A 55,837-nucleotide genomic window follows, 5' to 3' on the forward strand; every position below is an offset into this window, starting at 1 on the left:
ATAATTATCAGTTAACTCATAACTATTTTATGAAATACCTATTTAAAGGAATGCAAACCCAAGAACGTTTTGAACTGCTTTTATCGCTTACTCGCATCCAAAGTGAGAGTGTGATCAGTGCGCTTAATGATTACCTGGTAAGGGGCATGGATAAGAAGGCTGCGGCGGTGATTAATGGTGTTGAAATGCCAAATTTTTCAGCGGCTTTAACAAAGCTTGAACATAAAGCTGCAATTGTTGAGAAGATAAAAGAACTAGATAACGTTTAATTTGGTTATGTATAAATTTATTAAATAGCTGCTGCAAGTGAAAGCGGCCATTAGAAAATTATTTTGAAGCACTGTTCTTATCTCCAGTTTCTTTGTGTTTCTCCTATAGTCATGAAAACGACCCATTGGGTAGTTTTTACCTTTTTCATAATTTCTATATTGATTAAAAGTATATCTCTAGCAACAAGTTAGTTAGTGTGATAAAACTGGTACAATGACAAAAACGACTCAATGTGTCGATATTAAATTGTTAGAGCCTTACAATCATCTTCCACAATATAGGTAAATAATGGAATTAGAATTACTAAAAGAACTCTTAGGTACAGCCGGGTTGGGCGGTTTTTGTATTGGGGTTTTATTTCTTTTGTTTAGAAAGATTATCGGGGCAAAGTTTTTTTCAACAATGTCAAAGGCTGATTCATATAAAATCATAAATAAAATTGTGATGTTAACTTGGTCAATTGCTGCTCTAGGTCTAATCTTTTGGTTTGTTCTGCAATTTAATGATAAAGGGAACTCCAGCAACGCTAAAACAGTAATAAAAGGCCACGATCAACTAGAAATTGTTCTCAAGAAAAGAGAAGAAAATAAACCCAATCGTAACAACCCTAACTACACACTTGAAGTTGATATCGAGTACGCACAAATAAATAATCTAAAAGATAAAGGAATACAAAAAATCATAAATGACACGCTCATTGAGGATGTAGGGGCAAACAAAGATTTTCAAGAAGAAGACTGGTATTACCGAGTAGTATCTAAGACTATAAAAGGCAATCTGCTGAGCGTTGTATCAGAAGGAAGTTACTATTATCACGGAGCTGCTGGTGCAGGGAATGTAATTACCAGCACAAATCTAAACATAAAAACAGGTGGAAGAGTAGAATTTAAAGACCTATTCGTATCTGGCTATAAAAAACAGCTTGACACCCTCACATTATCTGAATTGAAAAGAAATGACTTTGGGTCATTCTTTGACGGGCTAAATGACGATCAGTGTTACTATTTCACAGATGATTATTTAACCCTTTGTTTTGATGAATATGAAGTTGCTCCTGGTGCCATCGGTGCAGTGACAGTCGAAATACCATTGGTAAAAATTCGCAATATTGTAAGCCTTAATGGGCCTCTGGCTAATGCAATATAAACGGCTCTAATAAGTGTGTTCAGGTGACGCCTTCGGTGCACCTGACGCAAGCGTTGTGGCTGTAGAATTACTCGAAAATGAAAATTTCAGCTTTAAATTTATGTGTAAAGAGTGCATAAAAGTAGTGTTTTAATAGGAAACTGCCTCAGATTTCACGTAGAAACGCGTTTTGAGGCTTAATTTTCACAATTTTTCTGACTGTTTTTTTCGAAAATAGAAATTCTAAAGTCTCGTTAGCAGTTAAGTCATACAAGGTCATATATGGATAAAATTCTTGAATACATATCAAAAGAGTGGGCGGTAATATCTCAAGCACCATTCGCCTTTTTGATATTAGGCGCATTGATGTTCGCACTTGCTTATTTAGCAGCTAAGTGGAAATTTATGGTTCTTGTTGATGAAGTTAAAGCAAAAAATGAGACCTTAAAAGAAAGGTTGCTATTGAAAACTGAACAAGCAGAGTCATACAAAGATAGAGCCTTAAAATATGATGAAAATATTCAACAAGTTGTTGGTTCAGATGAAATTATGCTCAAGGACAAAACTCTTGAAGTAGTTAAAAATCTTCGTGACTTCATAGAAAGGCACAAAAGAGAAGATGATCGGGTAAGTAACCTAGAGCGTTCAGCAATGCGTGAAGCAAATACAGAAGAAGACAAAAATAAAGCCTGGGAAAGAAATACTAGTGAAATCATGAGGCTTTCAAATGACAGAAATGCTGAGTATGACCGTAGATTTAGAGTAGATGCAATGCTTCTCAGAGATGAGCTTCGAAGTCGTTTACCTAATTACGAGCCATCAGAGAGAGTTCATGACATGATGTATGAGCGCCCAACAAATTATTTTGGATTCAATGATGTAGCAAGTGATTTGGAGCGAATGGCAAAACTGCTAACAATCCATTCAAGGTGATTTATAAACGCGCGCCGATTTCGCTTCGCTCCATTTTGGTACACGTTCACTCACAGCTTAATGTAGTGTTACGAATAATAGTTATTTGCACACATGGGACTATCAGATCTTATTTGGTCCCATCATTTAGATCCCAATTTAATCCCTTTATTTTCTTAACTTCACTTACTCACGCCTTTCAGTTTCTCTACTGTACGCAGGCCAGCAAGGCCGAGCATTGCAAGAGTAAGCTCAAGCATTACTGCAAGAGGTATTTCAGGCTTGCCCATGTCAGGAAAGAGCCAAGTAAGAAGAGGGTTGATCACAAAGGCAAATAAAAAGCCTAAGCCACATACCCACATTAAGAAAGGTCGAGCACCCGCAACAAAAATGCTGCGGTGTGCTGCCTGTACTTCATTCACTTTGGTTTGGGCCAGTTGCGGTCTTTGCGCTAGTCGTTGTTTTACTGTCTCAAGAGTTAACTCTTCTTCTTTGGAGGTAAACAACTCGTCGAGTACATCACCCACGGCTTTAACTGGCTCTGCGGTACCAACGTTAAAAATGTTTGATAACCAGCTCATCACTTCCCCCTAAACTTATTAATCATGTTCATTGGATCTTTACTAAATCTTTGCCCCAAATTATTAAGGCCATTAAACAAGTGCGGGGCCAAATATGCACCCACACCAATAAAGCCAGGTCGGGCGCTTTCGGCTACTTGCCAAAAGTCACAGAAACTCGATACCAAGTAAGCCGCAAGCAATGCCATTAGAGCGTTAAAAAAGTAACGACCAAAAGTAAACGCGTGGGGCGATAAGTAGAGTTGAATGGCAGCTGCAGCCATACTGATTATCACAAATTGCACAATCTGTTTAAGGTGCATAAAGTCCATCATTCGGCATCCTTGCTTGTAGGGTATAAGTCAGAGTATTCAGGTATCGCAAAATCAATGTGTAAGTTGCTTGGCAAGTAACGGTTGATACCTTGCATAGTTTGCTGAAGGGGTACCACTTCATTGTTGTAATAAGCCCGGGTAATTTTGTCTAAATCACCAAAGCCCGGTGAATCGCCAGAACTTTGACCGCTTAATGCTTCTTGTGCACGGTGCATGCTTAACATGTCGTTAAGGGTGATTTTCTTAATGCGTTCAAATTCGTCTTTGGTAGATATGTCGCCCACTGGGGTGATCTTAATCGACTTTTCTGCATCGGCTTTGTTGCTGCGAAAGTTAAAAAACAAACTTCTAAAGTTACCAACGCCTTTACTGTCTTTAATGGCGCTTTTTAATTTGTCCTCGTCCTCAACACTTAAATTTGGGTCGGCCATGCTGAAGATAAAGCCCATGTGTGCACCGTTCTTGTAATAACGGCGCCTAAATAGTGTGGCGTCTTCATTGAGTAATGCGCTTTGAATGCCACCGTAGTATTCGGGTATGCCGTAAATGCCTTGTGCTGGGTCATACTCTTTAATATGGATAACTTCACCAACTTTAAACTTAATAGGCTCAATGCTACGGTTGGTAAGTTGAGCATAAACACCACGGTCAGTGGTATAGCGCATTGTAAGTGCGGGTAGGTGTTTTAGCCTGATAACTTGCCCAAACTTATTTTTAATTACTTGTAAGTAGCCATTGCCCGACCATAAAAAGTCGTAAGCAAACTTTTTAAACGCGTCGTTGCTGAGCACAGAGTTAGTTTTAAACCACTTTAAAATCATGTTGCGCTTAAAGCCTAATATTGGCCCATGCTGCGCGTTCACTCTGAGTAATTTAACTAGGCCCATTAAACTAACAGGTGGCTCGTAAATACCATTTATATCGGCAAATACGCCCGTGTAATCTGTTAGTCGATTATCTAAAACTGGTTCAGGATCACCAAAACTAAACACATCACTCATGCCTGTGTAGTTTGGTGTGCTGCCAGCTTGTACGCCTTTCATCCTTGGCTTTTTCATTAAGCTGCTATTCCTACTGTGGTTTGACGGCCTGCACTATTGCCATCGAGAGGTTCAAATTTCATGGCATGCATAATTGCCCAAGCAAGATCAGCATGGCCCGTTGTTTCGGTTCGATTGGTTGCGTATGTGATTTGGTCGCCCACAACTTTTCGGCGAATGTTTATAAATGAGCTGGCAATGTTTACCGCGTCTTTGTCGTATTCAAAGCGACGGTTTTTAATAACGTTTAAGGCCTTAATGACCATTTGATTTTTAATGATTGGGTTGTAATGAATAGGCTCAGCATTCGGGAAGAAAGCGGTTATCAGCTCCCAAACACCATAACCAATACCGGTTGTATCAACACCAATATGTTGCACGTTATATTTATGAGTAAGCTCTTCAATTTCGCGAGCCATTGCCTCAAAATCGTTGCCGCTTAAATCGAGCGTTTCAAGCAGCCTAAATTTCTCACCGGGTTGCATTGGCAAACTTAAAACGGCAACACATGCTTTGTCGCCAAAGCGGGCAGGGTCAAAACCAATTACCACAGGCTTTAAACCAAATGGGCGCTCGTACTCTTCGTCGAAGTCATCCCATTTGCTTGAGTCTCCCACACAAGCCATAAGTTGCTTTAAATTAAACGCCGAGTGTGCATCGTCGATAAACTTACACATAAACAAGTTGTCGAACTCGTCTTGTGAATATTCGTTTTCGAGTACTGATATATCAATGCGGTCAAAGCCCGAGTTAACCACATCATGCACGTTAAGCATTTGTCGCCAAATGCCGTCTTCACATAAGCGACCTTCTTTTAAAGCTTTATGGCTGCAATCAATAGCAAATTCGGGATCGTTACATGCTTTGGTTTTGCGGTACCACTTACCATTCCAATGATCATAGGCTTCATGGCTGGTAACACTGGGCGTACTGAAGTAAGTAATGCGTAAATGCTTATGCGTTGCCATTGCTTGAGCAAGGCCACGAAGAGTTTTGTATTTGGGGATCCAAAACACTTCGTCTATGTATAAGTCACCACTTTCTGATTGTGCTGTTCTTGCATTAGTCGACTTAAAAATAAGTTTTACTGTTTTGCCGCCTTTTAGGTTTAACACCATGGGCGAGCCTGTGAGCTCAATATTAAAATGCTCACGCACCATAGCAATTATGTTGGCTTTAAAAACTTCTGCCTGGTCACGCGATGCTGATATAAATATCTTATTGCGGCCATTCACCACGGCATCATAAAACGCTTCAAATGCAAAGTAGAATGTGGCACCAATTTGGCGCGGTTTTAATATAAAGCGGCTGCGGTGATCTTGGTTCTCAAACCAATGTAATTGGTGTGGGTAAAGTAACTTATCTTTAAGTTCGTTGAGCATTTCAACGGTAATGCTTGAGCAGTCATTTTTTTTATTTTTCTTCTTTTTATTTCGACTACCATTAGAGCTTGAGCCTTCGGATTGACCATCATTTGCGGCGCGTTGTTTAGGAGCGGTAGCAAGTTTACTTTTATTGAGTGCGCAAAGCTGACGAGTACAAAAATCAAGTTCTTTATAATCAGCTTCACTTTTATCTGGTTTATCAGTAAGAATATTAATGCGGCGGCTAAATGCCATTTCAGCGTTATAGCTTGGGCACATATCGACCCACTTGCCATCATCGGCCCAGCGTCGAATGCTTCGAGCGCTTGGCATGTTTGGCAATTCTGCTATTTCATCAAATGTGTAGCCTTTTACGACAAACAAGTCTTGTGCTTGTTTGCGTATTTCTGGCCCATACTTTGGCTGCATCCTGCGCCCCGTGTTTTCATCCATGTAGGGCAGTTTAAGGGCAAAAAAAGCCTAAATCGTGTACTTAAATTCCTATAAATTCCTAAAACTCAAATATAGGAATTTCTAAAAAGTAAACCGCTCGAAAAGTGCAAAAAGTGGGTGCAAACTGCATACAACTTTTAAATAGATATGCACTAAACGGGTTAGCAATGCCAGGTCAATTACGCACAATTCCACTTTCTATCGCCGCTGTTGGTTTAACAGTTGATGGTCGAGAAATCGAAGAAAAAGACGTAAACGATATTGTCGAAACCTATAACCCAAATATGTATGGTGCGCGCATTAACATTGACCATTATGCAGATTGGTCTGGTTGGAAAGCTGAAACCCTATCATCATTAAAATTAAATGGCGGCATGCTGGGTGATGTGATTGAAGTCACAAGCGAAACCAACAAAGACGGTGTACAAGTTTTAAAAGCCGTGCTTGCACCAAATGCTAGTTTTGTGCAGTTAAACCAAGCCGACCAACATGTTTACTTCTCAATTGAAATTGATCGGAATTTTAGAGGCACTGGCAAAACCTACTTAACAGGTTTAGCCGTAACTGATTACCCAGCCAGTGCTTACACATCAAGAGCAAAATTCAGTAAAGAGCGTGGCATAGAGAACAAGGATGTTTCTTTTCTTCGTGCTGATCTTGGTTTGCATAGCCAAGCCGACAAGCCACCGAAAAAGCCATTTTTTAAAAACCTATTCAACAAGGATGATGACACCATGCCTTTAACTAAAGAAGACAAAGCAGAGATTGGTTCAGCAGTAGCCGAATCGCTTACACCACTTTTTACTCAGCTCAACACTTCATTAACTGAGTTCAGTAAACAAAATCAGCAGGAAGCTGGCGGCCAACAGGATGAAGACCAGGGCAATGATGCCCAAAACCTAGAGCTGACGGAGCAGCTCACCCAATTAAATGACAAGTTCAGAAAACTTGAAAACAAGTTTAATGAGCTTGTAACCGATGAAGCCGACGACACCACCGAAGCCGACGACGAGCCAACTGGCGACGACGGCAAATATAGCAACTTACTGTAAGGAAACAGCAATGCGCACTAAAACAACTCAAATCTTTAATGCCATTTGTGTGGCGCTTGCAAGCAATTACGGTGTTGCAAGTGTGTCTGAAAACTTCGCGGTAGAGCCGACCATTGAGCAAAAGCTTTATGACGCGGTGTATGAATCGGCTGAGTTTTTAACTCGCATTAACCATGCGCTAGTTGATGACTTAGTTGGTCAATCGGTGTTTATGTCTTCGAGTTCGGGTGTTACTGGCCGTGCTGGTGTAGACGAAGACGGTAACAACGAGCGTAAAACCAAAGATGTGTCGGGTTTAACCAAGCGCGAATACCGTTGTTATGAAGAAGAAATCGACGTGCACTTAACCTGGGCAAAGATGGACGCTTGGTCAAAGTTTCCTGATTTTCATAACCGCTATCGTAACCATGTTCGCCAACAAAAAGCACTCGATATTATCAAGATTGGTTGGCACGGTATCAAAGCCGCACCGATTACTAATTTAGCTGATAACCCAATGTTAGAAGACGTAAACATTGGCTGGTTGCAACTGGTTCGTCGCGATGCTTCAGAGCGTGTAATTACCGAAGGTGAAACGGCGGGCGAAGTTCGCATTGGTGAAGGCGGCGACTACGAAAACCTTGACTGTGCTGTGCATGACTTAGTTCAAGGTATTCCACTGCATAAACGTGTTGGTTTGGTTGCCATTATTGGCGATGAGCTGATTGCTCAAGACAAGGGTAAGCACTACGCCAAAAACGCCCATACACCAAGCGAAAAAGACAAAGTTGAAATGGCGCAAGTGATCAACACTTATGGCGGTTTACCGAGCTTTCAAGTGTCGTTCTTTCCTCAACGCGGCATTTTGGTAACCAGTTTTGATAACTTAAGTCATTACATTCAGTCGGGTTCAACACGTATGAGCATTGAAAATAACCCGAAGAAAAAGCGTGTTGAAGATTACGAGTCACGTAATGCCTGTTACTACGTCGAAGACCTAGAAAAGATTGTGTTCATTGAATCTGACTCGGTAAAAATTCACAAAGATGCAGATGATAACTGGTCGTAATTTCCTTTGGTTGTAAAGCGATTGCCGCTTGATTAAGCAGTACAAGCGGCATTTTTTAAAGAGTGTTTTTAAATGAGCCTAGTTAAACGAGCATTAGCCAAATCAAAAAGCGAAGTGCCAACAAGCGCAGTGAAAACGAGTGCACCCGCAAAGGTGAACCAAAGCGAAAATCAGCAAACTGAGTACGCGTTTTTTAAAGCGGCAATTAACTCTGACTTGGCTCAACTAAAAACATTTGGCGATATTTGCGACAAAGCAGATTACAAAGCCAAAGCAATCGAGAAGAACGATTATTTAGGTTACATAAACCAATACCGCTTAAGTGGTGATAATCACCCAAACCTTGTTTTGGCATGGGTGTTCATTTGGTTAGTCGATCTTAAACGCTGGGCACAGGCCATTGAGTTATTGCCACTGCTCATTGAACAAAAGCAACCATTGCCTAAGCAGTTCAATACTAAACATTGGCCGACTTTTTTAATCGACCAATTATATGACGATGCAAATTGGTATCTACAATCCGAAAGTACGGTTGATGAGTTGGCAAAAATTGCTTTTGTGTTGCATCGGGTAATTGATTCGACACAGCACCAAGATTGGGCGGGTAGTGAGATTGCAGGCGGCAAGCTTTACGCCATAACGACCAAAATTGAAGCGACAATGCATAACTACGGTAATGCCTTACGGTTTGGGCAACTTGCTCAAGAGATTAACGACAAAGCGGGTGTAAAAACCTTAGTCGCTAAATTACAAAAACAGCTCCAACGCCAGTGAGCAACTTAGCTTAACCAGTTAACGCAAAGCGATTGGCTGCTTAAGACTAAGTGGCGCTCACCCAAATTTAAACGAGGGTAATATGAATTTATCAAACATGCCTAAAGCCGACCAACAAGCCCACGACCAAGTGGTTGCAGGTAATGGCTATTACCCCGATTTAAGCACAGCCTATTTTATCGAAAACTTTGCGCTGCCAAGTGAATACTCAAATAAAACAAATGTGATCAGAGATAAGCTCAAAGCCGCTCAAGCTGAGATAAATCAAGAACTCGATAAGGTAATGCTCAGCAATGGCGAGGCTTTAAACGCTCAGCAAACATTGTTTTATAAATTGGCCGTGTATAGCAAAGCCAAAGCAAGCACCTTAATCAGTCGTTTGAGTAATACCCACAGAGACAATGCAGCGGCACAACAACAAGCAAGCGTTGATAACTTCGATTATTGGCAACAGCAAAGCATAAACAATGTGCGCTTATTAATCGGCTTAAGCCCCACAGCAACGGTTGAATTGATATGAGCCAAAGCAAAATAGCCAAGCTAAAAACACATTTACAAAGCGCCCAATATCAGGGGCATTTGCTAGCTCTACCAGAGCAGTTCGATTGCTGGATTGAGGGCGGGGTGATTGAGCCCAGCTCTAAGCGTATTAATGGCAACGGCATATTGGCCGCACGGTTTACCTATAGCGGGGTGATCTCAATTAATCCATGTGCAGCGCCCGCCCCATTAATTTGTGCATTTGCTTCTTTTTGGTTGCAAAACAACGGCTCAAAAGATGACAGCGACAGCATTGAATTTAGCTCAGATTTAAACGACGACAACAGCAATGAGATAGAACTTCAGATTGAAGCGCTTAGTGAAGATGTGGTTTTGGTAGAAGCACCGAGCGGCCCATTTGAGTTAAATGGTGTTCGTTATGACTTTGGTGAACAAAGTCTGTGGATTGCTGAGATGTTCACCTTAGAAGGTGGAATAAGCCGTGCTTAATATGCAGTTCGACAAGGGGCAAAGCATTGAGCAACTGACTTTGCTATCGCTGAAGCCTCGCAAACGTCGAAACATATTAAGAAGTGTGATCAGAAGCGTCAGTAAACAAAGTAGAAGGCGCATTACTCGCCAGCAAGATTTAACAGGTAAGCAGTGGCAAGGTAGAGCAAACGGTAAGAAAAAGAAAATGCTCACCAAGCTTAAAAAACTGATGAAAGTACGCTTTGGTCCTAACAACGCCCATGCTTATTTTAAAGGCCGTAAAACAGGCAAGATTGCAGCAGCGCACCAACAAGGCGCAAGTTTTGATGTCACGCCAAGCAAACGTAGCGGAAAACAGAGTAAGCAAGGCATGGCAACACGCGGTATTGCAAAAGCATTGATTGCAGCGGGTTATAAAATCCCGCGTAATCGGGGCAAGGGTACCAAAAGGCCCAGTATTAAATGGATAACTGAAAACCTCACGCTCAATCAAGCGGGGTTTCTACTCAAAGAATTAAAGGGCGGCTCAGGTAAGAGCAAATGGCAAATTGATTTGCCCGCCCGCTCTTTTTTAGGTGAAACGAAAAAAGAGCATAAACAGCACATGAGTTTTATTTTAAACAAAGCCATGCAAGTGGCATGAACAAGGATCGATTATGGCACAAGGTAAAGTTTCGGTTGCCGCCATGCAAACTGGCAGCGGTGCGACCAAAGAAGTCGAGCGCACATCGTTAGTGATTGGTGCAGCGCCAGCAAATAATGGTGTAATTCAAGCAATCAATGCACAAAGTGATTTTGACACACTTTTTGGTGATGCAGATTCACCACTAAAAACACAGCTTAAAGCATGGCAGCGTAATGGTGATGACCTGGTAAGTGGTTATGCCATTTCTCACGGTGCTGGCGAGAATATTTTAGCGCTGATTGATAAAGCCATGGAGCAGGATATTAGCCCTGAAATCATTGTGATTTGTACGCCAGTTACAGGCAAAGCAGAAGTTGAAGCATATCAGGCTAAAAACCTCGAAATCTTAAACAAGTATGCGCGTTATGTTCGCACCCTTGTTGCCGCCCCAGGTTTGGATGGTACTCAAACCTGGTCAGAACTAGTTACAGCCTTAAACCCATTAGTAGATGGCGTAGTGGGTGATCGTGTTGCCGTAGTGCCTTTGCTAATTGGTGACGAATTGGGCGGTGTGTTAGGTCGTTTGTGTAAGCGCTCAGTGACCATTGCTGACTCTCCAATGCGAACACAAACAGGTGCAATGTCGCTGATGCTTGCACCAGAAGACAGTGCGGGCGAACCACTGACTAATGCAACCACAGCTGCACTTGATGCATTGCGTTTTAGCTGTGTTCAGTTTTACCCAGACTTCGATGGCACTTACTTTGGTGACGTAAATATGCTCGACGCTGAAGGTGGTGATTTTCAGCAAATCGAAATTGGCCGAGTTGTTGATATGGCCGCTCGCCAAGTGCGCATTAAAGCCATTTATGAAATTAAAAACCGTCAGCTAAATAACTCACCAACGGGCATTGCTTACGGTAAACGCAAATTGGGCAAACCACTATTAGACATGAGCAAATCAGTCAACATTGGCGCTGATAAGTTTCCAGGTTTAATTGATGCACCTAAAGACGACAGCATTAGCTTGACCTTTATGGATGAAAAGCACTTACACGTTGTGTTGAAGGTGAAGCCAATTGACTCACCAAGCACAATCACCGTTGGCATTATGTTAGATCGCTAAGGACAGATCATGACTAAAAAAGTATTAGGCGGAAAGGATTTTGATTGCTTCATGGGTAACTCCATGGTGCATGTTGTTGAAGCCAGCGTAAAAATTACCGATGGCCGAAAACCAAAAATGGTGCGTGGTATTCCAAAGGGCTGGATTGATGGCCCAGTGGAAGCCGAAGTAACGTTAAAACTTGATCACGAAAACTTCTTATTGGTGCAAGCACAAGCACAACAGGCTGGTAGCTGGAAAGGCATTGAACCTTTTGATGTGGCATTTACTGCAAGTGTTGCAGCAGGTGATTTAAATGTAGAAGCCTTTGGTTGTATGCCGCAACTTGAAGAGCTTTTAAATATTAAAGCTGAAGGCGGCGAAGAGAATACCTTCTCTATAAAATGCCCGATCACCTCACCAGATTTTGTGCATATCAATGGTGTGCCTTATCTCACCGCTGATGAAGTGAGAAACCTGTAATGCGTGGCCTTGGCAAACTCTTAGTCAAACTTAGCCCGCAAGTGTTACTCAGTGCCATGGCGCTGAGTAAACACAAGGTATTCGAAGGTGAACTAAACCTAAACATTATTGGTATTCGTGCCGCCAATACCCGAGCGAATACTTTTAATGACTTAATTTGTGTGCTGTATCAGCAAAACGGTGAGTGGCAACTTAAGCAATTCAAAGCCACCACTGATGCGGGCCTTTATTGGCGTAAACACCCAATGAACATTGACGGAACAGCGGTATTAGTTGCGGGGCAACATCTTGGCCTTTGGACGTTTGGTTTTCATCAAGGCAAGTACAAGGCCCTTGTTCAAAACAAACCTGTTTTAGTGCTTCGTGATAACGATAAAAACACCGAGCTTGAAACCGACCTAAACGCCGCAACGCTTCAAAGCGGTTACTTTGGCATTAACTGTCATCGAGCCAGCGAACACACCGAATCAAAGCAAGTCGATAAATGGTCGGCGGGTTGCCAAGTGTTTGCGAACCCCGACGACTTTAACAAATTTATTAATCTTTGTGAGCAATCGGCTGAACGCTATGGCAATACCTTCAGCTATACGTTGCTTGAACAAAACCAACTAAAAGAGAGCAAGGAACATGCAAACTAAACAGATTGTGATTGAAACTGGTGAACAAGAATTTACTTTTAATGTAACGGGTCAGGCTTACAACAAGTATCTAAACAGCACGACACCGACTAATAAAATTCAGCCAGCCACTAACTTTTTGTTAGCCACGGTTGAAGATGCTCAGAAAAAAGATCTCAAGACATTGTTACAACAACCAGGTGCCGCTTTGCACATGGTCGGCACTGTGATTGAAGACTATACGCCAGAGTTTAATTTCTCAGTAAAAAAATCGAAGAGCGAGCCAAGCGAATAAAGCAAAACCGCTTAGATCAGTTATTTGCTTATCACGCCAAACACTTTGGCAATTTGCCAATAACTGACGAAAGCTTGGCGCAAGCGCTCTTTATTGAAACTCAGCAACAGGAGTCGTTAAAGGTTGCTGTAAACAACGGCATTTGCATGGCACTAAACGGCGAAGAGTAAAACACATGAGTTCACTCAGTAAAATGGACAAGCTGCAATATTCAATAGGCCTCATTGATAAAGTCACTGGGCCTGTGAATAAGATCATAGCTAAAATAAACCAACTGAGTGAACAAACAGCCAGTGCCAAAGAGCAATTAACTGGCGGGTTGATGAATGCAGCGGGCGGAGCCATGATGCTGGTCGGCTCGCTGAATCCTGCTATTGAAGCACAAGCCGCTTTGGGTGAAGTACAATCCCTTGATGTGTCTAACCAGGCACTGACACAACTCAATAACACCGCAATGAATTTTGTGAGTAATTACGGTGGTAATACAGCCGAAGTTATTCGCAGCTCTTACGATATTCAATCGGCAATCAGTGGGCTTACGGGTAAAGAGCTGGCTCAGTTTACCGAGTCTTCAGCCATTCTTGCCGAAGGCACCAAATCTGATGCCGCAACCACCACTGACTATTTCGGTACCATGTACGGTATTTATCAAGACACTGCCAAAGAGGTGGGCAAGTCGGAATGGGTGCAAATGCTAACAGGGCAAACCGCCGCCTCTGTGCGCATGTTTAAAACAACGGGCTCAGAAATGGCGGGCGCGTTTAGCACATTAGGTGCTGAAGCAAACTCTCATGGTATTACCATGAATGAGTCAATGGCCGTGTTAGGTCAATTACAAGCCACCATGTCAGGCAGTGAAGCGGGTACCAAATACCGTGCGTTCTTAAGTGGTGTAGGTAAAGCCCAAGAAAAACTCGGTATACAACTGACCGACTCACAGGGTCGTATGTTGCCAATGGTTGATGTGATGAATCGCATACATGAAAAGTTTGGGATCATAGATACCGTGGCAGAAAGTGACGCATTACAAAAAGCCTTTGGTACCAAAGAAGCCGTGGCGCTTATAAAGCAACTCATGCCCCAAGTAAGCCAGCTTGAAAACAACATAAACCAACTTTCTAATATTTCAGATATGGGTGTAGCCGTTGAAATGGCCGACGCCATGGGCAGCGCGTGGGACAGATTCGGCGGGTCGCTTAATGCGGCATTGGTGAGTATGGGCCAAACCGTGTTGCCAATAATTGAGCCTATTGTTGATTTGCTCGCAAAGCTTTTACAAGGCGTGGTGTGGTTAACCCAAGAGTTCCCCGTTTTAAGTGGCATTATTGGCGCGTTTGTTGTGGCGCTTATTGGCGCAATGGTGATCATGGGTACCTTCAATACCTTAGTGGGGTTATATCGCTTAGCCATGTTGCAAGGTGCACACGCCACCCAACTTGCCAGTATTTTCTCTAAAGCCTGGTCGGGCGCATTAGCGATTCAAACCGCAGCCATGAAAGCCGCGAGTTTTGCGGCAGCTAACTATGGTAATGCCTTGTCATTTGTGGGCGGCATGTTAAGCCGAATGCAAAGCATGAGTGTGGGTGTATTAAGTTTAATCACGGCCAAACTGGGTGCAGCAGCCAACGCAGCATGGGGTTTTTCAGCCGCATTATTTGCAAACCCAATAACATGGATAGTGATCGGCGTAGTCGCTGCCATTGCCGCAGTATCAGCGCTGGTTTATTACTTTGATGAAATCTCAGCGGCGTTTAGTGAGTGGGCCGACAATTCAGCGATCTGGACAGGCATGAAAATCGCCTTTGATTTAATCACTTTACCGCTGCAAATCATTTGGTACCTGGTCAAGTCTATCGGCTCAGCGATTTATGATTTTGTTGCCCCAGCATTTGGTTTTATTAGTGAAGTAGTCGGCACAGTTACTAGCTTTATTACTTCGGCATTTATGGCCGTGTATGAACCCATCGCCGCAGTGTTCTCAGGCATTGGCGAATTTATCTCAAGCGTATTCGATGGCGTATTTTCAAAAGTAAGTGCGTTCTTTAAATTCTTCAGTGATATATCTGCCAGTGTCACCGGCTTTTTAAAGTCTGTGGCAGAAAATGGCATTTTAAACATGGTTATCGACTTCTTTAGTGATGATGAAGAAGTGCAGAAAATTAGCAAACAGCCAAGCAAAGCGGTTCAAGCGCTAGAAAGCACAACACATGCAAACGCTATTCAACACACTATAACCGCTAACCAAGCAGCAGACTATGTGATCCCGAAAGTTCAAAATCACTCACTACAAAGTTTAGAGCAAGCACAATCAAACAAGGTTGTGCAGTTCTCAAGCTTGCAAGCTGGTAATAGTGCAACTAATCGAGTGCTTGAACAAACCCAAAGTGGTGTTTTGTCTTCTCAATCGACTCATGTTTTACCTAACAATGTTTTTCAGCTCTCAAGCTCGAATGCATTAGCTCAAGCAAACAACATTGTACCAACTAACAGAGTTACTAATGACTATGCTGCAGCAAGCGATAGGGTTCACGATTCAGTATCGAGTAAAGTTATAAATGACTATGTTGGCCATAGTGAAAAAACCAGTCAGTTTGCGTCACAATCTACATTACAAAATACGTTAACTAGCACAGTTGATAATTTTACTAACACACCTGTTTCAAAAGTAAGTGAAGTAAATCAATCACTCCCAAGCAATGTGATCCCACTTAATGCACAAGTTTTATCTAATCATAATGAGTCACCAAGCAATCATTATGCACTGGGCGCACAACAAGCTTTAACCCAAAACACACAACTGGGTTATTTAGATCACGCAATTACCAACAATGCCCAAAACCAGATTATTGAACAAAGCGCTCAGTCATTAGAACAAGAGCAAACCGAGCTAAATAGCACTTATGTTGCCAAGCCTAAGCGCTCAGCCTTTTTACAGCAGCTTGCAAAAACCAACAATATCAGTACCAGTAATGCAAGCAGTGACAACTCTAAGAGTGTGCATATTGAAAGCTTGACGGTAAAAACCGATGACATAGCCCGCACCTTTGAAGATGTGATGGAGTTAGCATCATGATGAACTTTGATGATATCAACTTACACATAGACTTTGCTGTGGTCGAAGGGGACTTTGTATTAAATGACTCGCTGAACCCCAGTACTTTAAAAGCCGCTGATACCATTGCCCAAGATATCAAACACCGCATTTTAGAAAGTGGTTTATTGGTGCAGCTTATTGGCCTTCGTAACCAAAACGGCATTAGACCCATATTAACTGAACTTGAATTGCTCGTTGAACAAGACAACAGGCTTAAACCAGGTTCAATAAACATAATAAAAAACGATAACGGATTATCAATTGAAGCTAAAACCAGACAGTACGGGGGCAATTATGAAATTTAAGTCCCTGATGGAAAAAGCGGGTTTACCACTGACTGAAGAACAAGCCGCCGAGCAATGGCGGGCTGAACTTAAAAATCAAAATATCACGGTTGCCAATGACTCACCCTTTGGCCCGTTCTGGCGAACCATTGAAGCGCTGATCACAAAACCTGTGGTGAAGTTATTTAACTGGATTGCGCAAACGCTAATGCCTGATCTCTTTATCATGACTGCAAGCCGTGAGGCATTAATTGAAAAGCATGGCCCCGCTCGCAATGTGTTTATTCAAACAGGGCTAAAAGCACAAGGCTTACTGACCTTTACCAGAACAAACAGCGAAGGCGAAAGCGCCATTGTTGAAGGGTCTGAAGTTGTTACCGATGTGATTGGCGGCCAAGTTTATAAATTGGTTTTGCTGCAAGAAGCGTATTTTAAAGACGGACAAAGCACAGCCTATGCATTGGCTGAAGCGGTTGAAGAAGGCGCGGGCTTTAATTTGCCTGAAAATGCCTATCGTTATTTTGCTGATCAACAAGATGGAGTCACTGTCACCAACTCTGCAGATTGGTTACTAAGACCAGGCGCAGACAGTGAAGACACTGAAAGTTACCGTAACCGCATTCGTAATGTGTTTGGTACCGCAGCACGTTGGCATATTAATTCTGTGTATAAACAGATAATCGCAAATTTTCATGTGCCCATTGATAACATCGAAATTGAAACGCAAGCCCCAAGAGGACCAGGTACCGCAAATGCCTATATTTACCTTGATGTGGGTGCGGTGCCTTCAGCGCTATTAAGTGCCATTAATACGCATATTAGAGATAAAGGCCATCATGGTTTGGGTGATGACTTTATGGTTTATGCCATGCCCACCCAAAGTTTTAATGTGGTGGCGCAATATTCATTACATACAGAGCAAGACATAAACGCTGAATTAACCGCGTTTATTGAATCAGCTTTTAGAAAAAATGCCGCTTATAAACCAACCCGCGTTGCACATAACAGTGAGTTTTCAATTAGTCAGTTGATCAGTGAATGCCACGAAAAGTTTGAGCAGCTTAAATCTATCAAATTCAACATTGATGACATTCATGCTCAGAACTGGTTGCCCGTGCTGGGCAATTTGGAGGTCAAGCGTGTTTAAGTCTGACGGCGTACAAATCGCAACTTGGTTAAACAAAGGCTATGCACAAAAGCTAGTAAAAGCCGCGTCAGGCTATTGGAATAAAACCGCCGAGTTTGTGATGTGGGCAGTAAACCAAAAAGAAGCGCAACAAAACGCAGAGCCTATTTTAAGCTTTTTAGCTTGGGAGCGCTTAACCGATAAGCTCGACAACGAACCTGTGAGTTTATATCGAAAGCGGGTGCAACATGCGCTGGTAAATACCATTGAAGCGGGTGACTTGGCAAACATCAAAGACGTATTTGCCCGTTTAGATATCGAAGTACTCAATGTACGTGAACGGATCGACGGACGCGACTGGGATATTATTGCTTTAGATATCAGCGATACGGCCTTAGCTAAAAATAACAACTTACTACCTGAGATTATTCAATTGTATGGCCGTACTTGTCGACGCTATGAATTTACCGTGCATAACGTGGCCGATGTGTTTTTGTCTTTAGGTGAAACCCATGTGCAATGGGACAGTTGCCATGTGCCACACGCTCTGTATTTAAAAGCAGATAACAAAGCCGAGCAGCAATATACGCATGGCTTTACTTCATTACAAAATGGATCAAGCTCAGCGCCTTTGCTACCAATCGAACACGATGTAAAACACGGCCTTGAACTTGAACAGGTGTATCAGTTTATCGGGCTTGATAACAAAGTGAGCAATACCGAGTTTTTAGCCACCCATTTAACCGTACAGCATACGCTTCATGCACAGCATAAACACGGATTTATTAGCAAGGAGGGCGGCATTAGCACCGCCAAATTATTACCGCAAAAGTTATGAGCGAAAAGTTATGAGCGAAAATATAACAGGGATTTTAACCACCGCAGGGAAAAAGCACATTGCCACCCAAGCTTTAAATGATAAGGGCTTAGGGGTTAAAGAGCTGGTCTTTGCCAACATACCAAACCTTAATGAAAAGGCCGAGCGTAACCCAAACGAAGGCATGCCGCCAAGCTTACAGATTGTGCATCGCCGCAATATCGACGTTGAAGGTAAAGTGGATGATAACACCGTAGCTTGGGCGGTCATTCTAGAGCAAGACATTGGCGACTTTGACTACAACTGGATTGGTTTAGTGACCGAAACAGGTTTGTTGCTTGCCGTTGATTACTTGCCAATGCAGCGAAAACGCAAAGGGGTAAACAACGTACATAACCGCTCGTTTGTGCTCAAATTTGCAGCCGCCGCAGCACTGGCCCGAATCACCATACCCGCCCAATCATGGATGTTTGATTACTCGCCACAGATTGATGCGCTAAACGCGCTATCACTGACCACAGCAACCGCGCAAGTAAATAACATGTATCGCACATTGCGTAACTTCTTCTTAATGTCAGATTTTAAAGTATTCAACAAGGAACTAAAATGAGCATTGAACAAATCAACGATATCGTTAAAGCGGCAGACCGAGTAGTAACTTCGGTAGAAAACAAAGCTGCCGAGATAGATTCCAAGGCAGCAGCACTAGAAAAAGACTATAGCAGCAAAAAGGATGCACTTGTTCAGCAAGTACAGGAAAACTCCGCGCAACTTGCAATCGTAGCATCAGAAGGCTATAGAAAAGCAATCGAAGACGCGTCAGGTGGCCGTAATACTGTAGTAATTGACGAGCAAGATAACCCAAATGTCATGGTGCGCATCCCACGTTTTAATTACGAAGACATCAACCAAGCAATACTTGATCGCCTTGGCGTTGACTTAATGCTAGGCACTGGTACACCTTCCATGTTCCAACGTAATGGCGAACAAATGGGCGAAGTGCTCATTGCAAAATACCTAGCATCATCAGGCGCAAATGGCGGCTGTTCGGTAATTGGTGGTGCGCAACCCCGCACATCAGTGAATTACGATGTAGCAAAAGCGCTGTGTAACAATAAGGGCGCAGGCTGGCACATGATGAGCATTCACGAATGGGCTGCAATCGCACTTTGGTCACTAGCTAATGATACCGTACCCCGCGGAAATACGAACTACGGTCGCAGTCACGAAAACAAGCTAGAAACAGCGCGTCGTAGCGATGATGGCATACCGGGAGATGCGGCAGGACTTTCAAGAACCGACACAGGTAAAGGCCCTGCAACATGGTCGCATGACCACACAGAATGGGGCATTCAAGACCTAGTCGGTAACGTGTGGGAGTGGCTAGATCAAATGATGTTAAGTGAAGGTCAGGTAATTACTACGCTAGATAACAACCCAGAAATCGTAGAGGAAAACTGGATCAAGCATTCAGCTTATTTTGATTCACCAGTCGCAAACACAGAAGGCACCGGCAGCGCTGGATCGCCAGTGCTTAACAGCGCAATTACAAACCGTAATGGGCCAGCAAGTGAAGATAGTAACGACAATCCGTATTTAACAAACAGCCATTTTGCAGCTATTACAAAATCAGAAACGTATCAAAAAATCGAGATTTTACGCTGCTTGCTTATTGAGTCTGAGTCAACCTCTACTGTGAATGGTGCAATCTACTGCCGAAATTATGGCAGTAGATTCCCGCTGCGTGGCGGCAACTGGGGCAATGGCTCGAGCTCTGGCTTGGGCGCGCTCTACCTTAACTATGGCCGTTCGGATGCGAACAGTAGTATCGGTTTTCGTCCCGCTTTCTTTGCGTAATTGATTATTGAAATTTGAATCCCGGGCGATAGCCCGGAAATGACATAAAAGGAGATTAATTTGACCGCGCTAGCAATATGGGACATGCAAGCCATGCCAACGCACACAACATAAAGCTAAAGTTATTTAAAGCTCCATTTAAAAGGTAAAAGTATGTTTAAATATATCTACAAAGGCGCAAGCCACAGCAACACAAGCGCTGAGTACATGCAAAGCTTAGGCATGGACCAAGAGCAAATTGACTCAGTGCTTAATCAGCAGCAGTTTGAGCTAGGCCAGAATGCTGAGAAGCGTAAAGCTGCCTATATAGCCGAATCAGACCCGTTATTCATGGAAGCGCAATTCGACGGCACGGCCCAGTCGCAGCAAAAATGGCAAGATAAAGTAGCCGAAATTAAAGCACGTTACCCATTACCTGAAAATGCATAACCTCACACTTTGCTTTAACCAAACCGCCGCCCCTTGCACCATGCAAGCGGGCGCGGTTTTGCTTTTTAAAGCCCTAAGAGACGATTCACGCATTGATAAGCCGTCAAGCTTTAACGGTTTACTCTTATCTTTAAGCGCAACAACTCCCGCAGCACTGGCAAGCCAACTTGAAACAATAAACGATTATTGCCCTATAACCGAGCTAGTTACTTGCCAACACTATGCCCAAAGCTTGAGTTCATTAGAGCAAGATAAATTCACAATCTATGAAGGCCAAAGCCTAGAATGGTGTGAGCATAGTTTGCAAAGCCTAAAGCCATTGCAACAAAAAAAAATTGCTGAAGAACTGGCAGAAGTGGCCGAGCAGGGTAGAAGCTTAATCACCAACATTGATGACGCATTTACCCAAGTCACAGAATTAAAAGCCGCACGTAACGAGCGACTAAATCAGCCTTTTACAGCAAGAAACACAGGCATTGATAATCGCATACTGATTGCGGGCAGTGCTGATGCATTGGCAAGGCAAGTTGAGCAAATGGGCGATGACTCACCATATTGGGCATTTTGCTTGTTCGTAGGTGAACTAAGCGAGCTGAATAAAATCAAGGAAGTACTATGATTGCCATTGATGGCTGGCAAATACCAGGTTATGACACCCAAGTGAATGCAGGGGTAAAACTGGCGGGTGGTGATATGTCGGGCTTTGGTTCATTTGCACTGAGTTCAGACAATGGCGTAAAGCCAGGTGTTTTGACCGTAAAAACTAAAATTGCCCATGCTGATGAAAACGACTTAGCCGCTCTCATTACCAAAGCCAAAGCGCTCGACGAAAATGGTGCACGGGTAACCTATACCGTAAACAACGCTTTAGCTGAAGCCTATAAAATTCGCAAAGCCAAATTTGACGGCGAAGTAAAAGCCACAGAACTAAACGAAGTGAAAGGCTGGCAAGTGACGTTTAAATTACTTGAAGTGCGTTCAATTTCGGAGCGAGAACAGCAACAGCTTGATACAACCGCAAACCAAAACAGCCAAGCTCAAAGCACTGAGTCACACACACAAATTCAGCAGCAGTTTGAAAACATCGAGGGGCCATAAATGAGCACCCGGTTATCAGATTCACTGACTATTGGCGGCAGCCCTGTTACCAATGTTATCAGTAAACAAGTACAACTCGATTTATACAGCGCAGGCCGTGCCAAGTTTGAAGTGGTCACAGAGCAAGAACCCAGTGGTGTAGTCGAATTGCATTTAGGCTATGAACTCACAAACATGACCCCGTACTTTTTAGGTGTGATTGAATCTAAGCACCAAGCCAATGGCCGTTGGTACCTAACTTGTCGAGAGCTATTAGGCGCACTGGCATTTCAATCCGCTCTATCAATTCGTCATGCCACCATAAACCAGATATTAAACGCGCTAGATAATCGACTCGAGTTTATAACCCCCGATGCCGATTACATGCAAACTACATTGCCCATGTTTTGTCATGCGGGCACAGGCATTCAAGCACTCAAGCAAATAGGGCAGTGCTGGCAAATCCCCGAGTTTATTTATCAGCAGCGCCCCGACGGTAAAATCTATGTGGGCAGTTGGCAGCATAGCCGATGGGCACAAACCACAATTGACGATTACCCCGAGCATTCAATAAAAACAACCAGCTCAACCACGGGCGAAGTAATCGCAATACCAAAACTTAGACCAGGGCTAAAACTAAACGGGCGTTACATACAGGAAGTAACCCTTCAAAATGATAGGATGCAAATACAATGGTCAAACAGGCTGTTAAGCGCTTAATACTTCGCCACTTTCCAGAGCTAGGCGAGCGTAAACATTTACCGCAACTTGCAAGAATCGAAAACATTTACGATTTGCCAATCAATGGCAGCAAAATCAGCACACCATTTAGGCCATACAAAGCCGCTGATATTCAGCCTATAAACCCACACACCTATGCGCCTTTGAACGTGCCAATCTTTGAGCAAGTCACGTTAGCCACAGGCCAAGCAAGCGAAGCAGGGCTAATCAACGAGCCAAAGCCAGGTATGTTTTGTTTAATTCAATATATCGACGGACTAAACAGCGCCCCCATCATTACCAGCATTTTGCCATGGCAAAGCTTGGTGCCAGAGCATAAACACACCGATGTCAGCTTAAAGCAAAATAGTCGCGCTCAAATAAAAGGCAGCAACGGCAATTGGCACATTGAAACCGATGGCGATATCACCCAAACCAGTGATACCAGCAAAATCGAAGCAAGAGCCCGTGACGAAAATTACCACCAACGCACCTGCAGCATAGACACAGACGACACTTTAAAAATAGACGGCAATCAAATAACCGAAGTCATGGGCGCACTAAAAACCATCGTCGGTGAAAAGGCGTTACTTGTTGCCCTGGAAGGGCTCATGCTAGGCACTCAAAAACAGCTAGATATCAAAGCCCATGAGAATATGAATTTAGAGTCACTTCAAACGCTTCACGCCAAAGCCACAGAGCTGGCAAAATTAGAGGGTGCAACGGTTTGGCTAGGTAATAACTCAGTCAATGCCGTTCAAATATTACTCGACCTTATTAACCTGGTTAAAGACTTAAGCGCCAGCCTTGAAAATCATGGTCATAAATCACAAGGCGCAGGGCCACCCATTACCAAACCCGAGTTTACCAACCACAAAAACACAGCTGATGCATTAAAAAGCACTCTAGAGCCAGTGGTTGAATGACTTTTGCACAGATTTTGTTTGAAAGCTGTGCATAGTTGATCAAATACCAAAATTAAATATACTGTTTGTATATACAGTAATTATTGTGTGTATTATGAAAGTCATCCCAATCAAAGCAAGCTGCGGATTCAACAATGGTGTTGAAACTCTAGCGTCAACTTACCCCGAGCTAGGCAAAACATTAGACCAACTATTCATGCCAAACAGAGTTGAGACATTCATCGGTCTAGCGTCTGGCGATTCAATGAAAGACATAGGCCTTTTCGACGGTGATTTAATCATTGTAGATAGAGCCGTAGATATTAAAGACGGTGATGTGATCGTTGCCAATCTTAATGGCGAGTTTGTCTGCAAAATACTCGATTACAAAAACGGCCGCTTAATATCAGCATCGGAACAGTACAAACCAGTCGTAATCAAAGACTGTGATGTATTTAGTTGTGAAGGAGTCGTGACTTCTTCCATTCGTTTGTTCAGACAGCGTGAATGTTTTAAATCTAAGTTGTTCTAATCATTCATTTAGAATACCAATATTCTTCTACTTTCCTTTTGAGCCTGACTTGTCATTCTGGGCTAATACTGTAATTTATCGAACAAATTAGCTCAGTTATGATAAATGCCGTGCATTGATTTATAAAAGTTATAGCTAAAGGATTAAAGAGATTAGCCAAGAATATGAAACTGTTTAAATATATGGGCTTAGATATTACTGCCCTTAAAGATTTACACTTGAGAATTTCCTCACGGGATTGCTTAAATGATCCTTTTGAGTTTTTGCCAACGTTGTCTGCAACTAGAAAGAAAGTTGAGGTTATGCAGTCTTTAGATGAACTGCCTTATGAATCAAACGATTTACAATTAAATATAGATTACATGGAAGAATTGGAGGGTGATCTAACCAAATATGGAGTTGTTTGTTTAAGTGAAAACGGTAGTAGCAACTTGATGTGGTCACATTATGCTGATGATCATAAAGGTGTAATGATAGAGTTGGAGTCAGCAAACTTATTTGACTTTTCAGAAGAACAGCAAAAAGTTATGGATAATGAGTTTTCAGCGGCTTCAGTTAAACCAATACCTATTGACTATATTAGTCAAAGAATCGGTATAGACATAAAGGACGAGTATTTATATGAGTATGCCAATTCTAATTTTATAAAGAAGTTCTTTACTACAAAGAGTTGTGAGTGGAAAAAAGAGCAAGAATGGAGGTATATTTTTAAATTTTTACATGCAGATAAAGTGATACTTAATGCACCTAAAGAAAGCATCGAAAGTATCAGTAACAGTCTAAGAAGCTACAAAATACAATTCGAGCTAAAAAACTGCACTTTTATCGTCAACAGTAGTGGTAACGAATTTAATATGATAATGGTTGATAGAATATCTAAAAGTAATGGTCTATCGCCAATCTTCCTTAAAAGTGTAAACCCTAGTTGTATTAAGTCTATATATTTTGGATGTAGAGTCGAAGTGAGTAAGGCTAGAGAAGTGAGAGACACTTTGCTCAAAGCAAACAGTGAATATGGTCATGTAAACTTTAAGAAAATAGATTTAGATGTGGAAACATATCAGTTACGTCAAGTGATTATTTGAGGTAATGCTTTGAGCGTTCGTTGACCTCCACCGTTTTTTCCTGTCATTGCAATATAAAACAGATATTGACTGTATGACTCAATCAAAAGCTTATGTTTTAAAAACTTTAATTAATTTGATCAAATTAACGTTAGATTACAGCGCAGTGAACAACATAAATGTATAATCTTTCGAAACATTTGGTTTTATAGTTATCAATGGTCAGTGGTTAATTAACAAAGAAAAATAAAACATGTGACCAAAAGTGTGACCAAATTGATTTTTTACCTTTATGGTTGGTTTTATTTAATTGTATTTAGAAGGGTTTTCATAATATGTGTGAACTTCTTGGCATGTCAGCTAATGTGCCTACGGACATTTGTTTTAGTTTTTCTGGTCTCTTAGAGCGCGGTGGTAATACAGGTCCTCATAAAGATGGCTGGGGTATTACATTTTATGAGGGCAAAGGGTGTCGTACTTTTAAAGATCCAGAGCCAAGTTGCACATCTGAAATTGCAAAACTAGTCAAAGCTTACCCGATTAAAAGTGTTTCGGTAATTAGCCATATTCGTCAGGGTAATCGTGGTCGCACGTGTTTAGAAAATACACATCCATTCACACGAGAGCTTTGGGGTCGCGAAATTACCTATGCACACAATGGCCAACTTTCGAATTACCAAGATTTAAAACCAGAATTTTATAAACCTGTTGGCAATACCGACAGTGAGCTGGCATTTTGTTGGATCTTAGACAAAATCCGCGAGAAGTATCCAAAACGTCCTTCGAATATGGCGTCGGTGTTTCGCTATGCTGCCAAGCTCGCTAACGAATTAAGAGAGAAGGGTGTCTTCAACATGCTACTGACAGATGGTGTGTTTGTTTTGGCATTCTGTACAAATAATTTGCATTGGATCACCCGAAGAGCACCATTTGGTAAAGCGACTTTAATTGATGCAGATATGGTTGTTGATTTTCAACAAGAGACGACACCAAACGATGTGGTTACTGTGATTGCAACTCGGCCACTGACTAATGATGAGCAATGGCAAAAGATGGAGCCTGGCGAATTTGCGTTGTTTAAGTTAGGCGAAAAAATCTAGCATTTTACAGTGCCAAAAAAGCAAAAAGCCAAGCGAATGCTTGGCTTTTTACTATCTCTGTAAGTCTCTCTATTTGTCATATTGTTTTAGCTGGACTTGGAATTGTTCAATCCCCTCTTTACCCTTATACATTTTTACAAGTAAGTAATCATACTCTGGGGCAAACCAAGCTGTTGCTTGTCTTTTGTTATTATCATAGAGACGCTTAACTCTAATTGTTTCAACATTACCAATAGGCAGTGTAATGGTTTCTTTTCCATCAACTTCAAAATCATAATTACGCTGATTGCCATTTTTATCTATGATCGGATAACTAAATGAAGTTTTTCCAGCTTTTAAATCTTGTCGCAATTGAAATTGATAAGTGAGTAGATCTTTTTGGTCTGCTTTCCAGTCAATTTTTAGCGGATGTTTATTTTTGCTTGAAAAGATTTGCTTCTTATTTTGATCAAATACTAGGTTGTATTGTTTATCTGGCCCAGTACCTTTTCGCGACATTGAGTATTCAAGTGGGATTGCCTGATTTTCATTCATTTTGAACTTTGCGCGTTCGTTTCGTTCATCAGAGAAAATCATCCACTCAATATCACTCTGATAAGTCAGTACATAAGTATTGTCAGTGTTCTTTGTTAATTCACGAAGTGCGCTGCCTTGAACTGAACCTTTGCGGCTCACTTCATATTCTGCGCGATAGGGAGTAAGCGTATCGGCAAAAACCGATGTTGAGAAAATAGCGCTTAGTGCAATAAACCAAGCGCTAATATTTTTATTCTGGGTAGTGCGCGCCTTGCGGTGGAAGGGGTTGATTGTCAAAAACGGCATAGTCTGCTTCCATTGTTAGTCTCTGTTCGCTGAACCATTGGACCGCCAAAGGATAGATTATATGTTCTTGTTCGTGAACCCGCTGGGCAAGTGACTCTGCCGTATCATCTGCTAAAATTGGTACTTTAGCTTGTAAAACAACAGGTCCACCGTCTAATTCTTCTGTTACAAAGTGGACACTTACGCCATGCACGTCGTCTTTTGCATCTATTGCTCTTTGGTGGGTATTCAGCCCTTGGTACTTAGGCAACAAAGAAGGATGAATGTTCAACATTTTTCCTTTAAATTTTTGCACTAAGCTAGGAGTAAGAATACGCATAAATCCAGCTAATACAACTAGAGCCGGGTCAAAAGAGTCAATTAATTGTGCAAGTTGTGCATCGTAGTCTTCGCGTGATGCGAAATCTTTATGGCTAAGAACACAAGTTTCAATGCCTGCGTTCTTTGCGCGTGTTAGGCCGAAAGCATCGGCCTTATTGCTGATAACAGACACAACATCACCACAGATTTGCTTACTTTGGCAAGCATCCATAATGGCTTGCAGGTTTGACCCGCTGCCTGAAATCAATACAACAATACGCGATGCTGACATTACTCAGCACCACCAATGATTTCTACTTGTTCTTCACCTGCTGCTGCAGTTTGAATTTCACCAATGTGCCACGCGTCTTCACCTTGTGCTTTTAAAATCTCAAGGCTCTGCTCAAGTTTGTCTGCAGGAACAACTAAAATCATACCAACACCACAGTTGAATGTGCGGTACATTTCGTGTGTTTCAATGTTGCCGTTTTCTTGTAGCCAGTTGAAAACTGCAGGCCATTGCCAGCTATCACCTTTAACAACAGCTTTTGCTGATTCAGGTAATACGCGCGGAATGTTTTCCCAGAAACCACCACCAGTGATGTGAGAAAGCGCATGAACATCTACGTCTTTTAATAGCTCAAGGATAGACTTAACGTAGATACGCGTAGGTTCCATTAGGTGCTCGCCTAATGTTTTGCCTTCGAATTGAGAATTTGTATCAGCACCTGATACTTCTAGTACTTTACGAATAAGCGAGTAACCGTTTGAATGAGGGCCGCTTGATGCAAGTGCGATAAGCTGATCACCCGCAGCAACTTTAGTGCCGTCGATGATTTTTGATTTTTCTACAACACCAGTACAGAAACCAGCCATGTCATAGTCATCGCCTTCGTACATACCTGGCATTTCAGCAGTTTCACCACCGATAAGTGCACAGCCAGAAAGCTCACAACCTTTACCAATGCCAGTAACTACGTCAGCAGCAACGTCAACGTCTAGTTTACCTGTTGCATAGTAGTCAAGGAAAAATAGTGGCTCAGCACCTTGAACGATAAGATCGTTTACACACATCGCAACTAGGTCGATACCTACTGTGTCGTGCTTTTTAAGATCGATAGCAAGGCGAAGTTTTGTACCAACACCATCTGTGCCAGCAACTAATACAGGCTCTTTATAACCAGTTGGAAGTTCGCATAGTGCACCAAAACCACCGATGCCACCCATAACTTCTGGGCGACGAGTTTTTTTCACTACGCCTTTAATGCGCTCAACTAGTGCGTTACCCGCATCAATATCAACGCCAGCGTCTTTGTAGCTAAGAGACTGTTTATTCTCGCTCACAGGTTTTCCTCAAATTTGCTAATAGGGGTTGCTTAGAAACGCGCGTATTTTACAACAATTGCTTAGGTGGGGCTAGTTGAATCTAAGTGGTAAGGACAGATATCCTTCACAAATAAAATACGCAGCTAATTATGCTGCGTATTTTTAAAGCAATATGTACTTAATATTGAATATTAACCTTCGGCGATAATTATCGCGCGAAGTGGAGCGGGGTAACCCTCAATGGTTTTCGTTGGGTCGTTGGGGTCAAGGAAATCAGCCAAAGATTCTGTCTCCATCCACTCAGTACGTCTTTGCTCATCTAATGACGTTACATCTTCGTTGACTACACGAATATTTTTGAAGCCGACGCGCTCAAGCCATAAGGTTAATGCTGCTGTGCTTGGTATAAACCATACGTTACGCATTTTAGCATAGCGATTAGTTGGTACTAATACAGTATGTACATCGCCTTCAACCACCAGTGTTTCTAATATGAGTTCGCCGCCTTTGCGTAATTGGGCTTTCAGTTGCGCCAGAAAATCAATCGGAGAGCGTCTGTGGTATAAAACACCCATGGAAAAAACGGTATCAAAGGCCTTTAGCTCAGGCAGTTGCTCAACTCCTAGCGGTAAAAGGTGTACGTTTTCATCTTGATTGAAGTGTTTGATTGCTTGGAATTGAGCTAAAAATAAGTCTGATGGGTCAATACCAACGACAAACTCTGCACCCGCACCCTTCATACGCCATAAATGATAACCTGAGCCACAGCCGATATCTAAAACAGTACGTCCGTGAAGAGGACTGATGTGCTCAACTAAACGGTCCCATTTCCAATCACTGCGCCACTCAGTATCAATGTGAATGCCATGGATATGAAAAGGGCCTTTACGCCACGGCATCATGCGCTTTAGTAAGTGGGTGAGTTGCTTTGTGTGACCTTCAGATAGCTCTGTTTCTAAACCAAACTGCACTTTATCTTTGATATTAATATGCTGCGTGTTTGATTCTGGTAGGTTCTTAAGTACCTTTTCCCACTTCGGCCAATCACCATGTTGGGCTTCTTTTTGCCAATGTGTTAATTGCGCCGGAAGTGTATCTAACCAGTGACTAAGTGGCCCTCTAGCAATGGCCGCATAAAAATCTGTAAACCAAGTATTCATTTTAATTCCGTTATTTAATCGCAACCATTGAGCAGAAGTTGAAGCATTGATACCAAACCTGAGTTTGACTGAAGCCAATATCAGATAAGCGCGTCAGATGAGTGCTCAATAAATCAGTGCGCATTACATTTTCGATAGCCGTACGTTTTTGACTTATTTCTAATTCTGAATAGCCGTTATGACGTTTAAAGTCGTGGTGCAAGTCAATGAGTAAATTATCTGCCTGTTCATTTTCTCCGCGAAATTTCTCGCTAAGAAGAAGTACACCACCAGGCTTGAGGCTGTTGTATATCTTCTCTAGTAATGCTCTACGCTGCTCCGGTGGGATAAACTGTAAGGTAAAGTTCATAGCAACAACGCTGGCATTTTCAAGATTAACATCATTGATATCGGCTAAGTTTACTTCAACAGGCACATCAGATTTAAAGCCTTTTAGATGAAGTTTGCAGCGCTCTACCATAGGTTCAGAGTTATCAATGGCGATTATAGTACAGTTTTCTTTTTCGATATTGCGACGCATGCTCAAAGTAACCGCACCCAAAGAGCAACCCAAATCGTATAAATTAGAATTGCTTTGTGCAAACTGACCTGCAAGTTTGCCCATGGTGCTGACGATTGTTGCATAACCTGGCACGGAGCGTTGGATCATGTCAGGAAAAACTTCGACGACATTGGCATCGAAAGTAAAGTCTTTCACTTCAATTTGATTGGCGTAAATGCTGTCTTTGCCAGTCACTGTGTATCTCTCTTTAAAAATAATGTGTGTATTTTAGCATTTTTGAAAAATTAGTCAGGGGTTAATTGCGTAAGAGTAAACAGGTTAAAAAATTGAAATGTTTTATTAAAAATTTGCTTAAAATGTCGATGTGATCAATTATTAATCCACTGAAGTGGACTATTTTCTAGTCATGTAATTCGATGCAAGGAACTCAGCATGTTGTTTTTAAAACTATGCGACTTTTTTCACAAATTTCGATCTCTTTACATAGCTCTTTGGCTTTTAATTATATTTTCAATTATAGGCAGTACTTATTATTCAATCGCATTAGATAAAACTGAAAGTATCGCCGTTATGGTGGTTTGTTTATTGATGACTTGGCCACTTGCAAGAATTTCACGACTAAACAAGACAAGATACAAATAAACACTAACGCAATTTTCAGATATGAAGGGTTTGGTCACTATTTAATAGTTTCAGAGCCTAAGCTAGTTTAATAATTGTTCTATTAGTGTAACGAATGACTTTATTCGCTACATTATTGTTGTAAGTTATTAACTTGTCACATATCTTATCTGTAAGTTCGGTTAGATAAGAAAGAGAAAAAAATGGCGAGAAACAAAGTGATTAGCACAGAAGATATTTTATCAACCCTGTGTCACTCGGTGACCGAAGTTTTATCCTCAGCAAGTGGCAATCAAATTTCATATTCAGCAATGGTACAAAAAATTACGCGTACTTGTATGCGACCTGATATTGGTTGTTTTGTACTTTTTGATGGTGGCTTTACAGGACTTGTTGTGATGAACTTCACCCAGCAAGCTGCGATGGAAATTTACCAAGATTACATGCGCAACATGGGTATGCCTGAAGAAGAAATTGCACACAGCCACTTGTCTGATGACGTATCAAACGTGTTAGGTGAATTAATGAACCAAATGGTCGGTGATTTCACTGGTAAGGTTCGTGAACAACTTCATACCTCTATTACACAGAATCAGCCGAAGATGATGGCGATTAACAAACAGGTGCAAATTTCTGTAGACACGACGATGGACCGCCCTCAAGCGCGTCGTGTAACGTTTACTACACAAAATCAAAATATCTTCTATCTCGAACTAGCGATGGACAAGACTGAGTTTATTAAACTGCATGATTTTGATATTACCGAATCTGTTGACCCAGATTCAATTATTGAAAGTCAAGCTAAAGTTAATAAAGCGAAGCAAGATACTTCTAAAACAAAAGCAGCTGCCAACAATGATGTGAGCGATGATGCTGATGATGACTTTTTAGCTGAGTTAGGTTTGTAATAAGTTAAAGTTTAAACAGATAAGCAGGCGCAGCCTGCTTTTTTTGTGCTTAATAAAAACTGAGTTGCTCTTGCTGAAGTACTAAAAACAACCTCAACTCTAGTTCAAGCTGGTGATATTCAGGTTCTATATGGCAACACAGGTTATAAAAACTTTTATTGTGTTCTTTCTCTTTGAAGTGCGCTAATTCATGAACAACTAAAGCTTTTAAAAGTGGCTCAGGTGCTAAACGAAGTTGCTCAGCAATGGCTATTTCATGCTTGGCTTTTAACTTGCCACCGTGCTGTTGTCGCTTAAAGGTATGTGTTCCCAGTGCATTTTGTATTAAATCTTTCTGCTTCTTGTACTGTACCTGTTGCAACTTAGGGGCGTTCTTTAAATATCGTTGCTTGAGTTCATTCGTGAATTCAAAAAGTAATTTATCGTTTTTCAGAGTATGACCGACAGGGTATTTGTTTTTGAAAAACGAAAGTAGCTTATTATTACTGATAAGCATATTAACTTGTGCTTGAATATTTTCAGGGTAATGACTGAAATAGTGTGTGTAAGGGTGAGGCACGATTTGTTCTCTATTGTAATTTGATTCAATTCTAAAACAATGAGTTTTGCTTTGCTTCTTTTTCAGCAGGGAATGGCAAGCTGACAGTATGCTCAAGACCTAAATCAGCAATAAACTGTCTAGCTAGAAGAGGTGAGTCATAGTTATCGGCGGTATGGAAAAACACATAGGGGGTTTTGCCTTCTTCAAGCCACACACGAATTTTATTTAACCAAGGTTTGTAAAAAGCTCTATTATCTTCAAGGTTTGATGTGCCGACATATCTGATGATAGGCGCATTGCTGGTGGCTAATACGTGAAGAGGTACTTTAGGCTTTTTAGCTTGAGCATCAATGATGGCTTCTGTGTTTGGTATTTCACTAAAAAGAGGGCGTGTATCCATCATGATGCGGTTGTAATTATGTTTCATTAAGAATTGGTTATAACTGCGTTCATTATCGCCTTTATCGAAAAAGCCTAAATGTCTTACTTCAACGCCAAGATTAAGTTCATCTGGTAATAAAGCACAGAAATTTTCAATGCGATGCAAATATTCGGGGGAACATGACTTGGGAAGCTGTAACATGACTTGCCCGATTTTAGGAAAAAGTGGGCTAAACAAATCAAGCCAAACTTTTAAGTCATTTTGGCAATGTTGTAACGCCATGTCATGACTAAAGCGTCTCGGTATCTTAAAGGTAAATTTAAAATCTTCGGGTACTGCCTGATACCATTTTCTTATAGTGTCAGGTTTGGGATCTGCATAAAAACTGGTGTTACCTTCAACGGTGTTAAAGATTTGGCCATATTCTGAGAGCATATTGCTTGGTGCACAGTTAGACGAAAAAAAACGACCTTTCCAGTGAGTGCTACTCCATTGTGGACAACCTAAATAAAGCATATTTTTGAATAAATGACTTAATATGAGCACGAGAGTGTAACAAATACACGCATTAGTTGGAAAATTTACAAACTATTGCGAAAGCTCAGCACTTCAAGGATGACATTAACGGCGATTTTTATATAATTGGAGCAATTTTTTCATTAAACGAAGTTCAGCACTAAGCTTGCTGAACAAACAGGAATGCTATGCGCTCTATATACTGCGGAAATTTAAACAGCAGCCATGTTGGTCAAGAAGTAGAACTATGTGGTTGGATCAACAAACGTCGTGACTTAGGTGGTCTAATTTTCATCGACTTACGTGACCGTGAAGGGTTAGTTCAGGTGGTATTTGACCCTGAAGTTGAAGGTCTGATGGATGTGGCGAATACGTTACGTCAAGAGTTCTGTGTAAAAGTAACAGGTACTGTACGTGCGCGTCCTGAAAGCCAAATTAACAAAGATATGGCAACGGGTGAAGTTGAAATTTTAGGCACAGGTTTAACGGTAATTAACCGTTCTGAGCCACTACCGCTAGACTTCAACCAGCAAAACTCTGAAGAGCGTCGTTTAAAGTATCGCTATTTAGATCTTCGTCGCCTTGAAATGTCAGACAGAATTAAACTTCGTGCTAAAGCGAGCAGCTTTGTGCGCCGTTTCTTAGACACAAATGACTTCTTAGACATCGAAACGCCAGTGCTTACTAAAGCAACGCCAGAAGGTGCGCGTGACTATTTAGTACCAAGTCGTGTGCATAAAGGCAGCTTTTATGCGTTACCTCAGTCTCCTCAGCTATTCAAACAATTACTGATGATGTCTGGTTTCGATCGCTACTACCAAATCGTTAAGTGTTTCCGTGATGAAGATTTACGTGCTGATCGTCAGCCTGAATTTACACAAATCGATTTAGAAACGTCATTTATGACGTCTGCTCAAGTTCGTGAAGTAACAGAGCGTTTAATTCGTGAAATGTGGCAAGAGCTGCTAGACGTAGATTTAGGAACTTTCCCTACAATGCCTTATAGCGAAGCGATGAGTCGTTTTGGTTCAGACAAGCCAGACCTGCGTAACCCGCTAGAGCTTGTTGATGTGGCTGACATTGTTAAAGATGTAGAATTCAAAGTATTAGCTGCCCCTGCAAATGATGAAAAAGGTCGTGTTGCTGTGCTAACTGTGCCAGGCGGTGCAAAACTTTCTCGTAAGCAAATTGACGAATATACAAAGTTTGTAGGTATTTACGGTGCGAAAGGTCTTGCTTGGATGAAAGTTAATGACCGTGATGCAGGTGTAGAAGGTGTTCAATCTCCAATTGCTAAATTCTTAAATGAAGAAGTCATTAATTCACTGCTTGAGCGCACAAACGCACAAACGGGTGACATCATCCTATTTGGTGCTGATAAGCGCAATGTTGTCAACGAAGCCATGGGCGCGTTACGTCTGAAAGTGGGTTTAGACCTTGAACTTACAGATCTAAACAAGTGGGCACCATTATGGGTTGTAGACTTCCCGATGTTCGAAGAAGACGACGAAGGCAACCTACATGCAGTACATCACCCATTTACTGCACCAAAAGATATCTCTGCAGCAGAACTTGAAGCTAACCCAGCAGCGGCTATCAGCGATGCATACGACATGGTACTGAATGGCTATGAAGTAGGTGGTGGTTCTGTTCGTATTCACAATAACGATATGCAACAAGCTGCATTCCGCATTCTAGGTATTGAAGAGCAAGAACAAGAAGATAAGTTTGGCTTCTTACTTGACGCACTTAAGTACGGTACACCACCGCATGCTGGTCTTGCATTCGGTCTTGATCGTCTGGTTATGTTACTTTGCGGTACAGACAACATTCGTGATGTGATTGCATTCCCGAAAACAACGCAGGCATCTTGTTTAATGACAAATGCACCAAGCGTTGCAAACCCAGATGCATTAACTGAACTAGCTATTTCAGTTGAAAAAGCACAGGAAGAGCAAAACGACGCGTAACCGTTGTTTTGAATGAAGAAAGCGACCAATAGGTCGCTTTTTTTGTATCTGAAATTTATGAACAGGTTTAATAACAATCCTAAATCTTTTTTAGGGACTAAAACTGACGCTAGCGTCGTTGAAAATTTCTTATTTAGAACAAATAAAGAGCAAAATTCTCGCCTTGCTATCGACAAGTTTTTCTCGATTCAAAATAGATCGCTTAATTAAGAGTATTGGTATAAAACCAATTTAGGATAGTTCGCCTAACAAACTCTTTAAGTTATGAATTTAGGTGAGTAGTAATTACGTGAAGAGTTGTTGCTGTGATTTATGATTTGTGACGTTTAAAGCCGCTAAGTGAATTAGCGGCTCAGTTAAAAAGGATTAAACCAACTCGATTGGTTGGATTTTTACTAAGTTATCTTCTTCCTGTTCCATTGCAGGCTCTTTAAACTCAGGTTTATCAAGGGCAATATCACCGCCGTCAATCACTTCACCTGTTTGCAGGCTTTTAAAATCAAACAATTCACCATCTGCTAAATGCGAAGGTACCACGTTTTGCATTGCAGTGAAGATACTTTCAATACGACCTGGGTTTGATTTATTCCACTCATGTAACATGGCTTTAACGTGTTTGCGCTGAAGGTTTTCTTGAGAGCCACACAAGTTACAAGGAATAATCGGGAACGCTTGTGCTGTCGCGTACTGCTCAATATCAGCTTCTTTACAGTAAGCCAGAGGGCGGATCACCATATGCTGGCCGTCGTCGCTCATGAGCTTAGCAGGCATGCCTTTTAACTTACCGCCGTAGAACATGTTTAAAAACATGGTTTCGATCATGTCATCGCGGTGATGACCAAGGGCGATTTTAGTCGCGCCCATTTCTTTTGCTGTACGGTACAAAATACCGCGGCGAAGACGTGAGCACAGTGAGCAAGTTGTTTTACCCTCAGGGATCTTATCTTTTACTATGCTATAAGTGTCTTCTTCAACGATCTTATATTCAATGCCTAGACTATCTAAATACTCAGGCAGTATGTGCTCTGGAAAGCCGGGCTGCTTTTGATCAAGGTTGATCGCAAAAACGTCAAATTTAATAGGGGCAACGCGTTGAAGGTGCTGAAGCACATCTAATAGGGTGTAGCTATCTTTACCGCCAGAAAGGCAAACCATGATACGATCGCCTTCTTCGATCATGTTGAAATCACCAATAGCTTGACCAGCTAATCGACGCAGACGCTTTTGAAGTTTATTCAGGTTATAAGCGGTTTTGGCTTCTTTTGAGTGAGACACTCGGCCCCCTATTTAAATGACGGAAAAATAAGGGCGCATTATACCCAAACCACCTTAAATTGCACGTCTAAGGTGGTTTGGTAAAGTATAGTTAATCTTCTAATGGGCTTTTATATCCATCAGGTTTGAGCGCTAAAACATCACAATCTAAACTATCGATTACGTGTTCTGCAGTATTCCCAACTAAAGCTGCACTTAGACCAGTTCTGCCAACAGTACCAATCACAACTAGTTCTGATTTAAACTCTTTCGCGACATATGGAATTACATCTTCAGGCAAACCTTCTTTGATAACGCATTGACCGCGTTCTAAAGAAAACTTTTCAGCCAAAGTATAAGTTTCATCTTCATGATGTTTTTTTACAGCCTCATTATACTGTGATGGATTAAATTCGGGGATCTCAATAGCAATATTCACAGGTGTAGCAGGGTACGTGTTCACAATGCTGAGATTGGCGTTTGCTATTTGGCAAATGAATTTAGCATCTGTGATAATTCTATTGTTAAGTGCTTGATGTTGTTCATTATCAGAAGCGGCATTCACGGCAGCAAGCACATGTCCTTGCTCTGGCCATGCATGATCTTTAACAAGTAAAACTGGAGTGGGGCATTTACGAATAAGATGCCAGTCTGTGGGCGTAAAAATAACAGACTTTAAGGTGTCATGCTGGTGGGTACTTTTTACGACTAAGTCGAAATCACTGTTAATAACAGTTTTTATAATGGCCTCGAAAGGACGGTTATGCCAAACGACTTTTTTGCTTATATCTATATCTAAAAATGAAGCGGTTAGTTCATCTAGCCATGCTTCTCTGTCTTTAACTACAGCGTCTCGCATAGCATCACGCTCTTCTTTAGATAGCATAGTAGTCATTTCATAGGAAAAGTCGTAAATGGATAGGAAAGCGGTGATCTTGGCGCCAGTTTTTTTTGCTAAACTGACCGCGCGTTGCAAACTATGTTGTTGTTCTTTGGTTGGGTCTACAACTGCTAATATGTGTTTAATTTGGTCCATGGAATTCACCTTTTTTGGCTAAATTGTACACTTTTAGTGTAACGCATCTAGCCAAAGGTGAAAGTATAAAGGCTTTAAAAGTTGTACTAGATCAACAACTAATTGCAGCCGTTTTAGCCAAACCTGGTATGTCTAAAATGGTAATAAATTTACCTTCAACTTTAATAATTTCAGCTTTTTGGAAACGACTTAAAAGGCGGCTGATGGTTTCAACCGTTAGGCCTAAGTAATTACCAATTTCACCGCGTGTCATGGTGAATCTAAACTCTTTTCGAGAAAAGCCACGCTCGCCAAAACGATTAGATAAATTATAAATGAAAGTTGCCAAGCGCTCTTCAGCCGTTTTTTTGTTTAACAGTAATAGCATTTCTTGATCGTAATTGATCTCATTACTCATCAGACGCATGATTTGTTGACGAAGTTTGGGTAATTTGCCAGCTAACTCATCTAGCGTATCAAATGGTATTTCACAGACCATTGATGTCTCAAGCGCTTGCGCAAAGCTTTGATGCTGCATCTTGTTAATGGCGTCGAATCCAACTAGATCACCTGCTAAATGGAATCCTGTGATTTGTTCATCACCTTGCTCAGAAAGTGTGTAGGATTTAAACGAACCAGATCTTAAAGCGAAGATAGAGTTTAGCGCATTACCCGATTCGAAGAGAAAGTCACCTTTGTGAAGCGGCTTTTTACGCTCAATGATTTCATCTAGTTTGTCCATTTCACTACCATTCAGAGAGAATGGTAAGCATAACTGACTGATACTGCAGTTATTACAACTGATAGTACAGTTACCTTTAGAACGGTTTTGATTGCTTGAATCCATAATAAATCCATTAAAATTAGACGCATAACATAGATTAATGTACTAATTTATCAGTTGCAATGATTAGTAGATAGAATCCATACCATACAAAAATACTGCCTAGCGCTAATCTTACCAGATTGTGATTTAAAAAGCGGCTAAGATGTTGGGCTGATTGCCCAATGGTTAGCATAGCTGGTAAAGTACCCAAGGCGAATGCCATCATAATACTTGCGCCATGTAATGCTGAATTTGCTTGTAAAGTCCAAATTAAAGCTGAATACACCAAACCACAGGGTAGCCACCCCCATAACATGCCATAACCAAATGCCTTTTTTAAATTATCAACTGGCAAGAAAAACTTATTGAATTTGACGATGTGTTGCCAGAGTAGGGTTTTACCCATGCTTTCGACAAATTTGAGTGTGTTAGCTAGGCGCATAACGTAAAGCGCAAGTAAGATCATAAATATCCCACTAAAAATTTTTACGCCCAGGGCAAAGTGGGTATTTTGCTTGGCAAAACTCGCGCCTAAAGTCGCGACCAACATACCTGCAATACAGTAACTCGAAACACGGCCTAAATTATACGCTAGACTAACCTTGATAGATGACAGGTTTTTACTTGCAAGCTGCAGACTAGAAGCAACTCCACCACACATGACAATGCAGTGGCCGCTACCAACTAGGCCCATAATAAATGCACTGAATAAACTAATCTCGTTCATTACTGCTTTTAGTATGCTTGTCTTTGTCGTCTTCGAATAAAATACTGTGGCCTTGCTTATTCAGATCTGAAAACTGTTCGCTTCTCACAGCCCAGAAGAAAATGCCAATTGCGATGATCACAAACAGAATCGCAATTGGGATTAAGATATATATGATACTCATAGTTTTAATAACCTTAGAGAGTTACAGATGACCACAATCGAACTTGTTGTCATGCCTATTACAGCAATCCAAGGTGGAATTAACCCAAATGCAGCCAGCGGTAAGATTGAACCGTTATAACACAGTGAAATAGCGAGGTTTTGCTTTACTATACGACGAGTGGTAATTGCGACTTCTCTCAATGTGTTTATTGAGTTTAAATCACTTTTCAGTAACACGACATCAGCGGTATTTTTTGATATGTCAGCGCCTGTTTCCATAGCAACTGATAAATGCGCACTATTAAACACCGGACTGTCATTAACTCCATCGCCGATCATGGCCACGACTTCATTGTTTTTTGACCAAGACTCAACGGCTTTTTGTTTCTCTCCTGGTGAGCAGTTTGATTGAAAACTATCTAAATTAAGTTGTTTTGATAAGGTCTCACCAGCGTTCGAGCTATCGCCTGTTAACATATGACAAGTTAAACCAGAGCCTTTTAGGTGCTTGATAACACTTGAAGCATTACTTCTGACTTTATCAGTGAGATAAAAATCAGCAATTGGTTGTTGATTTATAAACAACGTAGCTTGAGCTTGGCTGTCTCTTACTCCAAACCAACCAGTTTTTCCGAGTGAAAGCTCGTTTGTACCAAGTTTGGCACTGATCCCAATACCAGGGTGAACAGTCACGTCGTTAAGCTCGTGATATTCAGAAGCATGCTCTAAAAAGGCTGCGGCAATAGGGTGCTCAGAGTATTTTTCTAAGCTAGCACTTAGGGCGAGTACTTTTTCTTCTGTGAATTCAGATGAAAACAGCTCTGTTTTTGCGATTGAAAACTTACCTTCGGTTAAAGTGCCTGTTTTATCAAATGCAACACGAGTTAATTTTGTTAGTGTTTCGAGCACATGAGCTTCTTTGATTAATATGCCTTTTTTGGTCAACGTGGCAACAGCACAAGTTAATGCGGTAGGAATAGCCAAACTGAGTGCGCAAGGACAGGTGGCGACAAGCACGGCGATTGTCACCCAAAAAGCTTGTTCAGGATCAATCTGATACCAGCCAATCGCGGTCATTGAAGCAAATACTAGTAAACACGCAACAAACCATTGGGCTACTTTGTCTGTTACTTCAACCAACTTTGGTCTTTTGCTTAATGCATTATGCTGCAGGCGGATGATTTGGTTCAGCAGCGTATTTTGGCCAATTTTATTGATTTCGATTGTCATTAGACCATCGTGATTGACTGTACCCGCAAATACTTGGTTGTTTACTTGTTTTTTAACAGGTAGGTGCTCACCGGTCATCATAGACTCATCAACTGTACTGCTGCCATCAATGACAATACCATCTGCAGCAATGGTCTCACCGACCTTAATGAGTACTCTGTCATTTAATTTTAGATTACGAGCAGCGACAACGTCTTCAGTGCCATCGTCCAACAGTTTTCTGGCTGTTAAAGGTAATAGTTTTTGCAGGTTTGCAGTGAACTCAGAAGCTTTAAGTCTGGCTCTAAACTCAAGGTATTTGCCCAGTAAGAGCAAAAAGGTAAACATACAAATAGATTCGAAGTAAACTTCACCCACTTCCATGACAGTTGCGTAAGCACTGGCACCATAAGCACCAAATATTGCCAGTGAGACAGGCAGATCCATGTTTAACTGTTTAGCTTTTAGGCCATTGACTGCATTGGTTAAGAAGGGGAGAGCTGAGTAGAGGATCACAGGGGTAGCCAGAACAAGACTGATCCACCTGAAATATTGTTCGAAGTCTTCTTCCATGCCTGAAAACATGCCAAAGTACATAGCAAAAGCGAACATCATGACTTGCATTGTCATAAGGCCAGCAACACCTAACCTTCTAATGTACGCTTTTGCAGTGGCTTGTTTTTGTGCGGCTTCATCATCAGCTTGGAAAGGGTAAGCTTTATAACCTATTTCCATTAATGCTTTGATGATTTCACTGAGCAATATTTTCTCTTTGTTCCATAAAATCATTGCTCGGTAAGTCGATGTATTCACGTCAACACGGGCAACACCTGGCAGTGCTAAAAGTTGCTTTTCTATCAACCATGCACACGCTGCACAGCTGATCCCTTCAACACTTAATAGTACCTCAGATAAGTCACCTTGATGTGTGACAAAATCATCTTGAATTTCTTGATTATCATAGCTTTTTATAAAATTGAGCTGTTCAGGGACTAAGGTTTCAACCTTGCCTGCACTATCAGTTCTGAACTTATAATAGTCGGTCATGCCCTGACTAATGATGGTTTCAGCGACAGCTTTACAGCCAATACAACACACTGCTTCATTTTTTCCCTCAAACTCTATATGGTCATCGAAACCAGCAGGAATTGGTTCTAAGCAATGAAAACAAGAATTAGACATAGAAATTACTTCAGTGATTTATTGTATTCAGGTGATACTTCAATGGTTTCTGTCGTTGGAATAAGTAGATCTTCTTTCATTTTCCAACTGCCGTCCATAGGCTCAATAAATATGGTGTAAGCGCCTAATTGGATATCTTCAAGAATAGCGGTGAAACTACCGTTTGCATTGGCAAGGAGGTTAACTTCGAAATCATGTTTTTTAATTGTACGGTGATAAAAAGATGCTTTGAGAGCAGTAACTTTACTAAAATCACCTTTGGTAAATTTAAATTTGACGAAATCACTTTCGACGCTTAAATCACCATGAAGATATAAGGCTTTTGCTTTGTTGAATTTACTTAATTCAAGGTCAATTGCTTTACCTTTTTTATAATAATCATCTACCACCATATCTGGGCCATTACCAACCGCAAATACAACTAGACCAATACATGCAACGATGGTTGCAACAGGGAAGAACATTAAAAACCAAGGCCAAAAATGCTTATACCAAGGGGTAGGTTTCATAGTGTACTCATAGCTAAAAAACAGTGCTGATATAGTATCTTATTTGCCTATAAAAACCTAAAAAAAAGCCTCCAAATGGAGGCTTTTTTGATCTCAAATAATCTTAGCGATTCGCTTATTTATTCTGAGATAAGCTATATACATATGCTGTAAGTAAGTGAACTTTGTCTTCACCAAGAATATCTTTCCAAGCAGGCATTACACCAGCACGGCCATTGATTAATGTTTCTTCAACTGCACGTTGAGAACCACCATATAGCCAGATATTGTCAGTTAGGTTAGGCGCACCGAAAGGATTGTTGTTAGCAACAGAACCTTTACCGTCCATACCGTGACACGCTGCACACATTGCAAACTTAGTTTGACCTGCTTGAGCGTCTTTTGCATTTACTTTACGACCCGAAAGACTTAATACGTAAGCTGTCATTTCTTTAATGCCTTGCTCACCAAGTGCACTTTCCCAACCAGGCATCGCAGCTACACGACCGTGAAGAAGTGTTGCTTTGATTTGATCAGGGTTGCCGCCGTATAGCCAATCGTTGTCAGTTAGGTTAGGGAAGCCCATACCACCACGTGCATCAGAGCCGTGACACTGAGAACAGTTTTGCGCATATAAACGTTGACCAATCTCAAGTGCTTCTTCGTTCGTTGCAAGTGTTTCGATGTCTTGCTTTGCAAACGCTTGGAAGATAGGACCAAAACGCTCATCAGCTGCAACATACTCTTGGTCTAACTGAACCCATTCACCATTGGCTTTAGCTTCTTCAATCGCCTTTTTAGACTCTTCCATTGAAGTTACGCCTTGGTTAGAACTTGTCCATTTTAGGAAACCTTGGAAGTTACCAAGACCAGGGTACATTGCTAGGTAGTAAACTGCCCAAATAAAAGTTGCGAAAAATAAGTAAGTCCACCACTTTGGCAGTGGATTGTTTAATTCTTCAATACCGTCGAACTCATGGCCACAGCTTTCACCTTCTTTAACACCTGCGTAGTTTTTCAGGTTCCATAGAAGTAAGCCGAAGATTAGAGCTAGACACGCTAAGGTCAATACGATGACCCAAATACTCCAAAAGCTAGTCATTTTTCAGACTCCTTTTCCTCATTAGAGATTGTGTTGTTGTGCTTTTTTTCATCTTCAAAGATAGCATTAGCAGCGTCGTCGAAACGATTTTTTGTGCGCTTACTATATGCCCACACAACAATCACAACAAATAGTACCAAAATTACCAGAGTCAAAATGCCTCTGTATGTGCCGTAATCCATAATAAATTACTTCAAGTGAGTGCCAAGTTGCTGCAAGTAAGCAATAAGGGCTTGCATTTCTGTTTTGCCTTTAACTGCTTCTGATGCGCCTGCAATGTCTTCATCGGTGTATGGCACGCCAAAACCTTTGAACACTTCAAGCTTCTTAGCTGTGTCTTTACCATCTAGTACATTTTCATCTAACCAAGGATAGCCAGGCATGTTTGACTCTGGAACCACCGAACGCGGGTCCATTAAGTGTGCATAATGCCAGTCATCAGAGTAACGCTCACCAACGCGAGCAAGGTCAGGACCTGTACGCTTCGAACCCCATTGGAACGGGTGATCCCAAACAGATTCACCAGCTACAGAGTAATGTCCATAACGCTCAACTTCGTCACGGAATGGACGGATCATTTGTGAGTGACAGTTGTAACAACCTTCACGCACATAAATATCACGACCTTCCATTTCTAAAGCTGTAAGAGGGCGAAGGCCATCAACAGGTTTAGTCGTATCGTCTTGGAACATCAGTGGTGTAATTTCTACAAGTGCACCAAAGCTGATTGCGAAAACGGTTAGGATAGCCATAAGACCAACGTTCTTTTCGACAATCTCATGTTTGTTGGTAGAGTTATTATTGCTCATACATTACACCCCACTTAAGCCATTTGAGTATTAGCGTCAGCAGTTAAAGAACCGCTCTTCGCTGCAACTGTACGGTAAACGTTATATGCCATAACTAACATACCCGCTACGATGAATACACCACCCATGAAGCGCATGATGTAGAAAGGCTTAGATGCTTCAAGAGATTGTACGAAGCTGTACATTAATGTACCGTCAGAGTTAACTGCACGCCACATTAGGCCTTGCATTACACCTGAGATCCACATTGCTACGATGTAAAGAACTACACCCACAGTGTGTAACCAGAAATGCGTGTTAACTAGCTTAACGCTGTACATGTTACCGTGACCAAATAGTGCAGGGATTAGATGATAGATTGCACCGATAGAAATCATAGCAACCCAACCAAGTGCACCTGAGTGTACGTGACCAACTGTCCAGTCTGTGTAGTGTGATAATGCATTAACAGACTTGATAGCCATCATTGGGCCTTCGAACGTTGACATACCGTAGAATGACAGTGAAACAACTAAGAAACGAAGAACAGGATCAGTGCGTAGTTTGTGCCATGCGCCAGATAGCGTCATGATACCGTTGATCATACCACCCCAAGATGGAACGAATAGGATTACAGACATAACCATACCTAAAGACTGAGTCCAGTCAGGTAATGCTGTGTAATGTAGGTGGTGAGGACCAGCCCAAATATAAAGAGAAACAAGTGCCCAGAAGTGAACTACTGATAAACGGTAAGAGTAAACAGGACGACCTGCTTGTTTTGGTACGAAGTAGTACATCATACCTAAGAAACCAGCTGTAAGTAGGAAACCTACTGCGTTGTGACCATACCACCACTGAACCATTGCATCTACTGCACCTGCGTAAATTGAATAAGATTTACCTAGAGACACAGGAACTGCCATGCTGTTAACGATGTGAAGAACAGCAACAGTAATGATGAAACCAGCATAGAACCAGTTAGCTACGTAGATGTGTGATACTTTACGCTTAATAAGAGTACCGAAGAATACGACTGCATAGCTTACCCAAACTACCGCGATAGCGATATCGATTGGCCACTCAAGCTCAGCGTATTCTTTACCACTTGTATAACCAAGAGGAAGAGTAATTGCTGCAGCTAAGATGATAGCTTGCCAACCCCAGAAGGTGAAAGCGGCTAGTTTGTCAGAGAAAAGACGCGTTTGACAGGTACGTTGTACAACATAATAAGATGTTGCAAATAGCGCACTAGTACCAAATGCGAAGATAACAGCGTTCGTATGTAACGGACGAAGTCGAGAGTACGTTAACCATGGAGTGTCAAAGTTCAATGCTGGCCAAGCAAGCTGTGCTGCAATAAGCACACCTACACCCATACCAACAATGCCCCAAATCACTGTCATGATAGCGAATTGGCGTACAACTGTGTAGTTGTACTCAGATTGTGATGCTACTGATTGGCTCATTTTCTGGATTCCGCTGCAATTTTTGCGATTAGAAATGAATTACCTGCAAGCAGGCCCTATTATTTATTTCACAAACTCGTCATAAAAACGTTTGAAATTTGATAAAAACGCTTAAAAAACAAGCTTGAGAACCCCTTTTTTTTGCCTGGTAATAGTAATTTTTTTGCAAAAAAAAAGATACCTAAAAGAAGTGAAATCATGACATCAATCAATTTTTTGCAGTTATCGCAAATAATGACGGCTTCTAGTAGCGTTCAATTTTAGAAAAGCTTAGACTTGCCTTTTAAAATCCAACCTAAAACTAGTATGACAAAGACTTTTCATCACTTCTTTATATTGGTTTTGAGCCTGTTAGCAATCGCTTGTTCAGACTCAGATATAATTATACATGAAAGTTCAGAAAAAAGTGAAAGTTATCTTCCTCCTGAAAACTGCGTCGACGTTTCAACCTGTCATTTAGCGGATGGGGTCATGCTTTGGGTCGATGATAATTTAAAGTTACAAGCAGAATCTGAGTTTTTAATTCGTCTTCAAGTAGAACAGGATGGGCCCTTTGAGATTAAAAGTGCCAAAATTGACGGTAAGTCAATGAATATGGGCTATATCCCACTATTCTTTTCACAATTAAATGAAGATACATACATAGCACAAGGTATTGTTGGCGCATGTGACACTGACGATATGCTCTGGCAAATCGTTATTGATTATTCGATTGATGACGTTGTAAAGCAAATTAGCCTAACATTACCAATGATTTGAGCATTTAGGCAGTATAATAATATGAACAAACAGCATTTCATCGAACACTTAAAGTTTGCACTTGAAGCAAAACTTCAAGAGGCAGTACAAGCGGCAAATTCTGCGAGAGAAGATGCGACGCACGAACAAAGTGCAGCAGAAACGCAATATGATTCTCTGAGTATTGAATCAGCCTATCTAGCACAGGGCCAAAGTGAGCGTGTAGACGACGCGCACAAAGCAATTAAAGCTTTTAATGAGATTTATGAGTTGTTTCCTTCGGAATCAATTGTCATTGGTAGCTTAGTAAGTTGTGAGAATGAAGCGGGTGACTTGTATTGGTACTTTATTGGGCCAACAGAAGGTGGTTTGAAACTAGATATTAAAGGCACGGTCGTTTGGACAATCACACCGGTATCGCCACTTGGTAAGGTGCTCATGCATAAAAAAGTGCATGATGAATTTGACTGGACTATGCATGGAATAACACAGGAATTCGAAATTACCAGAATTCTTTAATTAATATCAAAACACTTATTTAAATCTGTGGTTTAATATTAACCAATGTAATCTTAAGCTTATTAACTATGTCATCGGAAATAACCCCAAAAGCAAACGAGCAATTAGACTTTTTATGCGAATTACTAAACTCTCATGGTTTGGTGCCAATTTGCTCTAAGTTAAATGACTTACAGCGAGATACGTATATAGAGGTCATGGGAGAGAGCCCGCTTAAGATACACTGCCATGTTTATGCTCAAAACGAAGTTAGGTTTAGCTATATGAAGTCGAAGAGTCGGGTTCAGATGCGCTTAGTGTTAAGTGAAACAGGGTTTAAAATCTTTGGAAAAGAAGAGTTTTTTAAGCACTTACTTACATTAATTGAGTGAAATGCGAGTTAGGTTTATAACTCGCAAACATTACTCACGAAACGCTCATATAGACTGGGCATATTTTCAATAAGTATATTGTGGCCAAGTACATTTGATGCTTTTAGCGCTTGCTTTATATTCTCAATATTCTGATATTCAAACAAACCTTTACTACATGCTATGTGGCTTATATGCCAAGGTTCTTCAGCTACCCCACCTCTAAACTCTTCATAGGGACGATAAAAGCCAAACTTAGAAAGGTTCTCGTCTAACCAGGTATTAAGTGTATAAAATGGCCCGTCAAATTGATACTCCCACGGTTCAAGCTGCAATGTTTGACCAAGCTTTAATAGGTTAGGTGCGAACACATCTAGGTCAGTACCGAAGTGATGCCTGCTTGCTCCAGGCATTGCCGAGTAAAGCATAATAGCTTGTATAATCTCGATTTCTGAGAGGTTAGCAATGTCAACAGGTTCGTTATTCGCATTTAAAATAGGGCGCTTACCTGAAAACTTGTTATTCCAGATAAGAGATTGGCGTTCAAAACTTCGATAGGCAGATGCAATTTCTAAATCAAATCCTGCATTCTTAGCGGCTAATTCTAAAGCTCGAAAATCATCGACGATCTCTTGATGAAGTTGTTTGCCTTTGTATTCGGTCAAATGCGCTTCAGAAAGGCCGCAAGCGCAAGCGGCCATATCAGATAAAGTCATTAGCTAAGTAACTTCTCGAGTATCTTCTCGTAAACTAAAGCCAGTTTATCTAAATCATCACAGCTAACATGTTCATTAACTTGATGTATGGTCGCATTAATTGGCCCAAGCTCTATAACTTTACAGCCCGTTTGCGCAATAAAACGACCATCGGATGTGCCGCCAGTTGTTTCTGGTGTACTCGGCAAACCGGTTACTTCTTCGATGGCAGCCAAAGTCACATCAAGCAATTCACCAGGTTCAGTTAAAAATGGTAGGCCATTTACAATCCAGTTTAAGTCGTACTCTAAGCCGAACTTATCTAGAATTGCGATTGCACGTTGTTGTAGCTGTTCAACCGTTGATTCTGTTGAAAAACGAAAATTGAACTGCACATACACACTGCCAGGGATGACGTTAGATGCGCCAGTGCCGCCTTGAATGTTTGATATTTGAAAACTGGTTGCCGGGAAAAACGCATTGCCCTTATCCCATTCAGTTTGACTCAGCTCTGCCAAAGCAGGGGACACCGCATGAATAGGGTTATGCGCTAAGTGAGGATATGCAACGTGGCCCTGTTTGCCCTTTACAGTTAAATGTCCTGTTAAAGAACCTCGACGGCCATTTTTTACTACATCACCCAGTCGGTCACGAGAAGAAGGCTCACCGACCAAACACATGTCGATTTTTTCATTTCTGGCTTCAAGTAGATCGACTACCTTTGTGGTGCCATTAATGAATGGACCTTCTTCATCCGATGTAATTAGAAACGAAATAGAGCCTTTATGATCAGGGTGTTTTTCTACAAACCGCTCAGTTGCAACCACCATAGCCGCCAGCGACCCTTTCATGTCAGCGGCACCACGGCCATGTAATATGCCATTTTCAATGACACCGTCAAAAGGAGGATGTTGCCATTCATTCTCATCGCCTGTAGGCACAACATCAGTATGACCTGCAAAGCAAAAATGTGGGCTATCTGTACCTTTCCTTGCCCAAGTATTTAATGTATCGACAAAAAAATGCTCTTCAATGTTAAACCCAAGTTTAGCTAAGCGCTCGTTCATTAATGCTTGACAGTTAGCATCTTCAGGGGTCACTGATTTTTTTTGGATCAATGCTTGGGCTAGTGAGACAACCTCAGAATGTTGAGGTGTGTTATTGTGACTACCCATTAAGCGAAAATCTCATCATACTGGGCTGCTTTAAAACCAAGGTGTAGTTTACCATTCACCTCAAGAATAGGGCGTTTGATCATCGCTGGAGCCGTAACTAAATGAGTAATTGCAGATGCCTCAGATAGGTTGCTCTTTTCATCATCTGATAAAGCACGGTAGGTTGTTCCGCGTTTGTTTAATACTTGCTCCCAACCTAAGTTTTTGCAAAATTCAGTAATTAACTCTTCTGAAACGCCGTCTTTGCGGTAGTCATGAAAAGTAAATTCAATATTGTTGTCACTAAGGTATTTTTTTGCTTTTTTAATGGTGTCACAGTTCGGAATGCCATACATAGTGATCATAAGAGCCTCTTAAATATTCTGGTTTTGAGTAATTGTAATGAGTGGGTCTAGCCCAGCACGCACTTGCTTCAACGGGTAAAAGCAAGGACCTAATTTATCTGCGTTAACAATAAGTAAACTGCCGAGCAGTGGTTTTTCTAGGTGCGTGGTTTCGAAGTAAGCAAGTAATTCACCTTGCTTGACTTCTTTTTTGCCAAAGGCACTGGTTATTTGCAAACTTGTATTGGCTTGTTCTGAAGGTGGCTGAATATGAATAAGTAACTTCAAGCCATTTTTTGCAACCAATATAATCTCATAGCCATGGCGTTTAACTTGTTCAATTTTACCGTCAAATGGCGCGGTAACTTTTCCTTGGGTCAACTCTACAGTCACGCCTCTTCCAATAATGCCAGAAGAAAATAGGGAAAGCGGGTGCTGTTTCAAAGACTGTACTTTGCCACAGAACGGACTGGCGAGATGTAAAACTGGGTCAACAATTTCATTGATAGGCGCAAAAGGAATTGATTGAGAAAACTGCATTAAAGAACCGTGTATCCGTCTTTTTTCAGCGCATTAATTGCGTCTTGAATTTGTTGCTCTTTGACTAAAACATAGTCTGTGTCATAAGTGGAAATGGCAAAAATGGAGATTTTAGCATTCGCTAATACACCAGATATATTGGCCATGATCCCTGTTAAAGAAAAACCAAGTGGACCTATCACTTCTAATGCTCTCCAATGTGCTTCAGTGGCAAAACTATCAACTTCAATATCTGAAGTGCAAACAATAGAGAGTTCTTCAAGTGTTTTAGAAATAAAGAAAATATCACACGCTAACACTTGGTTAGGAATTGTTTGGTCAACGTCAAGGCTATGTATTGAAAAGTCCTGTTTTAACAATTGTAATGTTTGCTTTGACATAGTCGCTTATGTTTATTGGGCTATATGTCTATAGTATAGCTAAGTGTTAAAAAGTTAAACCCTCAACACTTAGCTAAGTTTTACAATTGTTCAAACAGAGCTAGTTTGTTTGATCTGCTAATTGCTTAGACTGAATAGCCGTAAGCGCAATGGTATAAACGATGTCTTCTACCAGTGCACCGCGGCTTAGGTCGTTCACAGGTTTGCGCATACCTTGCAGCATCGGACCAATACTTACCAGTTCAGCACTTCTTTGTACTGCCTTATAAGTCGTATTACCAGTATTTAAGTCTGGGAATACAAACACCGTTGCTTTACCTGCAACTTTGCTGTTTGGAGCTTTTTTACGTGCTACGTTTTCCATAATCGCTGCGTCGTACTGTAGTGGGCCATCAATTTCAAGATCTGGACGTTTTTCCTGAGCAATTTTGGTGGCTTCACGCACTTTATCTACATCAGCACCATGGCCAGACTCACCTGTAGAATAGCTGATCATGGCCACTCGTGGCTCAATACCAAATGCCGAAGCAGAGTCAGCTGACTGAATGGCGATATCGGCAAGTTGCTCAGCAGTAGGGTCTGGGTTAATTGCACAGTCGCCATAAACCAATACTTGATCAGGTAGTAACATAAAGAACACAGAACTCACTAAAGATGAACCTGGCGCAGTTTTAATGAGCTGAAGAGGAGGGCGAATAGTATTCGCTGTGGTATTCACCGCACCAGATACAAGGCCATCGACTTCGTCTTCAGCGAGCATCATAGTGCCTAAAACAACGTTGTCTTGCAGTTGCTCTTTAGCAACCACAGGAGTAAGACCCTTGTTCTTACGCAGTTCAACCATAGGTGCAACGTAATTATCTTGGATCTCATTCGGATCTTTAATAATAACATTTTCGTTGAGCTCTACACCTTGTTGAAGCGCAATACGTTCGATTTCTTCTCTTTCACCCAATAGTACAGTTTTGGCAATGCCACGTTCACCACAAATTGCAGCAGCTTTGATAGTGCGAGGTTCATTGCCCTCAGGAAGCACAATGGTTTTCTTTGCTTGACGAGCTAAATCGGTCAACAAGAATCTAAATGCAGGAGGAGAAAGCTTGCGTGTTTTCGCAACGTCTTTGGCTAAAGTATCTAACCAATCTGAGTCGATGTTCGCAGCATTATGCTCTTTTACTTTTTCAATACGCTGTTCGTCATCACTTGGTACTTCCATATTAAAGTTGTGAAGTAACAAAGATGTACGCCAAGTATCAGCGTCAGTGGCTAGAATCGGCAGACCCGTTTCCATTGCCTGTTCACATAAAGTCATGATGCGTGGTTCAGGTTTAAAACCACCCGTCAATAAAATCGCACCTAATTTGGTACCATTCATAGCTGACAAACACGCTGCCACTAACACATCAGAGCGGTCTCCCGGTGTAACCAGTAACGCACCCGGGGTAAAGTGATTCAAGATATTTGATACCGTTCGGGCACAAAAGGTGACACGGCGTAAACGTCTATGAGCCATGTCACCGGCATTGATCACTTCGGCTTTTAGGTAATCACTTAAGTCTGCTACACGTGGCGCGACTAGATCGAAGTCCCAAGGAATTGCGCCAAGCAACATAAACGGGTGTTTCCTGAAAATAGGTAATGACGCCAAACGGTTCATTTCATTCTCAAGTTCTTCAGGTTCATGCTGGTCAACTAAATCAGCACGCGCGCGGCCTTCTTCATCAAGCGGAGCATTTACTTTGTTGAAAATACAACCCAGTACACGACTGTGATCTATGCCGCCGTAGTTACCAGATGCTATTTCTAATCTATCTTCTAATTGTTCGTTGGTATCATTTCCTGGTGTTAATACAAATACGATGTCTGCACCAAGTGTTTGTGCGATTTCACGGTTAACACGACCAGCATAAGGCTGAAGGCGAGTTGGCACCATACCTTCGATAATCGCAACTTCATCATCACTGATGGCACTTTCGAAACGCTCAACGATTTCTTCTAGCAGATCATTGCCTTTACCATCACCAATCATTTGTTCAGCATAACTGAGTTCAAACGGCATTGGAGGCTGAATGGTGGAACCTTGTTGCACGATAACCGTCGATTTCTCAGGCCCTATATCATCTTTACGAGGTTGAGCAATGGGTTTGAAAAAGTTTACTTTTACCGCTTTTTGCTCAAGCGCACGTACAAGACCAACAGAGACAGATGTTAAACCAACCCCAGTAGAGATGGGGATTAACATGATCCTACGGCTCATCATTTTTGCTCCTGTGCAATGTTTGCTGCATCGTTGGCAATCATCCATTCTTCATTGGTAGGCACCACAATGGCACATGGCGCTGTTTGCTTTGTGATCACACCTTCAGAACCAAAGCGTGCCGCAAGGTTCTTATCATTGTCGATTTCTAAACCTAAGAAGGATAAATGTGCAACGACCTTAGCGCGAATTACATCTGAGTTTTCACCAATGCCACCCGTGAAAATCAGTGCGTCTAACCCACCTAATGGCACTACAAACGCTGCAATTTGTTTTGCTAAACGATAGCAGAATATATCTAATGCAAGTGCTGCTTGCTGATGCCCGTCAGCCGCAGATTCTTCAATGGTTCTACAATCATTAGAAAGTTCACTAATGCCTAGTAAGCCACTTTCTTTGTTCAAGAGCGTATCTATTTGCTTTGCGGAGTAATTCAGTTGTTCAGTCAGGTAGTTGAAAATGCCAGGGTCAATATCGCCACTGCGCGTGCCCATGACTAATCCCTCAAGTGGTGTCATACCCATACTGGTATCTACCGATTTACCACTTTTAATAGCAGTAACAGAGCAACCATTGCCTAAATGCGCACTGATAACCTTGGAGTTTGTTTCGTTAAGGTTTAAGGTCTTGATTGCTTCTGCCGATACAAAAGCATGACTGGTACCATGGAAACCATATCGTCTGATCCCATGTTGTTTGTAAAGCGTATAAGGCAGCGCATATAAGAAAGCTTCTGGCGACATGCTTTGATGGAATGCGGTATCAAACACAGCAATTTGCGGTAAATGAGAAAACGCAGATTGCGCCGCTTCGATACCAAGCAAGTTAGCTGGGTTATGCAATGGCGCAAGTGAAGAAGTTTTTGTGATTGCTTCTATCACATCAGGTGTGATTAATGCAGATTTTGTGAAGTGCTCGCCACCATGAACAACACGGTGTCCAACAGCAATTAGGCTTGAATCTAATTGTAATTGCTTTACTAGTTCAACTAACTTTGCAATTGCAGTTTGATGAGCATCGTTTGGTGATAGCGCGATAAGTTGCTTGTCACCATTAAACTTGTACTTGATTTGCGGATCTAGCTCGCCTAAACGTTCAGCAAGACCTGAAAGAAGCTCATCACCTGACACAGTGTCGATGATGGCAAACTTTAAACTAGAGCTTCCGCAATTTAAAACCAGTACATGAGATGAGGGCATATGCATTTCCAATTTTGACAATAACAGTAAATGCGTATTAAGCTTAAGGCGAAGTCGCGGTTTAAGCTACGCAGTAATACAAAGGTATAATAGACAATGATAACTGTTTATTTTACCCCAATTTTGACCGAATAGTTAGCTTCTAGGAGTCCTAATGCAAAAAAGTCTCATTTCTCAAATGCAACTTGGACGACAGTACGCCAAAGAATGGCCTATGCGCAAAGAGCTTGCGCCTATGTTTGCAGAATTTAGAGTCATAAAAGCCACTGAACTTGCGATCAGTGTTATGCCTTTACTTGCTGTGATTACATTAGTATTGCAAACCAATTGGTTGGGAAATCAGTATGTACCTCAATCTTTAGCCATTGCACTTTTCTTTATATCTTTGCCTGCTCAAGGTTTACTTTGGCTAGGTAAACGTGCTGATACTCCGCTTAATCCATCTTTAAATACTTGGTATCAAGAATTGTTTAATAAGATGGTAGCCAATGGCTATGATGCGCCCATGCAATTACAGTCGCGCAGACCCACTTATCGAACTTTGGCAAAACTGTTAAAAGACATGTTTGAGAAAATGGATAAAGCATTTACAAAAGAGCAGTTTTAAACTGCTCTTTTCAGTTGTACCCATCCTCAAAGTAATCATTTAATTAAAGTGGTTTGTACAAAAGAGCTTTATTTAGACCTTGTGATATTCGCTTAAATAAAACGATAGGGTGATTGTATGGCTCTGCTTTTCCTTTAATGCGTCATAGTGACTTTCTTTAAACTTCCAAGCAAATGGTGTCATTTGTATTAAATGCTCAATGATTTCTGTTTTAATCTCTATTCGTTTTTCAAGTTCATGGTGTTTAACTAATTTAAACCCAGCAGGGGTATCTGGATGTGTATGTAAATTCACTTCAGGGTAAATTAACGACTTAAGCTCAAATAAATGTTTAGGGCCCGGGTTCACTAAAATTACTTTACCTGTGCTCCTCACCAGCCTTTGTAGTTCTTGTTCAAAAACGGGGGCGAACACAGTGACAACACAGTCCATACTTTCATCTGCAAATGGTGCTTGTTTAGCTGAGGCAACACTAAAATTGGCCTCTTTATATCGCTTAGCTGCATATTTAACGGCTGATTTTGAAATATCGAGCCCATATACATCACATTCGGGCAGTTCATTGGCAAATAAGTGCGTATAAAATCCTTCACCACAGCCTAAATCGAGCAATGTTTGAGGAGAAGATAGTGAAATTAGATTGGCAATCTCTTGTCTCAAAAAGTGATAATGGTCAGTTGCAAAAAAGGCACGACGCGCTTGAACCATATCTAAATTATCACCGGGTTGTTTTGATTTTTTATTCTGAACAGGCAGTAAGTTGACATAGCCTTCTTTGGCGAAATCAAATTGGTGTCTGTTTTCGCAAGATATGCTATTGCCAGTTTTATTTAACGGAGCCTGACAAAGCGGACAGTGATAAATTAGCGTCATTTATCTAAGTATTCCTTATCATAAAAGGTTTTAACCCAGTGGGGTTTATAAGTAATAAGTAAAGTGATTGCCATACCATTTAACATGGCTTCGGGAAACCAAATCAAGGTTGCATAAAATAAATAGTTATCTAATAACTGTTGGAATGTGTACGTATCAATTAGCCAATAATACATACCTGACGACAATATTTTGAATGCGCCAATACAGCCTGCGCATAAAAATGCACAGACAAAGATATATACAAAAAAATGTCTTGGTAATTTGCTGTAACACAGCACAAATAGGCCGTAACTGACCAATATGGGAAGTAGCGCAGTAAAAAGATAAAAGTCGGCAAATTCAGAAGATTGAATGGTGCCAAAAGCAAGTAATAAGAGACTGGTAAGTAGAGCACTTAAACTTGCTAACCGCCAGCCAAGCACCAAAGTAATTGCGGTTATTCCCAATATATGAATATTTAGATAGGGCAATATCCCCGCTTTAATTTGCCAAAGCAGAGCCAGTACAACTGAACAAGCAAGTACACCAGTTTGTCGGATAGGCCTATGCCAAAGCGTTAAATACTCGCGTTTATCAATAGTAAACGCGAATATGATTAAGGTAACAAGCGGGATCAATAACATAGAGTGAGTTCTAATTAAAATTTAAACTCGGCCCAAATTGGCGCATGATCAGAAGGCTTTTCGATGCCTCTCAATTCGTAATCGATTTCGCTTTCTACACATTTGGCCATCAATGATTCAGTAGCTAATACTACGTCAATGCGAAGGCCTCGGTTATCATCAAAACCTTTTGAGCGATAGTCGAACCATGAGTAACGTTCTGTCTTTTCTGGTGTTAATTCGCGGAAAGTGTCTTTAAATCCCCAATCCATTAACGTCGCAAGCCATT

The 55,837-nt window shown here is 41.4% G+C and carries 65 protein-coding genes (1 of these 65 only partly in view); 33 read left to right on the forward strand and 32 right to left on the reverse strand.

The window, feature by feature from the left end; genetic code table 11:
* Positions 1-29: 29 nt before the first annotated feature.
* The 3 genes from ABMY35_RS09935 (at position 30) to ABMY35_RS09945 (ending at position 2,328) form a co-directional block, all read left to right on the forward strand.
* A complete protein-coding gene (locus ABMY35_RS09935) occupies positions 30-269 on the forward strand; it encodes a PapB/FocB family fimbrial expression transcriptional regulator (protein WP_349286063.1) in 240 nt (79 codons plus the stop codon).
* A 289-nt stretch (positions 270-558) separates the two neighbouring features.
* The gene (locus ABMY35_RS09940) at positions 559-1,416 is read left to right on the forward strand and encodes a DUF3298 domain-containing protein (RefSeq protein ID WP_349286064.1); all 858 of its coding nucleotides are present in this window, start codon (positions 559-561) and stop codon (positions 1,414-1,416) included.
* 261 nt (positions 1,417-1,677) lie between these two features.
* Positions 1,678-2,328 carry a hypothetical protein gene (locus ABMY35_RS09945; protein ID WP_349286065.1) on the forward strand — a complete coding sequence of 217 codons (651 nt, stop codon included), beginning with the start codon at positions 1,678-1,680 and terminating at the stop codon, positions 2,326-2,328.
* Positions 2,329-2,489: 161 nt separating this feature from the next.
* Here ABMY35_RS09945 and ABMY35_RS09950 read toward each other — a convergent pair whose 3' ends face one another.
* From ABMY35_RS09950 to ABMY35_RS09965, 4 genes are read right to left on the reverse strand one after another with little or no spacing between them, the layout of a single operon-like run.
* The gene (locus tag ABMY35_RS09950) at positions 2,490-2,888 is read right to left on the reverse strand and encodes a 3TM-type holin (protein WP_349286066.1); all 399 of its coding nucleotides are present in this window, start codon (positions 2,886-2,888) and stop codon (positions 2,490-2,492) included.
* Positions 2,888-3,202, reverse strand: a complete 315-nt coding sequence (locus ABMY35_RS09955) for a hypothetical protein (RefSeq protein WP_349286067.1) — start codon at positions 3,200-3,202, stop codon at positions 2,888-2,890. The genes ABMY35_RS09950 and ABMY35_RS09955 overlap by 1 nt, the downstream gene beginning before the upstream one ends.
* The gene (locus ABMY35_RS09960; protein ID WP_349286068.1) at positions 3,199-4,260 is read right to left on the reverse strand and encodes a phage portal protein; all 1,062 of its coding nucleotides are present in this window, start codon (positions 4,258-4,260) and stop codon (positions 3,199-3,201) included. The genes ABMY35_RS09955 and ABMY35_RS09960 overlap by 4 nt, the downstream gene beginning before the upstream one ends.
* Positions 4,260-6,035, reverse strand: coding sequence for a terminase family protein (locus ABMY35_RS09965; protein ID WP_349286069.1), 1,776 nt, complete (start codon positions 6,033-6,035; stop codon positions 4,260-4,262). The genes ABMY35_RS09960 and ABMY35_RS09965 overlap by 1 nt, the downstream gene beginning before the upstream one ends.
* Positions 6,036-6,226: 191 nt before the next feature.
* On the opposite strand from ABMY35_RS09965, the gene ABMY35_RS09970 reads away from it, so the two are divergent.
* The 24 genes from ABMY35_RS09970 to ABMY35_RS10085 all read left to right on the forward strand — a co-directional run bounded on the left by ABMY35_RS09970 (position 6,227) and on the right by ABMY35_RS10085 (position 26,035).
* Complete coding sequence (locus ABMY35_RS09970) at positions 6,227-7,111, forward strand: GPO family capsid scaffolding protein (protein WP_349286070.1); 885 nt, start codon at positions 6,227-6,229, stop codon at positions 7,109-7,111.
* Positions 7,112-7,121: 10 nt separating this feature from the next.
* On the forward strand, positions 7,122-8,159 hold the full coding sequence (locus ABMY35_RS09975; RefSeq protein ID WP_349286071.1) for a phage major capsid protein, P2 family: 1,038 nt from the start codon (positions 7,122-7,124) through the stop codon (positions 8,157-8,159).
* 72 nt (positions 8,160-8,231) lie between these two features.
* On the forward strand, positions 8,232-8,933 hold the full coding sequence (gene gpM, locus ABMY35_RS09980) for a phage terminase small subunit (RefSeq protein ID WP_349286072.1): 702 nt from the start codon (positions 8,232-8,234) through the stop codon (positions 8,931-8,933).
* Positions 8,934-9,015: 82 nt separating this feature from the next.
* Positions 9,016-9,453, forward strand: coding sequence for a phage head protein (locus ABMY35_RS09985; RefSeq protein ID WP_349286073.1), 438 nt, complete (start codon positions 9,016-9,018; stop codon positions 9,451-9,453).
* Complete coding sequence (locus ABMY35_RS09990; protein ID WP_349286074.1) at positions 9,450-9,923, forward strand: phage tail protein; 474 nt, start codon at positions 9,450-9,452, stop codon at positions 9,921-9,923. Before ABMY35_RS09985 ends, ABMY35_RS09990 begins: the two co-directional genes overlap by 4 nt.
* A gap of 1 nt (position 9,924) precedes the next feature.
* Positions 9,925-10,548 carry a phage virion morphogenesis protein gene (locus ABMY35_RS09995; protein WP_349286127.1) on the forward strand — a complete coding sequence of 208 codons (624 nt, stop codon included), beginning with the start codon at positions 9,925-9,927 and terminating at the stop codon, positions 10,546-10,548.
* Positions 10,549-10,561: 13 nt separating this feature from the next.
* Positions 10,562-11,656 carry a DUF2586 domain-containing protein gene (locus ABMY35_RS10000; RefSeq protein ID WP_349286075.1) on the forward strand — a complete coding sequence of 365 codons (1,095 nt, stop codon included), beginning with the start codon at positions 10,562-10,564 and terminating at the stop codon, positions 11,654-11,656.
* Between the two features lie 9 nt (positions 11,657-11,665).
* Positions 11,666-12,118 carry a phage protein gene (locus ABMY35_RS10005; RefSeq protein ID WP_349286076.1) on the forward strand — a complete coding sequence of 151 codons (453 nt, stop codon included), beginning with the start codon at positions 11,666-11,668 and terminating at the stop codon, positions 12,116-12,118.
* Positions 12,119-12,174: 56 nt separating this feature from the next.
* Complete coding sequence (locus tag ABMY35_RS10010) at positions 12,175-12,756, forward strand: hypothetical protein (protein ID WP_349286128.1); 582 nt, start codon at positions 12,175-12,177, stop codon at positions 12,754-12,756.
* Entirely contained in the window at positions 12,746-13,030 is a 285-nt protein-coding gene (locus ABMY35_RS10015; RefSeq protein ID WP_349286077.1) for a putative phage tail assembly chaperone, read from the forward strand. The genes ABMY35_RS10010 and ABMY35_RS10015 overlap by 11 nt, the downstream gene beginning before the upstream one ends.
* Positions 13,031-13,205: 175 nt before the next feature.
* Complete coding sequence (locus ABMY35_RS10020; RefSeq protein WP_349286078.1) at positions 13,206-16,103, forward strand: phage tail tape measure protein; 2,898 nt, start codon at positions 13,206-13,208, stop codon at positions 16,101-16,103.
* On the forward strand, positions 16,103-16,429 hold the full coding sequence (locus tag ABMY35_RS10025) for a DUF2590 family protein (protein ID WP_349286129.1): 327 nt from the start codon (positions 16,103-16,105) through the stop codon (positions 16,427-16,429). The genes ABMY35_RS10020 and ABMY35_RS10025 overlap by 1 nt, the downstream gene beginning before the upstream one ends.
* Positions 16,419-17,555, forward strand: a complete 1,137-nt coding sequence (locus ABMY35_RS10030) for a baseplate J/gp47 family protein (protein WP_349286079.1) — start codon at positions 16,419-16,421, stop codon at positions 17,553-17,555. Before ABMY35_RS10025 ends, ABMY35_RS10030 begins: the two co-directional genes overlap by 11 nt.
* A complete protein-coding gene (locus ABMY35_RS10035; RefSeq protein ID WP_349286080.1) occupies positions 17,548-18,372 on the forward strand; it encodes a hypothetical protein in 825 nt (274 codons plus the stop codon). The genes ABMY35_RS10030 and ABMY35_RS10035 overlap by 8 nt, the downstream gene beginning before the upstream one ends.
* Before the next feature lie 10 nt (positions 18,373-18,382).
* Positions 18,383-18,961, forward strand: a complete 579-nt coding sequence (locus ABMY35_RS10040) for a phage tail protein (RefSeq protein WP_349286081.1) — start codon at positions 18,383-18,385, stop codon at positions 18,959-18,961.
* The gene (locus ABMY35_RS10045; protein ID WP_349286082.1) at positions 18,958-20,208 is read left to right on the forward strand and encodes an SUMF1/EgtB/PvdO family nonheme iron enzyme; all 1,251 of its coding nucleotides are present in this window, start codon (positions 18,958-18,960) and stop codon (positions 20,206-20,208) included. The genes ABMY35_RS10040 and ABMY35_RS10045 overlap by 4 nt, the downstream gene beginning before the upstream one ends.
* Positions 20,209-20,361: 153 nt before the next feature.
* Positions 20,362-20,637, forward strand: coding sequence for a hypothetical protein (locus ABMY35_RS10050; RefSeq protein ID WP_349286083.1), 276 nt, complete (start codon positions 20,362-20,364; stop codon positions 20,635-20,637).
* Between the two features lie 58 nt (positions 20,638-20,695).
* Positions 20,696-21,256, forward strand: coding sequence for a hypothetical protein (locus ABMY35_RS10055; protein WP_349286084.1), 561 nt, complete (start codon positions 20,696-20,698; stop codon positions 21,254-21,256).
* Positions 21,253-21,735, forward strand: coding sequence for a hypothetical protein (locus tag ABMY35_RS10060; RefSeq protein ID WP_349286085.1), 483 nt, complete (start codon positions 21,253-21,255; stop codon positions 21,733-21,735). Before ABMY35_RS10055 ends, ABMY35_RS10060 begins: the two co-directional genes overlap by 4 nt.
* Entirely contained in the window at positions 21,736-22,434 is a 699-nt protein-coding gene (locus ABMY35_RS10065) for a hypothetical protein (RefSeq protein ID WP_349286086.1), read from the forward strand.
* Positions 22,407-23,360, forward strand: coding sequence for a hypothetical protein (locus ABMY35_RS10070; RefSeq protein WP_349286087.1), 954 nt, complete (start codon positions 22,407-22,409; stop codon positions 23,358-23,360). The genes ABMY35_RS10065 and ABMY35_RS10070 overlap by 28 nt, the downstream gene beginning before the upstream one ends.
* A 94-nt stretch (positions 23,361-23,454) precedes the next feature.
* A complete protein-coding gene (locus tag ABMY35_RS10075) occupies positions 23,455-23,871 on the forward strand; it encodes a S24 family peptidase (protein WP_349286088.1) in 417 nt (138 codons plus the stop codon).
* Between the two features lie 164 nt (positions 23,872-24,035).
* Positions 24,036-24,956, forward strand: coding sequence for a DUF2971 domain-containing protein (locus ABMY35_RS10080; protein WP_349286089.1), 921 nt, complete (start codon positions 24,036-24,038; stop codon positions 24,954-24,956).
* A 314-nt stretch (positions 24,957-25,270) separates the two neighbouring features.
* Entirely contained in the window at positions 25,271-26,035 is a 765-nt protein-coding gene (locus ABMY35_RS10085) for a class II glutamine amidotransferase (RefSeq protein ID WP_349286090.1), read from the forward strand.
* Between the two features lie 69 nt (positions 26,036-26,104).
* On the opposite strand, the gene ABMY35_RS10090 is transcribed toward ABMY35_RS10085, so the two are convergent.
* The 5 genes from ABMY35_RS10090 to cmoA form a co-directional block, all read right to left on the reverse strand.
* Positions 26,105-26,857, reverse strand: coding sequence for a DUF3108 domain-containing protein (locus tag ABMY35_RS10090; RefSeq protein WP_349286091.1), 753 nt, complete (start codon positions 26,855-26,857; stop codon positions 26,105-26,107).
* Positions 26,802-27,449, reverse strand: a complete 648-nt coding sequence (gene purN / locus ABMY35_RS10095; protein ID WP_349286092.1) for a phosphoribosylglycinamide formyltransferase — start codon at positions 27,447-27,449, stop codon at positions 26,802-26,804. Before purN ends, ABMY35_RS10090 begins: the two co-directional genes overlap by 56 nt.
* Complete coding sequence (gene purM, locus ABMY35_RS10100; RefSeq protein WP_349286093.1) at positions 27,449-28,501, reverse strand: phosphoribosylformylglycinamidine cyclo-ligase; 1,053 nt, start codon at positions 28,499-28,501, stop codon at positions 27,449-27,451. Before purM ends, purN begins: the two co-directional genes overlap by 1 nt.
* Before the next feature lie 173 nt (positions 28,502-28,674).
* Positions 28,675-29,643: a tRNA 5-methoxyuridine(34)/uridine 5-oxyacetic acid(34) synthase CmoB gene (gene cmoB, locus ABMY35_RS10105; protein ID WP_349286094.1), complete on the reverse strand. Its 969-nt coding sequence runs from the start codon at positions 29,641-29,643 to the stop codon at positions 28,675-28,677.
* 10 nt (positions 29,644-29,653) lie between these two features.
* The gene (gene cmoA, locus ABMY35_RS10110; RefSeq protein ID WP_138482976.1) at positions 29,654-30,379 is read right to left on the reverse strand and encodes a carboxy-S-adenosyl-L-methionine synthase CmoA; all 726 of its coding nucleotides are present in this window, start codon (positions 30,377-30,379) and stop codon (positions 29,654-29,656) included.
* A 590-nt stretch (positions 30,380-30,969) separates the two neighbouring features.
* Between cmoA and ABMY35_RS10115 the strand changes: the two genes are divergently transcribed.
* Positions 30,970-31,674 (forward strand): DUF3334 family protein, encoded by a 705-nt coding sequence (locus ABMY35_RS10115; protein ID WP_349286095.1) that lies wholly within the window; start codon positions 30,970-30,972, stop codon positions 31,672-31,674.
* A 49-nt stretch (positions 31,675-31,723) separates the two neighbouring features.
* Here the strand turns inward: ABMY35_RS10115 and ABMY35_RS10120 are convergent, their stop codons facing one another.
* The gene (locus tag ABMY35_RS10120) at positions 31,724-32,170 is read right to left on the reverse strand and encodes a YgjP-like metallopeptidase domain-containing protein (RefSeq protein ID WP_349286130.1); all 447 of its coding nucleotides are present in this window, start codon (positions 32,168-32,170) and stop codon (positions 31,724-31,726) included.
* Between the two features lie 94 nt (positions 32,171-32,264).
* A complete protein-coding gene (locus ABMY35_RS10125; RefSeq protein ID WP_349286131.1) occupies positions 32,265-33,113 on the reverse strand; it encodes a DUF72 domain-containing protein in 849 nt (282 codons plus the stop codon).
* Between the two features lie 188 nt (positions 33,114-33,301).
* On the opposite strand from ABMY35_RS10125, the gene aspS reads away from it, so the two are divergent.
* The gene (gene aspS, locus ABMY35_RS10130) at positions 33,302-35,083 is read left to right on the forward strand and encodes an aspartate--tRNA ligase (RefSeq protein ID WP_349286096.1); all 1,782 of its coding nucleotides are present in this window, start codon (positions 33,302-33,304) and stop codon (positions 35,081-35,083) included.
* Positions 35,084-35,449: 366 nt separating this feature from the next.
* Here the strand turns inward: aspS and ttcA are convergent, their stop codons facing one another.
* The 11 genes from ttcA to ccoN all read right to left on the reverse strand — a co-directional run bounded on the left by ttcA (position 35,450) and on the right by ccoN (position 45,287).
* On the reverse strand, positions 35,450-36,358 hold the full coding sequence (gene ttcA, locus ABMY35_RS10135; protein WP_349286097.1) for a tRNA 2-thiocytidine(32) synthetase TtcA: 909 nt from the start codon (positions 36,356-36,358) through the stop codon (positions 35,450-35,452).
* Between the two features lie 91 nt (positions 36,359-36,449).
* A complete protein-coding gene (gene uspE / locus ABMY35_RS10140; RefSeq protein ID WP_349286098.1) occupies positions 36,450-37,373 on the reverse strand; it encodes a universal stress protein UspE in 924 nt (307 codons plus the stop codon).
* Positions 37,374-37,464: 91 nt separating this feature from the next.
* Complete coding sequence (locus ABMY35_RS10145) at positions 37,465-38,199, reverse strand: FNR family transcription factor (RefSeq protein ID WP_349286099.1); 735 nt, start codon at positions 38,197-38,199, stop codon at positions 37,465-37,467.
* A gap of 34 nt (positions 38,200-38,233) precedes the next feature.
* Complete coding sequence (locus tag ABMY35_RS10150; RefSeq protein WP_349286100.1) at positions 38,234-38,905, reverse strand: sulfite exporter TauE/SafE family protein; 672 nt, start codon at positions 38,903-38,905, stop codon at positions 38,234-38,236.
* Positions 38,892-39,068 (reverse strand): cbb3-type cytochrome oxidase assembly protein CcoS, encoded by a 177-nt coding sequence (ccoS, locus tag ABMY35_RS10155; RefSeq protein WP_130254465.1) that lies wholly within the window; start codon positions 39,066-39,068, stop codon positions 38,892-38,894. Before ccoS ends, ABMY35_RS10150 begins: the two co-directional genes overlap by 14 nt.
* Positions 39,065-41,440, reverse strand: coding sequence for a heavy metal translocating P-type ATPase (locus ABMY35_RS10160; protein WP_349286101.1), 2,376 nt, complete (start codon positions 41,438-41,440; stop codon positions 39,065-39,067). Before ABMY35_RS10160 ends, ccoS begins: the two co-directional genes overlap by 4 nt.
* Before the next feature lie 5 nt (positions 41,441-41,445).
* Positions 41,446-41,949: a FixH family protein gene (locus ABMY35_RS10165; RefSeq protein WP_349286102.1), complete on the reverse strand. Its 504-nt coding sequence runs from the start codon at positions 41,947-41,949 to the stop codon at positions 41,446-41,448.
* A gap of 115 nt (positions 41,950-42,064) precedes the next feature.
* A complete protein-coding gene (ccoP, locus tag ABMY35_RS10170; RefSeq protein WP_349286103.1) occupies positions 42,065-43,030 on the reverse strand; it encodes a cytochrome-c oxidase, cbb3-type subunit III in 966 nt (321 codons plus the stop codon).
* A complete protein-coding gene (locus ABMY35_RS10175) occupies positions 43,027-43,212 on the reverse strand; it encodes a cbb3-type cytochrome c oxidase subunit 3 (RefSeq protein WP_058029591.1) in 186 nt (61 codons plus the stop codon). Before ABMY35_RS10175 ends, ccoP begins: the two co-directional genes overlap by 4 nt.
* A 6-nt stretch (positions 43,213-43,218) precedes the next feature.
* Positions 43,219-43,839, reverse strand: coding sequence for a cytochrome-c oxidase, cbb3-type subunit II (gene ccoO / locus ABMY35_RS10180; protein WP_130254460.1), 621 nt, complete (start codon positions 43,837-43,839; stop codon positions 43,219-43,221).
* 14 nt (positions 43,840-43,853) lie between these two features.
* A complete protein-coding gene (ccoN, locus tag ABMY35_RS10185; protein WP_349286104.1) occupies positions 43,854-45,287 on the reverse strand; it encodes a cytochrome-c oxidase, cbb3-type subunit I in 1,434 nt (477 codons plus the stop codon).
* A gap of 306 nt (positions 45,288-45,593) precedes the next feature.
* On the opposite strand from ccoN, the gene ABMY35_RS10190 reads away from it, so the two are divergent.
* The 3 genes from ABMY35_RS10190 (at position 45,594) to ABMY35_RS10200 (ending at position 46,915) form a co-directional block, all read left to right on the forward strand.
* Positions 45,594-46,046 (forward strand): hypothetical protein, encoded by a 453-nt coding sequence (locus ABMY35_RS10190; RefSeq protein WP_349286105.1) that lies wholly within the window; start codon positions 45,594-45,596, stop codon positions 46,044-46,046.
* 21 nt (positions 46,047-46,067) lie between these two features.
* Positions 46,068-46,544, forward strand: coding sequence for a GreA/GreB family elongation factor (locus tag ABMY35_RS10195; RefSeq protein ID WP_349286106.1), 477 nt, complete (start codon positions 46,068-46,070; stop codon positions 46,542-46,544).
* 68 nt (positions 46,545-46,612) lie between these two features.
* Positions 46,613-46,915, forward strand: coding sequence for a hypothetical protein (locus ABMY35_RS10200; RefSeq protein ID WP_349286107.1), 303 nt, complete (start codon positions 46,613-46,615; stop codon positions 46,913-46,915).
* Positions 46,916-46,929: 14 nt separating this feature from the next.
* Here ABMY35_RS10200 and ABMY35_RS10205 read toward each other — a convergent pair whose 3' ends face one another.
* The 7 genes from ABMY35_RS10205 to ABMY35_RS10235 form a co-directional block, all read right to left on the reverse strand.
* A complete protein-coding gene (locus ABMY35_RS10205) occupies positions 46,930-47,610 on the reverse strand; it encodes a M15 family metallopeptidase (RefSeq protein ID WP_349286108.1) in 681 nt (226 codons plus the stop codon).
* On the reverse strand, positions 47,610-48,764 hold the full coding sequence (gene dapE, locus ABMY35_RS10210; RefSeq protein ID WP_349286109.1) for a succinyl-diaminopimelate desuccinylase: 1,155 nt from the start codon (positions 48,762-48,764) through the stop codon (positions 47,610-47,612). Before dapE ends, ABMY35_RS10205 begins: the two co-directional genes overlap by 1 nt.
* Positions 48,764-49,108 (reverse strand): ArsC family reductase, encoded by a 345-nt coding sequence (locus ABMY35_RS10215; RefSeq protein ID WP_349286110.1) that lies wholly within the window; start codon positions 49,106-49,108, stop codon positions 48,764-48,766. The genes dapE and ABMY35_RS10215 overlap by 1 nt, the downstream gene beginning before the upstream one ends.
* 9 nt (positions 49,109-49,117) lie before the next feature.
* Positions 49,118-49,627: a PTS glucose transporter subunit IIA gene (locus ABMY35_RS10220; RefSeq protein ID WP_349286111.1), complete on the reverse strand. Its 510-nt coding sequence runs from the start codon at positions 49,625-49,627 to the stop codon at positions 49,118-49,120.
* Complete coding sequence (locus tag ABMY35_RS10225) at positions 49,627-50,007, reverse strand: ACT domain-containing protein (RefSeq protein WP_349286112.1); 381 nt, start codon at positions 50,005-50,007, stop codon at positions 49,627-49,629. The genes ABMY35_RS10220 and ABMY35_RS10225 overlap by 1 nt, the downstream gene beginning before the upstream one ends.
* Positions 50,008-50,107: 100 nt before the next feature.
* Positions 50,108-52,264 carry a phosphate acetyltransferase gene (gene pta, locus ABMY35_RS10230; RefSeq protein WP_349286132.1) on the reverse strand — a complete coding sequence of 719 codons (2,157 nt, stop codon included), beginning with the start codon at positions 52,262-52,264 and terminating at the stop codon, positions 50,108-50,110.
* Entirely contained in the window at positions 52,264-53,463 is a 1,200-nt protein-coding gene (locus tag ABMY35_RS10235) for an acetate kinase (protein ID WP_349286113.1), read from the reverse strand. The genes pta and ABMY35_RS10235 overlap by 1 nt, the downstream gene beginning before the upstream one ends.
* Before the next feature lie 154 nt (positions 53,464-53,617).
* On the opposite strand from ABMY35_RS10235, the gene yfbV reads away from it, so the two are divergent.
* The gene (gene yfbV / locus ABMY35_RS10240; protein WP_058029604.1) at positions 53,618-54,070 is read left to right on the forward strand and encodes a terminus macrodomain insulation protein YfbV; all 453 of its coding nucleotides are present in this window, start codon (positions 53,618-53,620) and stop codon (positions 54,068-54,070) included.
* 72 nt (positions 54,071-54,142) lie between these two features.
* Here yfbV and rlmA read toward each other — a convergent pair whose 3' ends face one another.
* The 3 genes in view from rlmA to xthA are tightly spaced (at most 14 nt apart) and all read right to left on the reverse strand, a layout consistent with a single transcriptional unit that may run on beyond the window.
* Positions 54,143-54,943 carry a 23S rRNA (guanine(745)-N(1))-methyltransferase gene (gene rlmA / locus ABMY35_RS10245; protein ID WP_349286114.1) on the reverse strand — a complete coding sequence of 267 codons (801 nt, stop codon included), beginning with the start codon at positions 54,941-54,943 and terminating at the stop codon, positions 54,143-54,145.
* On the reverse strand, positions 54,940-55,569 hold the full coding sequence (locus ABMY35_RS10250) for an energy-coupling factor ABC transporter permease (protein ID WP_349286115.1): 630 nt from the start codon (positions 55,567-55,569) through the stop codon (positions 54,940-54,942). Before ABMY35_RS10250 ends, rlmA begins: the two co-directional genes overlap by 4 nt.
* Before the next feature lie 14 nt (positions 55,570-55,583).
* Positions 55,584-55,837: the 3' portion of an exodeoxyribonuclease III gene (gene xthA / locus ABMY35_RS10255; RefSeq protein ID WP_058029606.1), read on the reverse strand. 556 nt of this gene lie beyond the right edge of the window; the window shows 254 of its 810 coding nt (coding positions 557-810); its start codon lies off the right edge, out of view — the gene reads right to left on this strand; the stop codon is at positions 55,584-55,586.

The organism is Pseudoalteromonas sp. BZB3 (assembly GCF_040104455.1).
Lineage (GTDB): Bacteria > Pseudomonadota > Gammaproteobacteria > Enterobacterales > Alteromonadaceae > Pseudoalteromonas.

Excerpts from the sequence above, each read along its gene's own strand:
- pta (WP_349286132.1), bottom strand. The coding sequence starts at position 52,264 with ATGAGCCGTAGGATCATGTTAATCCCCATCTCTACTGGGGTTGGTTTA.
- ABMY35_RS10020 (WP_349286078.1), top strand. The coding sequence starts at position 13,206 with ATGAGTTCACTCAGTAAAATGGACAAGCTGCAATATTCAATAGGCCTC.
- ABMY35_RS10215 (WP_349286110.1), bottom strand. The coding sequence starts at position 49,108 with ATGATCACTATGTATGGCATTCCGAACTGTGACACCATTAAAAAAGCA.
- ccoP (WP_349286103.1), bottom strand. The coding sequence starts at position 43,030 with ATGACTAGCTTTTGGAGTATTTGGGTCATCGTATTGACCTTAGCGTGT.
- ccoS (WP_130254465.1), bottom strand. The coding sequence starts at position 39,068 with ATGAGTATCATATATATCTTAATCCCAATTGCGATTCTGTTTGTGATC.
- rlmA (WP_349286114.1), bottom strand. The coding sequence starts at position 54,943 with ATGACGCTAATTTATCACTGTCCGCTTTGTCAGGCTCCGTTAAATAAA.
- ABMY35_RS10150 (WP_349286100.1), bottom strand. The coding sequence starts at position 38,905 with ATGAACGAGATTAGTTTATTCAGTGCATTTATTATGGGCCTAGTTGGT.
- ABMY35_RS10000 (WP_349286075.1), top strand. The coding sequence starts at position 10,562 with ATGGCACAAGGTAAAGTTTCGGTTGCCGCCATGCAAACTGGCAGCGGT.
- ABMY35_RS10205 (WP_349286108.1), bottom strand. The coding sequence starts at position 47,610 with ATGACTTTATCTGATATGGCCGCTTGCGCTTGCGGCCTTTCTGAAGCG.
- ABMY35_RS10115 (WP_349286095.1), top strand. The coding sequence starts at position 30,970 with ATGGCGAGAAACAAAGTGATTAGCACAGAAGATATTTTATCAACCCTG.
- ABMY35_RS09975 (WP_349286071.1), top strand. The coding sequence starts at position 7,122 with ATGCGCACTAAAACAACTCAAATCTTTAATGCCATTTGTGTGGCGCTT.
- ABMY35_RS10065 (WP_349286086.1), top strand. The coding sequence starts at position 21,736 with ATGAGCACCCGGTTATCAGATTCACTGACTATTGGCGGCAGCCCTGTT.
- dapE (WP_349286109.1), bottom strand. The coding sequence starts at position 48,764 with ATGGGTAGTCACAATAACACACCTCAACATTCTGAGGTTGTCTCACTA.
- ABMY35_RS09970 (WP_349286070.1), top strand. The coding sequence starts at position 6,227 with ATGCCAGGTCAATTACGCACAATTCCACTTTCTATCGCCGCTGTTGGT.
- ABMY35_RS09950 (WP_349286066.1), bottom strand. The coding sequence starts at position 2,888 with ATGAGCTGGTTATCAAACATTTTTAACGTTGGTACCGCAGAGCCAGTT.
- ABMY35_RS10015 (WP_349286077.1), top strand. The coding sequence starts at position 12,746 with ATGCAAACTAAACAGATTGTGATTGAAACTGGTGAACAAGAATTTACT.
- ABMY35_RS10160 (WP_349286101.1), bottom strand. The coding sequence starts at position 41,440 with ATGTCTAATTCTTGTTTTCATTGCTTAGAACCAATTCCTGCTGGTTTC.
- ABMY35_RS10075 (WP_349286088.1), top strand. The coding sequence starts at position 23,455 with ATGAAAGTCATCCCAATCAAAGCAAGCTGCGGATTCAACAATGGTGTT.
- ABMY35_RS09955 (WP_349286067.1), bottom strand. The coding sequence starts at position 3,202 with ATGATGGACTTTATGCACCTTAAACAGATTGTGCAATTTGTGATAATC.
- ABMY35_RS10080 (WP_349286089.1), top strand. The coding sequence starts at position 24,036 with ATGAAACTGTTTAAATATATGGGCTTAGATATTACTGCCCTTAAAGAT.
- ABMY35_RS10250 (WP_349286115.1), bottom strand. The coding sequence starts at position 55,569 with ATGTTATTGATCCCGCTTGTTACCTTAATCATATTCGCGTTTACTATT.
- gpM (WP_349286072.1), top strand. The coding sequence starts at position 8,232 with ATGAGCCTAGTTAAACGAGCATTAGCCAAATCAAAAAGCGAAGTGCCA.
- uspE (WP_349286098.1), bottom strand. The coding sequence starts at position 37,373 with ATGGACCAAATTAAACACATATTAGCAGTTGTAGACCCAACCAAAGAA.
- ABMY35_RS10225 (WP_349286112.1), bottom strand. The coding sequence starts at position 50,007 with ATGTCAAAGCAAACATTACAATTGTTAAAACAGGACTTTTCAATACAT.
- ABMY35_RS10030 (WP_349286079.1), top strand. The coding sequence starts at position 16,419 with ATGAAATTTAAGTCCCTGATGGAAAAAGCGGGTTTACCACTGACTGAA.
- ABMY35_RS10005 (WP_349286076.1), top strand. The coding sequence starts at position 11,666 with ATGACTAAAAAAGTATTAGGCGGAAAGGATTTTGATTGCTTCATGGGT.
- ABMY35_RS10220 (WP_349286111.1), bottom strand. The coding sequence starts at position 49,627 with ATGCAGTTTTCTCAATCAATTCCTTTTGCGCCTATCAATGAAATTGTT.
- ABMY35_RS10120 (WP_349286130.1), bottom strand. The coding sequence starts at position 32,170 with ATGCTTATCAGTAATAATAAGCTACTTTCGTTTTTCAAAAACAAATAC.
- ABMY35_RS10045 (WP_349286082.1), top strand. The coding sequence starts at position 18,958 with ATGAGCATTGAACAAATCAACGATATCGTTAAAGCGGCAGACCGAGTA.
- ccoO (WP_130254460.1), bottom strand. The coding sequence starts at position 43,839 with ATGAGCAATAATAACTCTACCAACAAACATGAGATTGTCGAAAAGAAC.
- ABMY35_RS09965 (WP_349286069.1), bottom strand. The coding sequence starts at position 6,035 with ATGCAGCCAAAGTATGGGCCAGAAATACGCAAACAAGCACAAGACTTG.
- ABMY35_RS09935 (WP_349286063.1), top strand. The coding sequence starts at position 30 with ATGAAATACCTATTTAAAGGAATGCAAACCCAAGAACGTTTTGAACTG.
- ABMY35_RS10070 (WP_349286087.1), top strand. The coding sequence starts at position 22,407 with ATGGTCAAACAGGCTGTTAAGCGCTTAATACTTCGCCACTTTCCAGAG.
- ABMY35_RS10190 (WP_349286105.1), top strand. The coding sequence starts at position 45,594 with ATGACAAAGACTTTTCATCACTTCTTTATATTGGTTTTGAGCCTGTTA.
- ABMY35_RS09990 (WP_349286074.1), top strand. The coding sequence starts at position 9,450 with ATGAGCCAAAGCAAAATAGCCAAGCTAAAAACACATTTACAAAGCGCC.
- ABMY35_RS10125 (WP_349286131.1), bottom strand. The coding sequence starts at position 33,113 with ATGCTTTATTTAGGTTGTCCACAATGGAGTAGCACTCACTGGAAAGGT.
- cmoB (WP_349286094.1), bottom strand. The coding sequence starts at position 29,643 with ATGAATACTTGGTTTACAGATTTTTATGCGGCCATTGCTAGAGGGCCA.
- ABMY35_RS10010 (WP_349286128.1), top strand. The coding sequence starts at position 12,175 with ATGGCGCTGAGTAAACACAAGGTATTCGAAGGTGAACTAAACCTAAAC.
- ABMY35_RS09940 (WP_349286064.1), top strand. The coding sequence starts at position 559 with ATGGAATTAGAATTACTAAAAGAACTCTTAGGTACAGCCGGGTTGGGC.
- ABMY35_RS10050 (WP_349286083.1), top strand. The coding sequence starts at position 20,362 with ATGTTTAAATATATCTACAAAGGCGCAAGCCACAGCAACACAAGCGCT.
- ABMY35_RS10145 (WP_349286099.1), bottom strand. The coding sequence starts at position 38,199 with ATGGATTCAAGCAATCAAAACCGTTCTAAAGGTAACTGTACTATCAGT.
- ABMY35_RS10090 (WP_349286091.1), bottom strand. The coding sequence starts at position 26,857 with ATGCCGTTTTTGACAATCAACCCCTTCCACCGCAAGGCGCGCACTACC.
- ABMY35_RS10195 (WP_349286106.1), top strand. The coding sequence starts at position 46,068 with ATGAACAAACAGCATTTCATCGAACACTTAAAGTTTGCACTTGAAGCA.
- ABMY35_RS10085 (WP_349286090.1), top strand. The coding sequence starts at position 25,271 with ATGTGTGAACTTCTTGGCATGTCAGCTAATGTGCCTACGGACATTTGT.
- ccoN (WP_349286104.1), bottom strand. The coding sequence starts at position 45,287 with ATGAGCCAATCAGTAGCATCACAATCTGAGTACAACTACACAGTTGTA.
- ABMY35_RS10060 (WP_349286085.1), top strand. The coding sequence starts at position 21,253 with ATGATTGCCATTGATGGCTGGCAAATACCAGGTTATGACACCCAAGTG.
- ABMY35_RS10235 (WP_349286113.1), bottom strand. The coding sequence starts at position 53,463 with ATGCCCTCATCTCATGTACTGGTTTTAAATTGCGGAAGCTCTAGTTTA.
- ABMY35_RS09960 (WP_349286068.1), bottom strand. The coding sequence starts at position 4,260 with ATGAAAAAGCCAAGGATGAAAGGCGTACAAGCTGGCAGCACACCAAAC.
- ABMY35_RS10175 (WP_058029591.1), bottom strand. The coding sequence starts at position 43,212 with ATGGATTACGGCACATACAGAGGCATTTTGACTCTGGTAATTTTGGTA.
- ABMY35_RS10025 (WP_349286129.1), top strand. The coding sequence starts at position 16,103 with ATGAACTTTGATGATATCAACTTACACATAGACTTTGCTGTGGTCGAA.
- yfbV (WP_058029604.1), top strand. The coding sequence starts at position 53,618 with ATGCAAAAAAGTCTCATTTCTCAAATGCAACTTGGACGACAGTACGCC.
- ABMY35_RS10165 (WP_349286102.1), bottom strand. The coding sequence starts at position 41,949 with ATGAAACCTACCCCTTGGTATAAGCATTTTTGGCCTTGGTTTTTAATG.
- aspS (WP_349286096.1), top strand. The coding sequence starts at position 33,302 with ATGCGCTCTATATACTGCGGAAATTTAAACAGCAGCCATGTTGGTCAA.
- ABMY35_RS09995 (WP_349286127.1), top strand. The coding sequence starts at position 9,925 with ATGCAGTTCGACAAGGGGCAAAGCATTGAGCAACTGACTTTGCTATCG.
- ABMY35_RS09985 (WP_349286073.1), top strand. The coding sequence starts at position 9,016 with ATGAATTTATCAAACATGCCTAAAGCCGACCAACAAGCCCACGACCAA.
- ABMY35_RS10200 (WP_349286107.1), top strand. The coding sequence starts at position 46,613 with ATGTCATCGGAAATAACCCCAAAAGCAAACGAGCAATTAGACTTTTTA.
- ABMY35_RS10040 (WP_349286081.1), top strand. The coding sequence starts at position 18,383 with ATGAGCGAAAATATAACAGGGATTTTAACCACCGCAGGGAAAAAGCAC.
- ABMY35_RS09945 (WP_349286065.1), top strand. The coding sequence starts at position 1,678 with ATGGATAAAATTCTTGAATACATATCAAAAGAGTGGGCGGTAATATCT.
- purN (WP_349286092.1), bottom strand. The coding sequence starts at position 27,449 with ATGTCAGCATCGCGTATTGTTGTATTGATTTCAGGCAGCGGGTCAAAC.